Genomic DNA, 57,042 nt, shown 5'->3' with positions numbered 1-57,042 from the left:
CGGTTCGCGCGCGGTTGGCCGTTGTGCGGGCCACCGGCTTTGTGTAGACTCGAACGATGGCGCTGATTTCCCTGATCTCCCCGGTCCTGAAACTCCACGGCAACACTGCCCGTGCGGGTGCGCGCGCCATCGTCATCACGAAAACCACGAAAACGATCATTAAACGCTGATCGCCGTCGTGCCCGCCTGTTTCCCCGCGCGGTCACGCGGGGACGGAAATGGCGGGGAAGCTCCATTCAAAGCAAAGGGTTAGTCATGAACGTAGGTCTCGTAGGTTGGCGCGGCATGGTCGGCAGCGTCCTGATGCAGCGCATGCAGGAAGAGGGCGATTTCGACCTGATCGAACCGGTGTTCTTCAGCACCAGCAACACGGGCGGCAAGGCGCCGTCGTTCGCGAAAAACGAGACCACGCTCAAGGACGCGACCAACGTCGACGAGCTGAAGAAGTGCGACGTGATCATCACGTGCCAGGGCGGCGACTATACGAACGACGTGTTTCCGAAGCTGCGCGCGGCCGGCTGGAACGGCTACTGGATCGACGCGGCATCGTCGCTGCGGATGAAGGACGACGCGGTCATCATTCTCGATCCGGTCAACCTCGACGTGATCAAGGACGCGCTGGTCAAGGGCACGAAGAACTTCATCGGCGGCAACTGCACGGTCAGCCTGATGCTGATGGCGCTCGGCGGCCTGTTCCGCGAGAACCTCGTCGACTGGATGACGGCGATGACGTACCAGGCCGCGTCGGGCGCGGGCGCGCAGAACATGCGCGAGCTGCTGTCGCAGATGGGCACGCTGAACGGCGCGGTGCAGGAGCAGCTCGCCGATCCGGCTTCCGCGATTCTCGACATCGACCGCCGCGTGCTGGCCGCGATGAACAGCGATGCGATGCCGACGAGCCACTTCGGCGTGCCGCTCGCCGGTTCGCTGATTCCGTGGATCGACAAGGATCTCGGCAACGGGATGTCGAAGGAAGAGTGGAAGGGCGGCGCGGAAACCAACAAGATCCTCGGCAAGCCGGCGATGGGCGAGCCGGGTTCGATCCCGGTCGACGGCCTGTGCGTGCGGATCGGCGCGATGCGCTGCCACTCGCAGGCGCTGACGATCAAGCTGAAGAAGGACGTGCCGCTCGACGAGATCAACGGCATCCTCGCGTCGGCGAACGACTGGGTGAAGGTCGTGCCGAACGAGCGTGAAGCGTCGATGCGCGACCTGTCGCCGGCGAAGATCACCGGCACGCTGTCGGTGCCGGTCGGCCGCCTGCGCAAGCTCGCGATGGGCGGCGAATACCTGTCGGCGTTCACGGTCGGCGATCAGCTGCTGTGGGGTGCGGCCGAGCCGCTGCGCCGCATGCTGCGCATCCTGCTCGACAAGTAAGCCCGCACGCTGTCCGGCCCGCGGGCCGGGCTGCACGATACGACGCGCCGCGTCGGCCTCGAGATTCAGGGCCGGCGCGGCGCGTTTTTCATGCGCGGTTCAGCGCAGACTCAGCGTAGGTTCAGCAGCGTCTGATCGACGGCCTGCTGGGTCTTGATCGTCTGCGCATTCGCCTGATAATTGCGCTGCGCGGTGATCAGGTTCACGAGCTCGTTCGTGAGGTTGACGTTCGAGTTTTCCAGCGCGCTGCCCTGCAGCGTGCCGTGGTTCGTGCTGCCCGGCGCGGAGATCTGCGGCACGCCCGACGCGGCGGTTTCCGCATACTGGTTGCCGCCGATGTTCACGAGCCCGTTCGGGTTGTTGAAGTTCGCGAGCGCGATCAGGCCGAGCACTGCGCTCTGGCCGTTCGAGTAGTTGCCGGTCAGCGTGCCGTGGGCGCCGATCGAGAACGTCGTCAGCGTGCCGCTCGCGAAGCCGTCCTGCGCGAGATTGTTCACGCCGTCCTTGCCGCCATACTGCGTCGTGCCGCCCAGATCGAGCGTCAGGTTCTGCGGGTTGGCGCCGCCCGTCGTGTTCGGGATCGAGAACGCGAACTGGCCGAGGCTCGGCGTCGGCTGGCCGGTCGCGGCCGACGTCGTCGAGCTGATCCGGCCCGATGCGTCGAACGTGACGGTGCCGAGATGCGTCGGCGTCTGGCCCGGCACGCCCGCGTAGGCCTGCCACGTGCCGGCCGCGCGCTTCGCGAAGTACATCGCGACCTGTTGCGAGCCGCCGAGCGTGTCGTAGACCTGGATCGACGCGTTGTAGTTGTACGTCGTGTTGTCGGTCGCGTTGAACGGCGTCCTGGTCGGCACCTTGTCCTGCGCGTTCAGGTTGAACTGGCCGGTGATCCTGTTCGTCGCGCGCGGCGCGAGGTTGCCGGTCGGCGCTTGCAGCGGCACCGTTTGCGCTGTGTCGATCGCGCCGCCGGCGCCTGCCGCATAGCCCATCAGGTTGCGGCCGTGCGCGTCGACGATCGCACCGTTCTTGTCGCGGTGGAACGTGCCGTCGCGCGAATAAGTGATCGCGCCGTTGCTCGACATCTGGAAGAAGCCGTTGCCGTTGATCGCGACGTCGAGCGCCGACTTCGTCGAATCGATCGTCCCCTGGCCGAAATTCTGCTGCACCGACGCGAGCCGCGTGCCGATGCCGATCTGCGTGTTGACCGACGTCGCGACCGAATTCGCGTACATGTCGGCGAAATTCGCGCGCCCCTGTTTGAAGCCAACCGTGTTTGCGTTCGCGATGTTGTTGCCGATCACGTCGAGCTTGCTCGACGCGCCGGCCAACCCGCTCAAACCCTGCTGATAGCCCATGTTCGGTCCCCGTAACGAGCTGGTGAGTGAATGCAGTCGTGCGACTGCGCGATGGCCCTCCGGCACTTCACGGCAGCAGCCTGGCCGAGCGGGCTCCCGCCTTTCCGGCATGGGCAGGCGCGAGGCCGAAATGCGCCGATTCCTGTTTAGGGGCGATCGTATCGGCGGTAATTAATCGATCTGTGTAATTTTGTGTAATGAAATTGAATTCATGTGAAAGTGGTCGCTTTCATATGACCGATGGAGCATGAGGAAGGTGCTGAAAGCCTTGTGGGGTGGAGCTTCGGGAGTGTGGATTTTCATTTCTTCGATAAGAGCGGGAAATTGCCTTCTTATCGAAGAACTGGATGTAATTGGAGCGAGATTGATCGCCGGTCGCGATTTGTTTTGATTTTCGGCTGTCAATTCATTAACGGCGGCCGGGGCGGATTGCCGAGGGGACGTTGGCGTTTCTGTCGCCGCGATCTTGCGGCGTGCACGAGGTGAACACGCGGTGAACGCGCCAGAAAGCAGCCATTCGAACGGTGGGGCGATGCCGCTGCGAGATGGTTTTCGACTGCGCGCGCGCAGGTTGGCTTCGATCGATCGGATGCATGGGCTGACGCAGGTGGACCCGCGCGACACGAGCGCCTGCCCGCAGCCGTTGCATCTACGGGCGACGAATTCGGCCGGAACCCGATCGTGTGAAGTAAACTACGCGGTTACGACGCACAGACCCGCCGAAAGCGTCGCGTTCCGCGCGACGCTTTTGCATTTCTGCAGCCACTTTATTGACGCTTCCAACCGTGAATCCGAGCCGCGCCCGCGCGCGGCGATAGAGCCAACGATGTCCCGAATTTCCTTGTTTCCGCGTCAGTCCCGTCTGTCGCGCGCCGTGCGTGGCGCGCTGGCGATCCTGGTGCTCGGCGCAGCCGCATCGGCGTGGGCGGTCGGCACCGGCGAACTGCCGGCGTCCGCCGCCGGCGGCGCCGCTCCGCTTACCGTGACGGTCCAGCCGGGCCAGTCGCTGAACGACATCGCGAAAGCGGCCACGCAATCGCACGATCCGGCCGTGCTCGCGCGCGCGGGCCGTGCGCTGTTCGACGCCAATCCGCAGGCGTTCATGAAGCGCGACGCGAGCCGCCTGAAAGTCGGCGCGACGTTGACCTTGCCCCCGCTCGACGCCACCGGCGCGGCGCTCGTGCCGGCCGGCGCGTCCGCTGCGTCGGGTACGGCGGCCGCTTCCGCACCCGCCGCATCTGGCGGGGCGGCGAGCGCGCAGCACGGCGCATCCGCGCCGCATGCCGGCTCGGCCGTGCAGCCCGCGCCGATGGCGCCGGTCGTGCATGCAGCGCCGGTGAGCGGGGCGAGCGCCGCGGCGGCGGCGGGGGCGTCGGCTTCGAGCGGTGCTTCGGCTTCGAGCGGTGCTTCGGCTTCGAGCGGCGCGTCGGCTGTCGATGGCATGCAGCCGGCGGCGCCCACCGCAGGTGCAAGCGGCCCGCACGTATGGACCGGTGCGATCCAGTCGGCGCCGTCGTCCGCGAGCGAGGCCGCGGGGCCGTCGGCGCCGGGCAGCCCGGTCTTCGGCGTGCATGAACCGGCCGGCGCGGCGCCCGCCGTCGGTGCGTCGCAGCCGCGGCCGTCGAGCCTGCAGCAATTGCTGGCATTGAAGAATCGCGTGCTGATGGAGTTGCAGAAGCACGGCATCGGCAAACCGGCAACGACGACCGGCGTAGCGCCTGCGCCCGCTCCGGCACCCGCCGCGCCGCGTCCGGCCGCGAATGACGCCGGTGCGTCGGCCGCTGCATCGACGGCGGACGAGGTCGCGTCGGGTGTGGCAGCCAGTGCGCCGCAACCGGCATCGGCTTCGGTACAACCGGCCGCACCCGTCGCGACGCCTGCACGTCGTACCGAGCAGATGGACTGGCGCCCGGCCGCTGCGGCCGGCGCTGCCGTGATCGTGCTCGCGGCCGGCTTCGCGTGGCGCAAGCGCCGCAAGGGTCGTCGCGCGGACGATGCGGGGACGGCTGCGACGGCGGCCGCGGCAGGCGGTGCTGCGGTTGCAGAAGCGGAAGCCGCGCCGTCCGTCGAACGCGAACTGCCGATCACGCCCGAGATGCCGGTCGCACGCGATGCGGCGTCCGACATGAATCTCGCCGCAGCGGCCGCCGCTGCGGCGGAGACGGTCGAGCCACCCGTCGCGGACACATCGTCCGCGCCCGACCTGACGGCGCCGCGCGACGAATCGCCTGAATCGCTGCCTGCGCACGCTGCGGAGCCGGCCGCGAGCGCGGCGACCCCGGTTTCGACCGCGGCGTCGCACGACGCGGAACCGGCCGAAAAAGCCGCTGCCGCCGACGAGCCAGCCGAGCCGGCCGCCGCATCCGCTGCACCTTCGACGACCGAAGCGCAGCACGCGACGCTGATGCAGAACGCGATCAGCGCGCTCAATAGTCTCGACATGCCGTTGCCGCCGCGGGCGGCAGGCGAACCATCGGCGGCGGAGGAGGAACCGTCTGCGGGGGCGACGCAGATCGACGCCGATAAAATTGCAACTAACGGTCAATCCACTCAGCGCCCGGCGATGGGTTCGGGTGAAGCGGCACCGGAACATCCGGCCGACCAGGAAGACGAGTTGGACTGGGATCCGGATGCGGCGACGCCTGCCGGCCACGCGGGCAACCCGCCCGCGACGTCGTCTCTGCCGCCGCTCGGCGGCGCCCAGTTCGGCGCGCTGAAGCTCGACTTCGATCTCGACCTGCCGTCCACGCCGGGCGCTGCGCTGCCTGCGCTTACCCCCGACGAGCTCGCGCGCATCGCCCGCAACAAGCTGGACCTCGCGGCCGAATACGTCGAACTGGGCGACCTGTCGGGCGCGCGGACGCTGCTGCAGGAAGTGGTCGACGCGAACGACGCCGCGACGCGCGACGACGCACGCGCACTGCTCGCGAAACTGGCGGACGAGGCGTGATGCGGATCGCGCTTGGCATCCAGTACGACGGCGCGGCGTTCTGCGGCTGGCAGGCGCAGCCGCACGGCAAGACCGTGCAGGACCGGCTCGAACACGCGCTGGCCGAGTTCGCGCGGGTGCCGCTGCACACGACGGTTGCGGGGCGGACCGACACCGGCGTGCACGGGCTCGGGCAAGTCGTGCATTTCGACACCGACCTCGAGCGCGAAGCGTTCTCGTGGGTGCGCGGCACCAACGCGTTCCTGCCGCCGACCGTGTCGGTGCAATGGGCGAAGCCGATGCCGGACACGTTCCACGCGCGTTTCTCGGCGTTCGAGCGCACTTACTACTACGCGCTGTACGTGCATCCCGTGCGCTCGCCGATGCTGGCCGGCCGTGCGGGCTGGATCCACACGCCGCTCGACGACGACGCGATGCGCGCCGCCGCCGCGCACCTGATCGGCGAGCACGACTTTTCGTCGTTCCGGTCGTCGGAATGCCAGTCGAAGACGCCGGTCAAACACCTGTATCAGATCGACGTGCGGCGCGCGGGGCATTTCATCCATTTCCGCTTCCGCGCGAACGCGTTCCTGCATCACATGGTGCGCAACCTGATGGGCTGCCTCGTCGCGGTCGGACGCGGCCGCTACCCGGCCGACTGGCTGGCCGACGTGCTGGCCGGGCGCGACCGCAACCTCGCGGCGCCCACGTTCATGGCCGACGGGCTGTACCTTGCCCACGTCGGCTACCCGGCGGAATTCGCCGTCCCGCCCGCGCAGCTTGGCAGCGTGCCGTGGAGCAGCGTCTGGGCCGATCTGGACCCACTATCATGACGGATCACGACGTGCCTTCTTCGAATTCCGCCGCGGCGGGCCTGCCGCCGCGCACGCGCATCAAGCTGTGCGGGCTGTCGCGCCGCGAGGACGTGCTGCACGCGGCGGCGCTCGGCGCCGATGCGATCGGCCTGGTGTTCTACCCGAAGAGCCCGCGCGCCGTGACGATCGCGCAGGCGGCCGAGCTGGCGAGTCTCGCGCCGCCTTTCGTGTCCGTGGTCGGGCTGTTCGTGAATGCGACCGAAGCCGAGATCGAGGCCATCGTGCGCGACGTGCCGCTCACGGTGCTGCAGTTCCACGGCGACGAGACGCCGGCGCAGTGCGATGCGCTCGGCCGCGCGGCGCGCCTGCCGTGGTTGCGCGCGGTGCGCGTCGGCCCCTCGACGCAGCCGTCCGATTTGGTAGAATCGGCTCTTCATTATTCGAAAGCGCGCGGCCTCCTGTTCGACACCCTGGTGCCGGATTACGGCGGTAGCGGCAAGGTCTTCGATTGGTCTCTTATTCCCGCAGAGCTCGCGCGTCGGGCCGTTTTGAGTGGTGGCTTGAACGCGCAAAACGTCGGTGATGCGATCCGCCAGTTGCGTCCGTTCGCTGTCGATGTCTCGAGTGGCATCGAAGTGGAGGGCGCGAAGGGCGTGAAGGATCACGCCCGGATGGCGGCGTTCGTACGCGCGGTGCGCGAAGCGGACGCCGGATGAGGCAAGCCGGTGCGGCCCGACAAGCGCGGCGCACCGACCGATCGAGAGAGACACCATGTACAACCTTCCCGATGATCGCGGCCATTTCGGCCCGTATGGCGGCGTGTTCGTCGCCGAGACGCTGATTCACGCGCTGGACGAACTGCGCGCGGCGTATGAAAAGTTCCAGAACGATCCCGACTTCGTCGCCGAATTCGAGCGCGAGCTGAAGTATTTCGTCGGCCGTCCGTCGCCGATCTATCACGCGCAGCGCTGGAGCGAGATGCTCGGCGGCGCGCAGATCTACCTGAAGCGCGAAGACCTGAACCACACCGGTGCGCACAAGATCAACAACGTGATCGGCCAGGCGCTGCTCGCGAAGCGCATGGGCAAGAAGCGCGTGATCGCGGAAACCGGCGCCGGCCAGCACGGCGTCGCGACCGCGACGATCTGCGCGCGCTTCGGGATGGAGTGCGTGGTCTACATGGGCGCGGAGGACGTGCGCCGGCAGGCCGCGAACGTCTACCGGATGAAGCTGCTTGGAGCGACGGTCGTGCCGGTCGAATCGGGTTCGCGCACGCTGAAGGACGCGCTGAACGAAGCAATGCGCGACTGGGTCACGAACATCGAAAGCACGTTCTACATCATCGGCACGGTCGCGGGCCCGCATCCGTATCCGATGATGGTGCGCGACTTCCAGCGCGTGATCGGCGACGAGTGCAAGGTGCAGATGCCCGAGCTCGCGGGCCGGCAGCCGGACGCGGTGATCGCCTGCGTCGGTGGCGGGTCGAACGCGATGGGCATCTTCTATCCGTACATCGACGATCGATCGGTGCAACTGATCGGCGTCGAAGCGGCCGGCGACGGCATCGACACGGGTCATCACGCGGCATCGCTGATCGCCGGCAGCCCTGGCGTGCTGCACGGCAACCGCACGTATCTGCTGCAGGACGACAACGGCCAGATCATCGAGACGCATTCGGTGTCGGCGGGCCTCGACTATCCGGGCGTCGGCCCCGAACACGCATGGCTGAAGGACAGCGGCCGCGCGCAGTACGTGCCGATCACCGACGACGAGGCGCTGAAGGCATTCCACGACTGTTGCCGGATCGAGGGGATCATCCCCGCGCTCGAGTCGAGCCACGCGATCGCGTATGGCGTGAAGCTCGCGCCGACGTTGCCGAAGGACAAGATCCTGCTCGTCAACCTGTCGGGCCGCGGCGACAAGGACATGCACACGGTCGCCGAGCGATCGGGCATCGAGCTCTGACCCCGACCGATGCGTGACCTGATCGAAGAGCCGGGCGGCGGCGCCGCGAGCGAGGCGGAGGCGGCCCAGCCCGCCGCTGCCGTGCCGCGCGTGCTGCCGCACGGTATCGAACTGCACAACCGCGATTTCCTGACCGATGCCGCGCACCTGCCGGATGCGTCGATCGACCTGATCGTCGCCGATCCGCCGTACGGGCTCGGCAAGGACTACGGCAACGACTCGGACAAGCGTTCGGGCGACGATTTCCTCGCGTGGACGCGCGAGTGGCTCGAGCTCGCGATTCCGAAGCTGAAGCCGAGCGGGTCGATGTACATCTTCTGCACGTGGCAGTACGCGCCGGAAATCTTCAGTTTCCTGAAGACGCAGCTCACGATGGTCAACGAGATCATCTGGGACCGGCGCGTGCCGAGCATGGGCGGCACGACGCGCCGTTTCACGTCGGTGCACGACAACATCGGCTTTTTCGCGGTTTCCAAAGCGTATTACTTCGATCTCGATCCGGTCCGCATCCCGTACGACGCCGACACGAAGAAGGCCCGCTCGCGCAAGCTGTTCGAAGGCAGCAAGTGGCTGGAGATGGGCTACAACCCGAAGGACGTCTGGTCGGTCTCGCGCCTGCACCGGCAGCACGCGGAGCGCGTCGATCATCCGACCCAGAAGCCGCTGGAAATCATCGAGCGGATGGTGCTCGCAAGCTGCCCGCCGGGCGGCCGCGTGCTCGATCCGTTCATGGGCAGCGGCACGACCGCGGTGGCCTGCGCACGGCAGGGGCGCGACTTCGTCGGCTACGAGATCAACGAAAGCTATTGTGCGATCGCGCACGAGCGCGTGAGCGCGCTCGCCGCGCCGGCGTGCGCGTGAATCGCGCCGCCGCGTCGCCGAAACGCATCAAGGAAAATTGCCATGTCCCGTATTCAGCAGACCTTTGCCGCGCTCGCCGAACAAGGCCGTAAGGGCCTGATCCCGTTCATCACGGCCGGCGACCCCGATCCCGCGAAAACCGTCGAATTCATGCACGCGCTCGCTGCCGGCGGCGCGGACGTGATCGAACTCGGCGTGCCGTTCTCGGACCCGATGGCCGACGGCCCCGTGATCCAGCGCTCGTCGGAACGCGCGCTCGCGCGCGGCGTCACGCTCACGAGCGTGCTCGCCGACGTGAAGCGTTTTCGCGAAACCGACGCCAAAACCCCCGTCGTGCTGATGGGCTATGCGAACCCGATCGAACGGATGGGCGTCGATGCGTTCGCGGCGCAAGCGCATGCGGCCGGCGTCGACGGCGTGCTGGTGGTCGACTATCCGCCTGAAGAGGCGGGCGTGTTCGCGGAAAAGATGCGGGCCGCGCAGATCGATCCGATCTTCCTGCTCGCGCCCACGTCGACCGACGAGCGCATCGCCGACGTCGGCAAGATCGCGAGCGGCTACGTGTATTACGTGTCGCTCAAGGGCGTGACCGGCGCCGGAAATCTGGATGTTTCGAGCATTGCAGGTAAAATCCCGGCCATCAAGTCGCGCGTGCCGGTTCCGGTGGGCGTCGGCTTCGGTATCCGCGACGCCGAAACGGCGCGCGCGGTGGCCGAAGTGTCGGACGCCGTCGTGATCGGCAGCCGCCTGGTGCGGCTGCTCGAGAGCGCCGCGCCGGAAGGCGCCGCCGCCGCGCTGAAGGCGTTCATCGCCGAGCTGCGCGCCGCGCTGGACGGCGCCGCCAAGGCAGCGTGATAAACACAACACAGGAAGCGGGAACGAGCCGATCGGCCCGCCCCGCCACGGAACAGGAAACCATACGATGAGCTGGCTCGACAAACTGTTGCCGCCGAAGATCAAGCAGACCGACCCGAAAAGCCGCAAGGGCATTCCGGAAGGCCTGTGGGTCAAGTGCCCGTCCTGCGAGGCCGTTCTCTATCGCAACGACGTGGACGCGAACCTGCACGTGTGCCCGAAGTGCGATCACCACATGCGCATCGGCGCGCGCGAGCGTCTCGACGGGCTGCTCGATCCGGAAGGCCGCTACGAGATCGGCCAGGAAGTCGTGCCGGTCGACTCGCTGAAATTTAAGGACAGCCGCAAGTACCCCGATCGTCTGAAGGAAGCGATGGACGAAACCGGCGAGACCGACGCGATGGTCGTGATGGGCGGAGCGATCCACACGCTGCCGGTCGTGGCTGCCTGCTTCGAGTTTTCGTTCATGGGCGGCTCGATGGGTTCGGTCGTCGGCGAGCGCTTCGCGCGCGGCGCGCAGAACGCGCTGGAACAGCACGTGCCGTTCATCTGCTTCACCGCATCGGGCGGCGCACGGATGCAGGAAAGCCTGCTGTCGTTGATGCAGATGGCCAAGACCACCGCGATGCTGACGAAGCTCGCCGAAGCGAAGCTGCCGTTCATCTCGGTGCTGACCGATCCGACGATGGGCGGCGTGTCGGCAAGCTTCGCGTTCCTCGGCGACGTCGTGATCGCCGAGCCGAAGGCGCTGATCGGCTTCGCGGGCCCGCGCGTGATCGAGCAGACGGTTCGCGAGAAGCTGCCGGAAGGCTTCCAGCGCGCCGAATTCCTGCTGAAGACGGGCGCGATCGACATGATCGTCGACCGCCGCAAGATGCGCGACGAGATCGCGCAGCTGCTCGCACTGCTGCAGCGTCAGCCGGCCGACGCGCTGGCCTGAGCGCAGGGGCTGTGAACCGCGCGCGTCGCCCGGCTTCAGCGTCGGGCGGCGCGCTTCGTTTTTTGGCGTAGTGTGGCCGTACCGATTCAGATTTGATCCGATGAGCACTTTTCCCACTCTCGACGCGTGGCTTTCGCATCTCGAGCGCGCGCACCCGGTCGGCATCGACATGGGCCTCACCCGCATCGGGCAGGTCAAGGCGGCGCTGCAGCTCGAATTCGCGTGCCCCGTGATCACCGTCGGCGGCACGAACGGCAAGGGCTCGACCTGCGCATTCCTCGAGACGATTCTCGTGCGCGCGGGCTACAAGGTCGGTTGCCACACGTCGCCGCACCTGCTCGAATTCAACGAGCGCGCACGCGTGAACGGGCAGAACGTGACCGACGACGAACTGCTGCCGCACTTCGAGGCCGTCGAAGCCGCGCGCACGGCGCTGGCCGAGCCCGTGTCGCTCACGTATTTCGAATTCACGACGCTCGCGATCCTCCATCTGTTCGCGTCGCGCGGGCTCGACGCGGTGATTCTCGAAGTCGGCCTCGGCGGCCGGCTCGATGCGGTCAACATCATCGATACCGATTGCGCGATCGTCACGAGCATCGACATCGACCACACCGAATACCTCGGCGACACGCGCGAGAAGATCGCGTTCGAGAAGGCCGGGATCTTCCGCGCGGGCAAGCCGGCGATCTGCGGCGATCCGGCCGCGCCGCAGACGCTGATTGACCACGCCGAAGCGATCGGCGCCGATCTGTGGCTGGTCGGCCGCGATTTCCGCTACGAGGCGCAGGCGGGCGCCGAGCGCCAGCAATGGAGCTACCTCGGCCGGGAGAAGCGCTATCCGGCGCTCGCGTATCCGGCGCTGCGCGGCGCGAATCAGCTGATCAACGCATCGGCCGCGCTCGCCGCGCTCGAGGCGCTGCGCCCGGTGCTGCCGGTGTCCGCGCAGGACATCCGGCTCGGGCTGGCGAACGTCGAGCTGCCGGGGCGCTTCCAGGTGCTGCCCGGCAAACCGGCGATCGTGCTCGACGTCGCGCACAATCCGCATGCGTCGGCCGTGCTCGAGCAGAACCTGGGCAACATGGGCTTCTTCCCGTACACGTACGCGGTGTTCGGCGCGATGCACGACAAGGACATCGACGGCGTGCTGCAGCATCTGAAGGGCGAGATCGACCACTGGTGCGTGACCGATCTGCCGCTGCCGCGCGCGGCCTCCGCGGAGCAGCTCGAAGCCGCGCTGCGCAAGGCCGGCGTGGAGGAGGGGCCCGATTCGAGCGTGACGCGTTACGCGTCGCCCGCGGAAGCGTTTCGCGATGCACTAAAAAGAGCATCCGAGAATGATAGAATCGTGGTTTTCGGCAGTTTCCATACGGTTGCCGGCGTGCTGGCCTACCGTAAATCGCAGCAACACTGACTGACGGGCAGTTTCGGACTCAGCCATTCATGGGAATTTTCTCGTTCGGCAAAAAAGACGACGACGCGCCCCCGCGGCGCGGCGGTCGTACCGGGGCCTCCCGGAACGTGCGCACGGAGCGCACTGAACGCGTCGAGCGACGCTCGCGCCGCACCGAGCGTCCGGAATCGGACGCACTGCTCCTCGATCCGACCCTTCCAGAAAAGCAACGTGCGCGCCGTCGCCTCGTCGGCGCGATCGCGCTCGTCGTGGCCGCGGTGATCGTACTGCCGATGGTGCTCGATTCGCATCCGAAGCCGGTCACCGACGACATCGCGATCGACATCCCGAACCGGCCCGCGCACCAGGCGGTCGCGCCGCGCGACGACGATGTGTCCGACGTGCAGGCGGGTGTCGCGCACGACGAACCGCCGGCCTCCGACACGGCCGTTGCGGCCGCACCGGCACCCGCGCCGAAGGATGCCGCCAAGCCGGTCGCGAAACCCGATACGACCACCACCGCGAGCGTGACGCCGCCGAAGCCCGCGCCGAAGCCGGCTGCTCCCGCGGCGAAACCGGCCACGCCGAAGCCTGCGCCCGCAACCGTCGCGAATACCGACGCGGCGAGCCCGGACAGCGGCGACGCGTCGTCGCCGGCATCGCCGGCCGGTGCGCGCTTCGCGGTGCAGCTCGGTTCGTTCAAGGATGACGCGACGGCCCGTTCGTGGGCGGCCAAATTGAAATCGGCGGGTGTGCCCGCATATGTCGAGCATCGCAAGCAGGCAGACGGCAGCACGGCTACACTGTTGCGTGCCGGCCCGTTCGCGGATCGCTCGGCGGCCTCCGCCGCGATCGCGAAGGTCCGCGAAGCCGGTCTGACGCAGTAATGCCACGATGCTGACGGCTTTCGACTACGCTGTATTGGCGGTGATCGTGTTGTCGGCGCTGCGCGGCGCGTGGCGCGGCTTCGTGTCCGAGATTTTCGGGCTGATCGGCTGGATCGCGGCGATCGTGATCGCGAGCCGCTACGTCGGGCTGGTCGTGCCGTATATCCCGGCGAACTGGCCGGGCGGCGCGCTGACGCAGTGGGTGATCGCCTTCGCGTTGCTCGTGATCGGCGTCGTGCTGGTCGCCGGCGTGGCGAACGCGCTGCTGTCGCGGATCGCGCAGGCGAGTGGCCTGGGCGGCGTCGACCGCTCGCTGGGCATGATGTTCGGGCTGGTGCGCGGCTGCGTGCTGGTGGTGCTGCTGGTCGCGGCGGCCGGGCTGACCGAACTGCCCAAACAGGATTTCTGGCGCAATGCGCTATTGCGTCCTTTTGCCGAACAGGGCGTGCACGAGCTGAAGCAGCTCCTGCCCGACGGCATGGCCCAGTACGTACGCGTGTGACGACGCGGCCGGGCAGGACGGAACCGATTTTGTCATCTTGAAGGACATGCCATGTGCGGCATCGTAGGTGTTATCTCCCAATCCCCGGTCAATCAGCTGATCTATGACAGCCTGCTGCTGCTGCAGCATCGCGGTCAGGACGCAGCGGGCATTGCGACGGCGGACGGCAGCAATTTCCACATGTACAAGGCGAACGGCATGGTGCGCGACGTGTTCCGCACGCGCAACATGCGCAGCCTGCCCGGCACCTACGGCATCGGCCAGGTGCGCTACCCGACGGCCGGCTCGGCGTCGAGCGAGGCCGAGGCGCAACCGTTCTACGTGAACGCGCCGTTCGGGATCATCCTCGCGCACAACGGCAACCTGACGAACTGGCAGCAACTGAAGGACGAGATGTTCCGGATCGACCGCCGGCACATCAACACCAATTCCGACAGCGAAGTGCTGCTCAACGTGTTCGCGCACGAGCTGCAACTGTCGACCACGGGCCTCGAGCTCGATCCGGCGTCGGTGTTCAAGGCGGTGTCGGGCGTGCATCGCCGCCTGCAGGGTTCGTACGCGATCGTGTCGCTGATCGCCGGCTACGGCCTGCTCGCGTTCCGCGACCCGTTCGGCATCCGGCCGCTGTGCATCGGCAAGCTCGAGACCGAACACGGCACCGAATGGATGGTTGCGTCGGAATCGGTGGCGGTCGAAGGCATCGGTTTCGAATTCGTGCGCGACCTGGAGCCGGGCGAAGCGATCTTCATCGACAAGGCCGGCAACTTCCACAGCCAGCAGTGCGCGGAGAACCCGACGCTGAATCCGTGCATGTTCGAATACGTGTATCTCGCCCGTCCGGACTCGTGCCTCGACGGCGTGCCGGTCTACAACGTGCGCCTGCGCATGGGCGACTATCTCGCCGAGAAGATCAAGCGCGAGCTGCCGAACGTGCCGATCGACGTCGTGATGCCGATTCCCGATTCGTCGCGTCCGGCTGCGATGCAGGTCGCCGCGAAGCTTGGCGTCGAGTATCGCGAAGGCTTCTTCAAGAACCGCTACGTCGGCCGCACCTTCATCATGCCGGGCCAGGCCGTGCGCAAGAAGTCGGTGCGCCAGAAGCTCAACGCGATGAGCATCGAGTTCAAGGACAAGCACGTGCTGATCGTCGACGATTCGATCGTGCGCGGCACGACCTCGCACGAAATCGTGCAGATGGCGCGCGATGCGGGCGCGAAGTCGGTGATCTTCGCGTCGGCGGCGCCGCCCGTGAAGTTCCCGAACGTGTACGGCATCGACATGCCGACGCGTGGCGAGCTCGTCGCGCACGGCCGTACCGACGAGGAAGTCGCGAAGATCATCGGCGCCGACCACCTGATCTACCAGGACGTCGACGACCTGCGCCGCGCGGTGCGCGACATCAACCCGAAGCTGGAGCGCTTCGAGGCGTCGTGCTTCGACGGCAACTACATCACCGGCGACGTGACGCCCGAGTATCTCGATGCGATCGAGCGCGCGCGCCTCACGCCGGCGTCGCAGGCCGATCGCGACACGGCCGGCGACACCGAGCGTTCGCAGATGAACCTGCAACTGTCGGTCGAGTAACGCCGGCGCACGCTTTTATCGAGGCGTGATAGGATGTGGCCTTGCGTCGATTTGATATCAGCTTGCGGACGCGGGGCCACTTCCCAAAACAGCTAAAGCGAAGGCCGGCGGCAGCCGGCCCGAGTCGATCGCTGTCGTACCGCACCGAAGCCCGCTGATGCCGACGCATAGCGGGCTTTTTGTTTTTGGCCTCGGTTTTGACCGGGTCCGCGCCATATGCACGACCGTCGGCGCGGCCATCGAATACGGAAAACGGAACATGGACGACTCCCTCAACTTCGACACGCTTGCGGTGCGCGCGGGCACGCTGCGCAGCGACTTCAACGAACATTCGGAAGCGCTGTTCCTCACGTCGAGCTTCTGCTTCTCGAGCGCCGCCGACGCGGCCGAGCGCTTCGCGAATTCGGAAGACTATTTCACGTACTCGCGCTTCACGAATCCGACCGTCACCATGTTCCAGGAGCGTCTCGCCGCGCTCGAGGGCGGCGAGGCGTGCATCGCGACGGCGTCGGGCATGGCCGCGATCATGTCGGTCGTGATGTCCGCGCTGCAGGCGGGCGACCACCTCGTCAGCTCGCGCAGCCTGTTCGGCTCGACGCTCGGGATGTTCTCGCAGATCTTCAGCAAGTTCGGGATTACGACCACCTTCGTCGACCCGACCGACCTGAACGCGTGGCAGGAAGCCGTGCGGCCGGAAACGAAGATGTTCTTCCTCGAGACGCCGTCGAACCCGCTGACCGAGCTCGCCGACATCGAGGCGATCGGCAGGATCGCGAAGGCCGCGAACGCATTGTTCGTCGTCGACAACTGTTTCTGCAGCCCGGTGCTGCAGCAGCCGCTGAAGCTCGGCGCGGACGTCGTGATGCACTCGGCGACGAAATTCCTCGACGGGCAGGGCCGCGTGCTCGGCGGCGCGCTGGTCGGCTCGAAGGAATTCATCATGGGCAAGGTGTTCCCGTTCGTGCGCAGCGCCGGTCCGACGCTGTCGGCGTTCAACGCGTGGGTGCTGCTGAAGGGGATGGAGACGCTGTCGCTGCGCGTCGAGAAGCAATCGGCGAATGCGCTGGAGATCGCGCGCTGGCTCGACTCGCATCCGGCGGTGGCGCGGGTGTTCTATCCGGGGCTCGAATCGCATCCGCAGCATGAACTCGCGAAGCGCCAGCAGAAGGCGGGCGGCGCGATCGTGTCGTTCGAGCTGAAGGGCGATACGCCCGAGCAGCAGCGCGCGAACGCATGGCGCGTGATCGATGGCACCAGGCTGGTGTCGATCACCGGCAACCTCGGCGACACGCGCACGACGATCACGCATCCGGCCACCACGACGCACGGCCGCATCACGCCGGAAGCGCGCGCGGCGGCGGGAATCACCGAAGGGCTGATCCGCCTCGCGGTCGGCCTCGAGCACGCGGGCGACATTCGCAACGATCTGGCGCGCGGTCTGGACGGCTGAGTGCTACGGCCGAGGTTCGTTCGGCATCGATGAAACGGGCCGCTCGGGAAAGAGCGGCCCGTTGTCGTTTCGGCGCATGCCGTCGCGCGCGTGTTTTCTCGTTCAGCCAGCGGCGTGCCCGTGCGGTGCGGCACGCATCGCGTCCACCATCCATCGCAGCGTTTCGTCGAGCGGCGTGACAGGTAGTTCGCCTACCGCGCGCCGCAGCTTGTCGCGCGACCCGCTCAGGCTTTTCACTTCATTGTGCCGCACGAAGCGCGGATCGATCGTCACGTCGATCACGTAGCCGGCGATGCGCGACAGCATCGCCAGCACTTCCTTCAGCGAATACGCGCGCTCCGAGCAGACGTTGAACGTCTCGCCGGCCGGCGCGGCTTCGACCAGCTTCAGATAGGCGGCCGTCACGTCGCGCACGTCGGAGAAATCGCGGCTCACGTCGAGGTTGCCGAGCGAGATCCGCGGTGCGTTGGACGCATAGTGCGCGACGAGCTTCGGCAGCAGATACGCATCGCTCTGGCCGACGCCCGTGTAGTTGAACGGCCGCGCGATCACGATCGGCAGCCGGTCGGCCCATAGCTTCGCCGCATATTCCATCGCGAGCTTGCTGACCGCGTAGTCGTTCGCCGGGGCGGGCGCGACGGTTTCGTCGAGCACGCCGGCCGTCGAGTTGCCGTAGATGTTCGCGCTGCTTGCCAGCAGCACGGCCGACGGGCGGCGGTCGAGGCCGGCGAGCGCCGCCAGCAGATTGCGCGTGCCGACGATGTTGACCGCGTAGGTCTGCGACGGCTCGTCCTGGGCGACATGCGCGCGCGCGGCGAGATGCACGACCGCGTCGGGTCGCGCGTCGGCCGCAGCCGCGCGCATTGCATCGGCGTCGAGCAGGTCGACGGGCACCAGCGTGCAGTGTGCGAACGCCGGATCGGCGGGGCGGCGCGCGCCGGGCGCGACCGTGCCCCAGACGTCATAGCCGGCCGCCTGCAGGCGTTCGGCCATGTAGCGACCGGTGAAGCCCGTCAGGCCCGTGACGAACGCACGGCGCGACGGACGCCCGGTTTCAGAACGTGTCATGGTGTTGGTTCCGCGTCAAATCCGCTTCGACCATCATCTGGCAAAGTTGTTCGAGCGTCGTCCTGGGTGCCCAGCCGAGTTTGCTTTTCGCCTTGTCCGCGCAGCCGATCAGCAGATCGACTTCGGCCGGGCGGTAGAACTTCGGGTTCACTTCGACGAGCACGTTGCCGGTCGATGCGTCGAGGCCGCGCTCCTGCTCGCCCTTGCCGGTCCATTCGATCTGGTAGCCGGCCGCCGCGAACGCCATTCGCACGAAGTCGCGCACGGTTTCGGTCCGGTTGGTCGCCAGCACGTAGGTGTCGGGCTCGTCGGCCTGCAGCATTCGCCACATGCCTTCGACGTATTCGAGCGCGAAGCCCCAGTCGCGTTTCGCGTCGAGATTGCCCAGTTCGAGGCGGCTCGCCTTGCCCAGCTTGATCTTCGCGATCGTGTCGGTGATCTTGCGCGTGACGAATTCCCGGCCGCGCAGCGGCGATTCGTGGTTGAACAGGATCCCGCTGCTGCCGAACAGGCCGTACGATTCGCGGTAGTTCACGGTCATCCAGTGCGCGTACAGTTTCGCGACGCCGTACGGGCTGCGCGGATAGAACGCCGTGGTTTCCGTTTGCGGAATGGCCTGCACCTTGCCGAACATCTCGGACGTCGACGCCTGGTAGAAGCGCGTCTTCGGGCTCACGACGCGAATCGCCTCGAGCAGGTTCAGCGGGCCGATGCCGGTCACTTCGGCGGTCGTCGCCGGCTGGTCGAACGACACGCCGACGAAGCTTTGCGCGGCGAGGTTGTAGAGCTCGTCCGGCTGCGTGCGTTCGAGCAGGCGCAGGCTCGAACCGGCGTCGGTCAGGTCGTGTTCGACGAGCGTCAGATTCGGATGCGTGTCGACGCCAAGCTCGGCGATGCGCCAGAAATTCACCGAGCTGGTGCGGCGATAGGTGCCGGTGACTTCGTAGCCCTTGTCGAGCAGCAGTTTGGTCAGGTACGCACCGTCTTGCCCCGAAATTCCGGTGATGATGGCCTTTTTACGAGTTTGGCTCATGGCGTTGTCCTGGTAGAAGCGATGGATGATGAAATTCAGGCGGTCGTGCCGGCGGCAGCCGGCAACGCACGGCGCGCAGGCCCGCGCGTCAGGCGCCGTTCGAAGCCGTACCAGCTCAGGGTTGCGTAAGCGAGCGTGATCGCGAGCGCGAGCGCGGCCGTGACGAAGCGGTTCAGGTGCAGCGGCCACAGCGCATACAGCACGCTCAGGTGGATCAGGTAGACGGTGTAGCTGACGGTGCCGACGTAGACGAGCAACGGGTTCGTCAGCACGCGCTGCACGAGGCCGCGGCCGCGCAGCGCGATCACGACGATCGACGTGCACAGCAGCAGCGAGATGCTGTAGAGCGCCGCATTCGACATCGGCGTGTTCGCGGCGCGAAAGCGCGGGAACGACAGGTGCAGCCAGCCGAGAATCGCCAGCGACACGAGCGCGCCGACGATCGCGAGCGGATAGAACGGCTCCAGCGCGCGCCGGTCGCGGCGCAGCACGATCGCGAGCAATGCGCCGGCCGCGAGCAGGTCCATCCGGAACGGCGTCAGGTAGTAGATCGGCCAGAACGAATCGAACCACGGCGTCGCGATCGCGCGCAGCACCGGCGCCGCGACGATCAGCGCGGCGGCGACCCACAGCAGCGCGCGCTCCGAGCACCAGAGCACGACGAACGGCCAGAAGATGTAGAACTGCTCCTCGACCGCGAGCGACCACAGCACGTTCAGGCTGTCATGGCCGATGCTGCCGAGCGACAGCCCGATATTGGTCGAGAAGAACGCGAACCACGGCCAGTGCGGCAGCCAGCTCGCGCCGAACAGCAGCGTCGACACCGCCAGCAGCAGCACGTACGGCGGCAGGATGCGGCGCACGCGGCGTGCATAGAAGTGGCTGAAGTACGACTGCCCGCGCGCCTTGCGATCGAGCAGGATGCCGGTGATCAGCAGGCCGCTCAGCACGAAGAACAGATCGACGCCCATCCACAGCGGCGCCTTCAGCGCGTGCTGCAGGAACACGGCGCCGACCGCGATCGCGCGCAGCCCGTCGAGCTGGACGATGCGGCCGTGTTGCGGCGGGGCGAGGTCGGCGGTGCGCGACAGGGCCGTCATCGCGCGGCTCCTTCACGACCCGCATCCGATGCGTGTACGTATTGCATGCCTTTAAATGGAATATGAAATCGAAATCGATTCTAGGGAAAAGAAATCGGTAAAAAAACGCGCGACATTTATCTGCCGATCAACATCCAAATGCCGGTTATTACGATCGCGAGATGAAAGGTTGGCGGCCGGGCGGGCGCGACAGGCGGTGCAGAGCGGAATTTTCTACACGGCGGCGGCCGAAGGGCGGTCGTTATTGCCGTTTTCGGACGCCATTTACACGCTGTTCCGGTTCGATATTTCAGGCAGAAACATCCCCAAATATTTCCAAATTTCTTGTGATTATTTTTGCTTGTAACCTGCATCGCGACGTTTGAAACCCATTTAGCGACAGGGCGCGGCCGCGGGCGATCCGTGGCGGCGCCGGTCGCTGTTGTATCGAGTCTGGAGAAGCGCATTGCGACGTCTGATTCTGGTTGGCATGACGGTATGCGCGGCACTGCTGACGAGCGCCGTGCCGGCCGAAACGGTGTTGCCCGCGACGACGTCGTGGATCGGCAACACGTTCGGCTATGGCGACGGCGCATGGACGCAGATCGACATCCGCGCGATCGCGGTGACGCCCGAGGGCAAGGTGTATACGAATGCGCCGTGGGACGAGAGCGGTGCCGAGGCGAGCGTCTATCAGGACGGGAAGATGCTCGGCTTCGCCGGCGGCACGCACGGCTGGGGCAATCTCGGCGGCAACGCGATCGCCGTCAACAGCAAATATGCGTACGTCGCGATCGGCGTCGGCAACGAGCGCGGCCATCTGCAGTCGCCCGGCATCTGGCCGGACAAGGGCAAGCAATGGTTCGGCATCTCGCGGCGCACGATCGGCGACATGAAGCAGCCGGCACCGTTTCGCGCGTCGCCGCAAGTCGCGCCGGGCGGGCGTGCCGACGCCGGCCGCGCGCGGATGGCTGCGAGCTTCATGGTGATGAACGAGGTGCCGGCGCCCGCGCGCTCGGAAGTGGGCGACGCGAAGGCGGAAGTGGGCGGCCTCGCGGCCGACGACAAGACATTGTTCGCGACCAATCCGTCGCGCGACGCGGTGGAGGTGTATGACGCGGAGACGATGCAGCGGAAGGGCACGTGGAGCGCGCACGAGCCGGGCCGCATCGCGCTCGCGGGCGACGGCACGCTGTGGCTGCTGACCGATACGCTGGGCGGGCCCGCGCATCTGGTGCACGTGCGGGCCGACGGCAGCAAGCTCGACGATGCGCCGGCGTTGCCGGAAGGCACCGACGCGGTGGACGTCGCGGTCGATGCGAAAGGGCGCGTGCTGGTCGCGGACAACGGGCCGCGCCAGCAGATCCTGATCTTCTCGAAAGGCGGCAAGGGCTATGCGCAGTCGGGCACGCTCGGCGAGCGCGGCGGCATCTTCGCGGGCCCGGTGCCGGGCCGGCCCGGGCCGCAGCGCTTCAACGGGCTGACGGGCGTCGGCGTCGACCGTGCCGGCAACATCTATGTGTCGATGAACGGGATCGGGCCGCGCCACGACACGATCGGCGCGGGGCTCGGCGCGGTGCTGGAAAGCTACACGCCGGACGGCAAGCTGCGCTGGCAGGTGCAGGGGCTGCTGTTCGTCGATGGCGCATGGCTCGACCCCGCGCGGCCGAACAGCGTGTACACGGGCAACAAGCGCTTCGAGCTCGACCTGTCGAAGCCGCCGGGCCAGGACTGGAAATACGTCGGCTTCCTGTCGAACCGCTTCAAGTATCCGGACGATCCGGTGTTCCACACGGACCAGTATCCGGGCATGCCGATCGCGCGGCGCGTCGACGGCCGTACGTTCCTGTACCTGACCGACATGTACGCCGATCACCTGAAGATCTACCGCTTCGACGCGAAGCGCGACGGCGAGGTGGCGATCCCGTCCGGCCTGATCGCGGGCCGCGCGAGGCCGGTCGACAAGGTGCCGAACAAACCGCCGGGCGGCGACTGGCTGTGGCGCGACGCGAACGGCAACGGCCGGATCGACGCCGACGAGTTCGAGATCAACACGACCGGCAAGGCGAAGGCGGGCGGCTGGGGCTGGTGGGTCGACACGAAGGGCGACATCTGGCGCACGAGCGACGTGCGCGGCATCCACCGCTTCCAGTACGGCGGTGTCGACAAGGCCGGCAACCCGATCTATTCGTACGACAAGGTCACGACCTACCCGATGCCGCAGCCGTTCACGCAGCTGCGCCGTGCGATCTACGAGCCGCAGACCGACACGCTGTACGCGACCGGCTACACGGCCGACGCGCCGCCGCAGCCGGGCATCAACAAGGAAGTGGGGCGCGTGCTGATCCGCTTCGACAAGTGGTCGACAGGCTCGCCGGTCGTGCGCTACCAGGTGGCGCTGCCGTGGAAGCTCGATGCGAAGCCGATCTTCGACCTGATCGGGATCACGGTCGAGGGCCGCTACATCTTCACCGTGGAGCCGGTCGGCAAGATCCACGTGTACGACAAGGACACCGGCAAGGAAGTGGGCGTGATGAGCCCGGGCGCGGAGGTCGGCAAGGCGTCCGGCTGGGTCGACGTGCCGTTCGGCATCAGCGCATTCCGGCGCGAGAACGGCGAGTACCTGGTGTTCGTCGAGGAAGACGCGCGCGGCAAGGTGCTGATGTATCGCTGGAAACCGTGACGGGCGGCGCGCCGCCCACGACGTCGTCGCCGTCACACAAGGCACAAGCATGGACAAAGGCATACTCAAGAACGTTTCGATCAATTTCATCGGGCTGATCCTGCCGACCTTCGTGTCGCTGGTGACGGTGCCCGCCTATATCCATGCGCTCGGCGTCGAACGCTACGGCGTCGTCAGCCTCGTGTGGACGCTGATCGGCTATTTCGGGATCCTCGATCTCGGGATGAGCATGGCCGCACAGAACCACATCTCGAAGGCGCTCGCGAGCGGCAACGCCGACGAAAGCGCGCGGGTGTTCTGGAGCGCGTTCTGGCTGAATCTCGGCACCGGCATCGCGGGCGGGCTGCTGATCTACTTCGGCGCGTTCGTCTACACCGCGTATTTCACGAAGGTGTCGGCCGCGATGCAGCACGAGGTGTATCTGGCGCTGCCGTGGCTCGCGCTCGCGATTCCGCTCGCGAACGTGTCGTGGGTGTTCGCCGGCGCGATCAACGGCGCCGAACGGTTCGGCGTGTTCAACACGAACCAGACGATCGGCACGTTCCTGTTCCAGCTGCTGCCGCTCGGCGCCGCGTGGTGGATCGCGCCGAACCTGCAGACGGTGCTCGCCGCGGCCGTTGTCGCGCGGCTGATCGCCGCGGCGATGCTCGGTCACGCGAGCATCAAGGTGCTCGGGATCCGGCGCATCGACCCGCCGCAGTGGGGCACCGCGAAAGGGCTGTTCAACTTCGGCGGCTGGATGCTGATCGCGAGCATGACGAGCATGATCGCCGACACGCTCGATCGCGTGATGCTCGGCGCCGGCATGGGCGCGAAGTTCGTCACCTACTACACGGTGCCGCAGAACCTCGTCACGCGCCTGAACATGCTGCCGAACGCGCTGGTGCGCACGCTGTTCCCGCGCCTGTCGGCAGTCGGCCGCGATCATGCCGACACGCTCGCGCGCCAGTCGCTCGAATTCCTGAACGGCGTGTTCACGCCGGTCGGCATCGTCGCGATCTTCGCGCTCGCGCCGTTCCTCACGCTGTGGGTGGGCGCCGATCTCGCCGCGCATTCGGCGCCGGTGGGCCGCGTGCTGGTGATCAGCGTCTGGCTCGTCGGTCAGGCGAGCGTCACGCGCATCCTGATCCAGTCGCAGGTCAATCCGGCCCGCGCGGCATTCGCCGGGCTCGTCGAGATGCCGTTCTTCGTCGGCGGCCTGTGGCTCGGCATTCATCACTTCGGGCTGATCGGTGCGGCGGTGGTCGTCGCGGCGCGCGCGCTCGTCGATTACGGCGTGCTGCTGTACCTGTCGGCGATCCGGATGCGCGCGATCGTGCTCGACATGCTGGCCCATCTCGCCTTCCTGCTCGCCAGCCTGTTTCTGGCGCAGGCGTGGTCGGGGCTCGGCGAGTCGATCGGCATGTGCGCGGTCGTGCTGGTGCTGAACGTCGCGTGGTCGCTCACGATGACCCCGGGGCTGCGCGCGCTCGTGCGCGACCTGTTTGTCCGTCTCAATGCGAGGAAAACCATATGAATCGCGATCTGGCGGAACACGCCGTCCTGAATCTCGCCACGGCCGATGCCGCCGTGGCCCACGCGGGCGATGCCGCCGCGCTGCACCGCGCGGTGCCGGCCGAGCGCGCCGGCGCGCGGCAGCCGGCGCGCGCGCTGCGCGTGGCGATCGTCCACGACTGGCTCGTGACCTATGCGGGCGCCGAGCGCGTGCTCGAACAGATCGTCGCGTGCTTTCCCGACGCGGACCTGTTCAGCCTCGTCGATTTCCTCGACGACCGCGCGTTCGTGCGCGGCAAGCGGGTGACGACGTCGTTCATCCAGAAACTGCCGTTCGCACGCACCAAGTACCGCAGCTACCTGCCGCTGATGCCGCTCGCGATCGAGCAGCTCGACGTGTCCGAGTACGACCTCGTGATCTCGAGCAGCCACGCGGTCGCGAAGGGCGTGCTGACCGGGCCGGACCAGGTGCACATCAGCTACGTGCATTCGCCGATCCGCTATGCGTGGGACCTGCAGCATCAGTATCTGGAGCAGTCGAACCTCACGCACGGGCCGAAATCGCTGCTCGCGCGGATGATCCTGCACTACATCCGCAACTGGGATACGCGTACCGCGAACGCGGTGGACGGCTTCGTCGCGAACTCCGCGTTCATCGCCCGGCGCATCAAGAAGGTCTATCACCGCGACGCGGCGGTGATCTTCCCGCCGGTCGACGTCGACGCGTTCTCGCTGAACGCGGTGAAGGAGGATTTCTACCTGACCGCGTCGCGGATGGTGCCGTACAAGAAGATCGACCTGATCGTCGAGGCGTTTTCGCGCACGCCCGAGCGCAAGCTCGTCGTCATCGGCGACGGCCCCGAGATGCAGAAGATTCGTGCGAAGGCTGGCCCGAACGTCGAGATCATGGGCTACCAGCCGTTCGCGGTGCTGCATGACCGGATGCGGCGCGCGAAGGCGTTCGTGTTCGCGGCCGAGGAGGATTTCGGAATCTCGGTCGTCGAGGCGCAGGCGTGCGGCACGCCGGTCATCGCATACGGCAAGGGCGGTGCGCTCGAAACGGTGCTCGACCCGCAATCGAACCTGAATCCGACCGGTCTCTTCTTCGACGAACAGACGGCGCACGCGATCGTCGCGGCCGTCGACGACTTCGAGCGCGCACCGCAGCGCTTCACGCCGGCCGCCTGCCGCGCGAACGCGGAGCGGTTTTCCGCCGATACGTTCCGGCGGCGCTTCCTCGACTACGTGGAGCAAGCGCTGCCCGGCTCGACCGCGCAGCGCGGCACGGCCGCACCGATGCCGGCCGCACGCGGCCCGGCGACGCTCGTGCTCGATCAGAGCGGCGTGCTCGGCGGCGCCGAGCTGTCGCTGCTCGAGATCATGAAGCACATGCGCGCGAACGCCGACGTGCTGCTGTTCGACGACGGCCCGTTCCGCGCGGCGCTCGACGAGATCGGCGCGCGCGTCGACGTGGTCGAGCAGGGCGCGCTCGCGGGCGTACGCAAGCAGGGCGGCGTGTCGTTCGGCGCGCTGAAGCAGCTCGTGCGGCTGGTCCGCGACGTCGCCCGGCGCGCGCGCCGCGCCGAGGTGATCTACGCGAACACGCAACGCGCGATGGTGGTCGCCGCGCTCGCCGGGCGGCTCGCGCGCAAGCCGGTGGTCTGGCACCTGCGCGACATCGTCAGCACCGACCATTTCGGCGGCAAGCAGCTACAGGCGATCAAGTACTGCGCGCGGCTCGGCGTCACGCGCGTGATCGCGAACTCCGACGCCTCCGCGCAGGCGTTCCGCGCGCTGACGGGCTTCACGCCGCAGCACGTCGACGTCGTGTTCAACGGCATTTCGGCCGAACCGTTCGATGCGCTGAAAGGCGTGAGCCAGGCCGCGCTGCGCGCGCGCCTCGGGTTGCCCGCGGACGCTTGGCTGGTCGGCTCGTTCAGCCGTCTCGCGCGCTGGAAGGGGCAGCACGTGCTGCTGGAGGCCGCCGAGCGGCATCCCGACATGCATGTGGTGCTGGTCGGCGCGCCGCTGTTCGGCGAGGACGAGTATGCGGCGCAACTGCACGAATACGTCGCGCAGCACGGGATGGACGAACGCGTGCATTTCCTCGGGTTCCAGCGCGACGTGGCCGCATGCATGACGGCGGTCGACGTCGTCGCGCACACGTCGATCACGCCGGAGCCGTTCGGGCGCGTGATCGTCGAGGGGATGCTCGCGCGGCGGCCGGTCGTCGCGGCCCGCGCGGGCGGCGTCGTCGAGATCATCGAGGACGGCGACAACGGGCTGCTCTGCGAGCCGGGCAACGCGGCCGCGCTGGCCGATGCGCTGGCGGCGCTCAAGCGCGACGGCGCGCTGCGCGAGCGGCTCGTCGCGAGCGGGCGTGCGACCGCGGTGCGCCGGTTCGGCACCGAAACCTACGTGGAGCGGGTCGAGAAGATCCTCGCGGATACCGCCAAGGCGGCCAAGGCCGCGAACGCGAAGAAGTAGCGGTCGGTGCGAGCCGGCGGGAAACGGGCCCCCATGCGGCGTTGCGCTGCGCGGGGGCTTTGCTTTTCGGCGGGCGACGCGTGCGGTTGCGGCGGAGAGGCGGGTTTGCGCCCCCGGGGCCGAGTCGGGCGCGGGCGTGGCCGGTCGTCATTCTGGAACGGAACCGGGCCGTCGGGAACGTGGGGCGATCAGGCGCTGCCGCCGCAGCCATGGATATCGCCAGGGAGCCGCCCACGCGGGCCGTAGCGCGGTCGGACGGACCAGGCAGCCCGGTTCCTCTCGACCTGGCCCGCAACCGCGTGACGGCCATGAAAGAGCCCCCGCGCGGCGAGATACCGCGCGGGGGCTCCGGACCGGACGGGGCGACCGAGCTGGCCGCCTCGGGTCAGGCGGCCTGTTCGGGCGACGACGCGACGACGCGGGCCGCGCGGGTCGGCTTGAAGCTGGCCGACCACATCATCGCCGGCCGTTCGAACATCCGGTAGAACAGGTACGCCACTGGAATCGCGACGGCCATGAACGCGAACGACGGCCAGATCGACAGTTGCAGTTCGGAGTGGAACAGCACCGAGCCGAGGCAGACGAACAGCGGCAGGTGGACCAGGTACAGCGAGTAGCTGAAGTCGCCGAACCAGCTGAGCACGCGCAGCGGCGGCGTCGGGCGCGGCGGGCGGGCGAGCGCGCGATACAGGAAGCACGCGAAGCCGGCCGACCACAGCTGGAACGCGCCGTACTGGCCGAAGTGGAATGCGCCGCAGCCGGCGGCCAGTAGCACGGCGGCCGCGACGTACCACGCGCGCGACGGCACGACGGCCGTGCCGCGAGACTGCTGCGCGCGCACGTCCGCGATCCATGCACCGATCGTCCAGGACAGCCAGTACGACGTGAAGAACTGCAGGTCGTGCCGTTCGAGCAGCCAGGCCGACGCGACGTTGACGAGCGCGACCGCGGCCACGACGGCCGGCATGCCGATGCGCCGGCGCAGCGCGAACAGCAGCGGGTAGATCGCGTAGAACTGCACTTCCAGCGACAGCGTCCACAACGCGCCGTTCGACCCGTACGTGTAGCCGGCGACGCCCTGCAGCGAGAACAGGTTCACGAGGAACGCGACGAGGCCGACGTCGCGGATCTTGTGGCTGACGGGCTCGATCTGCAGGCTGACCGCGTCGAGCGCGAGCGTGAACAGCAGCGCGGCGAGCAGCACCGGATAGATGCGCGCGAAGCGGCGCACCCAGAAGTTCGGCGCGTCGAGCCGGTACGCGGGGTTGGCCGCGAGCTTGAGTGCCGCATTGCGGTGGATGCAGTAGCCGCTGATCACGAAGAAGATCGGGACGCCGGCGGAGCCCCACGCAAACGGAAAGGTCAGGTAGCCGGCGATCGCGCCCGGGCTCAGTGCATGACCGTAAGCATGATGGAAGCTCTGCATGCCGACCCAGACGACCTGGCGGCAGTGGAAATAGGCGACGAGCAGCGCCGCGAAGCCGCGCATCGCGTCGATCACGTGTTCCTTGTGATCGGCGACGGGCGGCGCGGCCAGAGACGATCCGCTGAAAGCTTGCATGCGATTCGATTCCTTGCGACGGATGGACGGGAAGTTTCATCCAATCGTAATGCGCAAGAATTCGGTCAATGAATAAAAAAATCTCGCCCGGAAATTCCGGTATTTCGCATCATGGGTTTATTCAGGGATGAAGGAGGGCCGTCGAGGAGCTCCAATTATTTGCCGATTTTTTTCTGATAGTTTGAAGCTCCGGTTGATTGATGCAAGGAGCGGCAAGATGGACATGCATTGGATCGCGAGCGCTGCAGTACTGCTGGTCATGGCCGTGCTGTCGGCGTACCGCGAGGCGCTGAAGAACGAACCGATCCGCCCTGGCCTTGAGCGGGGCGGCGTGCCCTATATCGAGGAGTTCGAATCGTAAGAATTTGTATCCGGGAAATCGGTAATTTGTTTCTGCTTCGGCAATCGGTTCGGCAATATCGACCGAACTGAAACGATTATATTTTTTCCGAAATAATTGGGCGATCAGTCCATATCGAAAATGAGCGGAGTGGAATTGGCAGTACCGTCGATTCTCGATATGCCGTTCGGAACACAATCGCGCCGGGTCGCGGGTCGACGCGGCGCAGTCAACGCTATCAGGATGCGAACATGTTGAAAGTCACCAAGGCCGTGTTCCCCGTTGCCGGTCTCGGCACGCGGTTCCTCCCGGCAACGAAGGCGAGCCCGAAGGAAATGTTGCCCGTCGTCGACAAGCCGCTGATCCAGTACGCGGTCGAGGAAGCGATCAACGCCGGTATCACCGAGATGATCTTCGTGACCGGGCGCAGCAAGCGCGCGATCGAGGATCACTTCGACAAGTCGTACGAGATCGAGGCCGAACTCGAGGCGCGCGGCAAGGAAAAGCTGCTCGAACTCGTGCGCGGCATCAAGCCGAGCCACGTCAACTGCTTCTACGTGCGCCAGCCGGAAGCGCTCGGTCTCGGCCACGCGGTGCAATGCGCGGAGAAGCTCGTGCACGGCGAGCCGTTCGCGGTGATCCTCGCCGACGACCTGCTGCATGGCGAACAGCCGGTGCTCAAGCAGCTCGTCGACGTGTTCGACCACTATCACAGCTCGGTGATCGGGGTCGAGACGATCCCGCGCGAGGACAGCCGCTCGTACGGCGTCGTCGAAGGCCGGGAGTGGGAAGAGGACATCATCAAGCTGTCGGGCATCATCGAGAAGCCGGCGCCCGAGGATGCACCGTCGAATCTCGGCGTGGTCGGCCGCTACGTGTTCATGCCGACGATCTTCGATCACCTGCGCAAGCTCAAGCCGGGTGCAGGCGGCGAACTGCAGCTCACCGACGCCATCCAGTCGCTGCTCGCGAACGAGCAGGTGCTCGCGTATCGCTACTACGGCACGCGTTTCGACTGCGGCAGCAAGATCGGCTATCTGAAGGCTACCGTCGAGCTCGCGCTCCAGCATCCGGAAGTGAGCCGCGAATTCGAGGCGTACCTGCGTACCTGTTTGCCCGCGCTGGCTGCCGTCGCTTAAGCGGCCGCGCGCTCCGTCGTTTCAGGTGGTGGTTGTTCCGTTGGCCCCGGCCGCTCGCGCGCCGGGGCTTTTTTGTTTTTGCGGGCGCACGAGCCTGGTGCGCGACGTCTGCATGCGGTGCCGGGAATGTGCGGAGGGCGGCGTCGCGCGACGCGCGAAGTGTGTCGATGACGCGGGACGTCGCGCGTGAAACCGGTGCCGAAGTATTCGCCGCGTGACCGGATCGGCGGATAGGTTGCGCGGTATGCACGACGCTCGCGCGGGTGGCGCCCGACGACGCAACATCGGCTGCGATGCCATCGGCCGTCGGGCTTCGTTGCCGGTATCGCGGCGTTGCGATCCGGCGTCCGCCGAGTGCCGCGTTCGTGTGCCGCTCAACGCGGCGACGCGCTCGGCTGCGCGGCGAAGTGCCGGGCCAGCATCGCGGCGATGGGTTTCTTGAAGTCGAGCAGCCGCTTTTCGAGATAGCGCCAGGACAGGTGCGCGAGCAGCACGGCGAGCGCGAATTGCAGCATTTCCGGCAGCGCGTCGCGGACGATGTCCGGTATCGGCACGTGCGCGAACGACGCGGGCAGCACGCCGAAGCGCGCCGGAATCAGGTTGTGGAACAGGTAGAAGCCGTAGCTGATCGTGCCGAGATAGGCGAGCGGCGCCCAGTCGAGCAGCGCGACGACGGGATGCTCGGGCTCGCTGACGATCCACAGCATCAGCGCGCCGAGCGACACGGACAGGCCGAGATCCGCGAGCCCCGCGACCGCATCGGGCAACGCCGTGCAGGCGGGCAGCACGAGGAAGAACGCGACGCCGGCCGCGCCGAGCCAGGCGGGCGGCACGCGGCGCGTGGCGTCGGCGCGATCGGCGAGCGCCATCGCGCCGACGCCGCCGAGCGCGATCAACGCGAAATTCCACGGGGAAAACGCGTAGATCAGCACCGGCGACGCGTCCGACAGGTAGAGCGCGAGATGCGCGAGCGCGCACAGCGCGACGGCCGCGACGCCGAGCGCGACGTGTCGCGCGGCGGGCAGCGCGAGCAGCGCGAGCGGGGCGATCAGATAGAACTGCTGTTCAACGGCGAGGCTCCAGAAGTGCGACGTGGAGCCCGGCCAACCGTCCTTGACGACGCCGATCCAGTAATTCGACAGGAACGCCGCGTGCCACGCGAGCCCGAGGTTGACGCCGCGCTGGTAGAACAGCGCGTGCGCGATCGCGAGCGCCGCGAGCAGCAGGTAATACACGGGAAAGATCCGTAGCGCGCGCTTCGCCAGGAACAGCGCCAGCGCGTGGCGACGCGTCATGGTGCCGCGCTCGACCGCCTGGCGGTTGCGATGCAGCTCGCCGACGATCAGGAATCCGCTGATGAGGAAAAACGTCCACACGCCAAGCTTGCCGACGTCGACGGCAAGGACATGGCCCTTGTGGGACAGGAAAACGAGGATGACGGCGAGGGCTCGCAGGCCGTCGAGTCCTTTGACGTATCTGACTTCGCGCATGGAGGCATCCGGGCATTGAGCGAGCCCAGTATAGGTGCGCAAATATCGAACGTAATTCGCGTTCGGACGTATACGTGAAGGCGTTTTTTCACGCTCGAGCGTCGACGAAGTCGGTCGCGCGCAACAAAACCTGCGGGAAACCCCGTGAAAACGCATAAAAGTACTGCACGAAGCGTCAAGGCGCTTGTAGAATCCGGCGTTGAAGCGCGCGCGTTGCACGCTTCGTGTATCCAACGACCACACCTGGTAGGAGAAACATGGCGACTTCCGCAAAAAAGGTGGCCAAGAAGGCTGCCGCACCGGCCACCAAGAAAGTGGCTGCCAAAAAGGCTGCGCCCGCGAAGAAAGTAGTGGCCAAGAAGGCTGTCGCGAAGGCAGCACCGGCTGCTCCGACGCCGCTGAAGGACAAGTTCACGAAGGCATCGCTCGCAACGCACATCGCTGAGCGCGCAGCTGTCGAAGTGAAGGCGGTCAAGGCAGTGCTCGCCGCACTCGAGAACGTCGTGCTGGGCTCGGTTCACAAGAAGGGCGCAGGCGAGTTCACGCTGCCGGGTCTGCTGAAGATCACGGCACAAGTCGTGCCGGCGAAGAAGAAGCGCTTCGGCAAGGATCCGTTCACGGGCGAAGAGCGTTGGTTCCCGGCGAAGCCGGCCAGCGTGCGCGTGAAGGCACGTGCGCTGAAGAAGCTGAAGGACGCGGCAGCGTAATGCCGCGCAACGACTGCCGAATGCAAGTCGGCAGCCGTTGCGATGTCCCGCGATCCCCGTACGCGACAGCGTGCGGGGATTTTTATTGCGCCGCGCAAATCGCGCGGCAGCGAACGGCCGGCGTGGCAATGACGGGCGGCCCGACGCACGATGGGCCGATCGTATGCCGCACATTCGCATCCATATGCGCATCGCCGGGCGACGACCTTCTTGCGCGCGAGGCGCTGTTTCGTCGCGTTCCGTAGCGAGCGCGTCGCCAGGTTCGCCATCGTGACGGACCTCTTCCTTTACGACATCGCCGGCCGGGTCGCCGCCGCGCGCGCCGCGATCGAACGGCAGCCCGGTGCGATGCCGCAAGCGATCCACCCGTTCGGATCGACGCTCGACGGCGGCCTGAAATTGCGCGGCGACATCGATTTGCTGGCGACGGTCGCGGTGCGCCCGGACGAAGCGGCGCGCTGATGTCGGACCTGCTCGGCGCGTCGGCGTTGCCCGGTCGAGACGGTGTGCGTGCGCTGGAGATCACCGTCATCGCGCTCGGCGACGTGGTGCCGTGGCGTCATCGGGCGCGACGCGAACTGCAGTTAGGCGACTAGCTGCGCCGCGATCTGGAAGCCCGGCATCGTCGAGCCGCTGGTGGTCGATCACGATCGCCATCCTGCTGACGAAGGCGCGACAGCACGCGGCGTCACGCGAGCGCCGGCCGCCCCTGTCGTCAGCCCGCCGTGCCCGCAAAGGCGGCCTTCAGCGCGGCGTCGTCGAACTTGGTCATCTGCATCATCGCGGCGGCCACGCGCCCCGCCTTGACCGTGTCGCGGTCGGCCATCATCGGGATGAGCGCTTCCGGAACGATCTGCCACGACACGCCATAACGATCCCTCAGCCAGCCGCAGCCGTCGGCCGTGCCGCCGTTGTCGAGCAGGGCGCTCCAGTAGCGGTCGAGTTCCGCCTGGTCCGCGCAACTGACGAGCAGCGAGATCGCGTGGTTGAACGCCTCCGTGCTCGGGTGGCTCATCGCGAAGAATGGCTGCCCGAACAGCTCGAATTCGACCATCCGCGTGCCGTCGGTGCCGGGTACGGCCGTGACGCGCACGATGCGCGAGTCCGGAAAGATGCCGGCATAGAAGGCCGCTGCTTCTTCGGCTTGCGTCGAATACCAGAGAAAAGGCGTGATTTTCTGAATCGTCATGACGAGTCTCCTGTCTGTATGGGGCCGGGGCAAACCGTGTGCCGCCATCGATACGACGGACGACGCCCGCCGGAATCGACGCGCGGCGCGCACAAATTTCGCATCGGTCGAGCCGGGCGACGCCGGCTATGCGGATGGTAGTCGCTCAACCGAGAAACGGCGACCTCTCCTGACATCGGAAACGGTGTTGCGGATGCATTGCAGCCGCCAGGCGCCGCTGCCGGCGCGCCGACCTATGTCGGGCCTCGCCTTTGGCGCGGAGGTCCTGCGGGCGGTGTCGGCCGCGCCTGCAGGAGACGGACGAAAAAAAGCCAGCCGCGGCCGAAACCGGGGCTGGCTTTCCAGGTCGGCGACAAGGCGTCGGAGACGCCATGCACGCCGGATACTTCGTTTTTAGAACTTGTGACGCAGGCCGAGTGCGACGATTTCCTGCGAGCTCTTGCCGGCGATGCCGTACGAGCCGATCGACGCTTGCGCATCGCTGCCATCGGCGTTGTGGCCGCTTGCGTGCTGGTACGCGCCAACCAGGTAGATGTCCGTACGCTTCGACAGCGAGTAGTCCGCGCCGAGCGAAACCTGATGGTACTTGGCGTTGTTGTCGCCGCTACCCTTCGTGTAGATGTAGCCGAGGCCCAGCAGCAGCGGTGCCGATGCTTGATACGTGACGAACCCGCGACCGGTGTTGTACTTCTGGTTCGTGCCGAACGTCGAGGCGCCGTCAGCCTTGTACTGGGCGTTGCTGTAGCCGGCACCGACCGTCACCGGGCCGAACGCGTACTGGGCGGCCACTTGCGCGATGCCGATCGACGTCGACGACGTGAACGCGTTGTTGATGAAGCTGCTGCCCGGGCTGTCGAAGATCTCGTCCGACGTGCCTGCCCAGCCGGTGCGCTTGCCAGCCGTGAGCGCCGATGCGTTGTTCGCGTGGAAGTAACCTGCAGCCACGCCCAGCGGGCCGTTGTTGTAGGCTGCAGCTGCCGCCCACGTCTGACCCTTGCCCGTCGAGCCTGCGACGCCGCCGAGAGCGTACATGCCTTCGAACTGGAGGCCGGCGAACACCGGCGACGTGTACTTGATCGCGTTGCTGACGCGCAGGCTGTTGTCGTTGTTGTCGACGTCGCCCGGCGTGGCGAACACGCTGCCGAAGTAGTTGTCAGCCGTGACTGCCTGAACCAGGTCGACGAGCGGGTCGTACTGGCGACCCAGCGTCAGCGTACCGTACTGGTCGCTTTGCAGACCGACGAAAGCCTGGCGACCGAACATGCGCTGGCCTTGGCCCAGTGCACCCGATGCCGAGTTGAAGCCGTTTTCCAACTGGAAGATCGCCTTCAGGCCGCCACCGAGGTCTTCCGAACCCTTCAGGCCGAAGCGGCTGCCTTGCAGGTTGCCGCTACCCATCGACCACGAATTGTTACCTTGACCATCGTTGCCGTGAACATAGGTGATCGACGTGTCGATCACGCCGTACAGCGTCACGCTCGACTGAGCTTGAGCAGCGCCGGCCGCGCCCAGCAGGGCGAGCGAGAGGGTCGAGAGAGCAAGTTTCTTCATCGTTGAGTTTCTCCACGCAAGTGATTCATCGTTATTTGTTGCGGATTGGAGAATAGCTCAGTGCCATACACGCAAGAAAGCTTAAAAAATAAAGTGTCTCGAAAAGGTAACAGCGGGAAAAAGTCCATATATATCAAGCACATCAACGACTGTTCCTGTTTATGAAACAGTTGACAATTGCTGCGCCGCGATTGTTTCAGTAGTTGACGCACATGTCGGCAGACCCCCCGTTTCGGCCCGTTACAGCAGGAAAACGAGGGTGTGCAAACGTTTGCCGTTGCAGGTGCGTGCGCGTCGATGTGTCGAGATGGCGCCGACGCTGCATGAATGCGCGGCGAATGCCGGGATGGCAAAGGCGCGAGCGCGTGTGCGGGGCGCGCGAGACCGACGCACGGCCGTTTTCAGAGGGCGGGCAAATCAGTCGTCGCGCGGGCGATGCTCGGCTTGACCGGCTTGATGGGCGGCTTGAGCGGACGCGGCCGGCGCCGCAGGCTCGGCCGGCCGATGCGCGTCGCCGCGGGCTGCCGCGAATTCCGCGCCGAGCAGCAGCACGATCGCGGAGAAGTACAGCCACATCAGCAGGACCGCGAACGAACCGGCCGCGCCGAACGCACTCGCGGTGCCCGCATGCGCGAGATACAGCGCGAACAGCTTCTTGCCGCCGGAGAACAGGATCGCCGACACGATGCCGCCGATCGCGGCGTCGCGCCACGCGACGCGCGCATCGGGCAGGAATTTCATCAACGAAGCGAACGCGGCCGCGAGCACCGCGATGCCGACGAAGAACTGCACGAAGTTCGTGACGACCACGTACGGCGAATTGCCCAGCAGCCAGGTGCCGATGAAGGTGATCGCGGTGTCGAGCACGAGCGACACGATCAGCAGGAACGCGACGCCGAGCACGAGCCCGAACGAGATCAGCCGCACCCGCACCAGCCCGAGCATGCTCGACCAGCGGCTTTCGGTGGCCGGCCAGATCACGCTGAGCGCCGCGCTGAGCGACGCGAACGTGGCCGACGCGCCGATCGCGAGCGCGGCGAACGAGATCAGCGTGGCGAGGCCGCCGCGCTCGCCCGCGCGGTGCGCGTTCTGCACGATCGTCTGGATACTGGCCGCCGCGTCGTCGCCGATCAACTGGTGCGCCTGTTCGAACACCTGGCCGCGCGCGGCGTCGTCGCCGTAGAACCAGCCGGCCACCGCGATCACCATCACGAGGGTCGGCGCGAGCGAGAACGCGGAGAAAAACGCGATGCCCGCGGCCATCGCGGAGCAGCGGTCGGACGAGAAGCGCTTGAACGCGGTGAGGGCCCAGTTGGCCTGCTGCTGGGCGAGACGGGTGGCTTCGGAAGTGATCTGTCGTTTCATGACGGGTCGGTTGCGCGCGGAACGCGGATCATCGCAGAGTTGGTCGGACAAATCGGTATTGATCCGAGGATTCGATCATAGTTGCCTGAACTGTCTATAATTCCTTTCAGTTTCACCCCACCCCACAATAACGCCGAGACCGCCATGCTACAAATGTCCCGGCGCCAGTTCCTGAAGGTGACGGCCACGTCGCTTGCCGGATCGAGTCTTGCCCTGATGGGCTTTTCTCCGTCCGAAGCGCTGGCCGAGGTCCGACAGTACAAACTGGCGCGCACAGTCGAAACGCGCAACACCTGTCCTTACTGCTCAGTGGGTTGCGGCATCCTGATGTACAGCCTCGGCGACGGGGCGAAGAATGCGCAGCCGAGCATCATCCACATCGAAGGCGATCCCGACCACCCCGTCAATCGCGGCACGCTGTGCCCGAAGGGCGCGAGCCTGATCGACTTCATCCACAGCCCGAACCGCCTCACGCATCCCGAGTATCGGGCGCCCGGCTCGGACAAGTGGGAACCCATCTCGTGGAACGACGCGCTCGACCGCATCGCGAAGCTGATGAAGGCCGACCGCGACGCGAACTTCGTCGAGACGGCCGAAGACGGCGCGAAGGTCAACCGCTGGCTCACGACCGGCATGCTGGCCGCGTCGGCGGGCAGCAACGAGGTCGGCTACCTGACGCACAAGACCATCCGCAGTCTCGGGATGCTCGCATTCGACAATCAGGCGCGTGTCTGACATGGCCCGACGGTGGCAGGTCTTGCCCCGACGTTTGGCCGTGGAGCGATGACGAACCATTGGGTCGACATCAAGAACGCGGACGTGATTCTCGTGATGGGCGGCAATGCAGCCGAGGCCCATCCGTGCGGTTTCAAGTGGGTAACGGAGGCGAAGGCGCACCGCAAGGCGCGGCTGATCGTCGTCGACCCGCGCTTCACGCGTACGGCCTCGGTGGCCGATTACTACGCGCCGATCCGCACCGGCACCGACATCGTCTTCCTGGGCGGCGTCATCAATTATCTGCTGACGAACGACAAAATCCAGCATGAGTACGTGAAGAACTACACGGACTTCACGTTCATCGTGCGCGAGGATTTCGCGTTCAACGACGGCATCTATTCCGGCTACGACGCGGAGAAGCACGCGTACCCGGACAAATCGAGCTGGGATTACGAGCGTGGCGACGACGGTTTCGTGAAGGTCGACCCGACGCTGCAGCATCCGCGCTGCGTCTACAACCTGCTGAAGCAGCACTACGCGCGCTATACGCCGGACATGGTCCAGCAGACGTGCGGCACGCCGAAGGACAAGTTCCTGAAGGTGTGCGAGATGCTCGCGACCACGGCCGTTCCCGGCCGCGCCGGCACGGTGCTGTACGCGCTCGGCTGGACCCACCACTCGATCGGCGCGCAGATCATCCGCACCGGCGCGATGGTGCAGCTGCTGCTCGGCAACATCGGCATCGCCGGCGGCGGGATGAACGCGCTGCGCGGCCACTCGAACATCCAGGGGCTGACCGACCTCGGGCTGATGTCGAACCTGCTGCCGGGCTACATGACGCTGCCGATGCAGGCCGAGCAGGACTTCGACGCGTACATCAAGAAGCGCGTGCAGCTGCCGCTGCGGCCCAACCAGTTGAGCTACTGGAAGAACTACAAGGCATTCCACGTCAGCTTCATGAAGGCGTGGTGGGGCGACGCGGCCACCGCCGAGAACAACTGGGCCTACGACTACCTGCCGAAGCTGGACAAGCAGTACGACCTGCTGCAGGCGATCGAGCTGATGAATGCCGGCAAGATGAACGGCTACATCTGCCAGGGCTTCAATCCGCTCGCGGCGGCGCCGTCGAAGGTGAAGACGGCGGCAGGTCTCGCGAAGCTGAAGTGGCTCGTGATCATGGATCCGCTCGCGACCGAGACGTCCGAGTTCTGGAAACCTCACGGCGACTACAACGACGTCGATGCGTCGAAGATCCAGACCGAGGTGTTCCGCCTGCCGACCACCTGCTTCGCGGAGGAAGATGGCTCGCTCGTGAGTTCGAGCCGCGTGCTGCAGTGGCACTGGAAGGGCGCCGAGCCGCCGGGCGAAGCGAAGAGCGACCTCGAGATCATGTCGGGGCTGTTCCTGCGCATGCGCAAGATGTACCAGAAGGACGGCGGCAAGTACCCGGACCCGATCGTGAACCTGACCTGGCCGTACGCGAACCCGGAAAGCCCGACGCCGGAGGAGCTGGCGATGGAGTTCAACGGGAAAGCGCTCGCCGATCTGCCCGATCCGAAGGATCCGGCGAAGACGCTCGTGAAGAAGGGCGAGCAGCTCGCCGCGTTCGCGCAACTGAAGGACGACGGCACGACCGCGAGCGGCTGCTGGATCTTCTGCGGCGCGTGGACGCAGGCCGGCAACCAGATGGGGCGCCGCGACAACTCCGACCCGACCGGCATCGGTCAGACGCTGAACTGGGCGTGGGCATGGCCGGCGAACCGGCGGATTCTGTACAACCGCGCATCGTGCGACGTCGCCGGCAAGCCGTTCGACCCGACCCGCAAGCTGATCGGCTGGAACGGCAGCGCGTGGAAGGGCGTCGACGTGCCGGACTTCAAGGTCGACGAACCGCCCGAAAACGGGATGGGGCCGTTCATCATGAACCCGGAAGGCGTCGCGCGCTTCTTCGCCCGCGCGGGGATGAACGAAGGTCCGTTCCCCGAGCACTACGAGCCGTTCGAGACGCCGCTCGCCGCGAACCCGCTGCACCCGGGCAACCCGCTGGCGCTGAACAACCCGGCCGCCCGCGTGTTCCCGGACGACCGGGCATCGTTCGGCAAGGTGTCCGAGTTCCCGCACGTCGCGACGACGTACCGGCTGACCGAGCATTTCCACTACTGGACCAAGCATGCGCGGCTGAACTCGATCATCCAGCCCGAGCAATTCGTCGAGATCGGCGAAGACCTCGCGAAGGAAGTCGGCGTCGCGCATGGCGAGCGCGTGAAGGTGTCGTCCAAGCGCGGCTACATCGTCGCGGTCGCTCTCGTCACGAAGCGGATCAAGCCGCTGACGATCGACGGCAGGAAGGTCCAGACGGTCGGCGTCCCGTTGCACTGGGGCTTCAAGGGCCTGACGAAGCCCGGCTATCTCGCCAATACCCTGACTCCGTCCGTGGGCGACGGCAACTCCTATACACCGGAATTCAAGTCGTTCCTGGTGAAGGTCGAAAAGGCGTAAGGGGGAGAGATGGCATTGCAATCGCTGGATATCAAGCGGGTTTCGGCCACCACGACGCCACCGCCCACGGTGCGCGAACCGGTGACCGGGAGCGTCGCGAAGCTGATCGACGTATCGAAGTGCATCGGCTGCAAGGCATGCCAGACGGCGTGCATGGAGTGGAACGACCTGCGCGACGAAGTCGGCACCAACGTCGGCGTGTACGACAACCCGGCCGACCTGACCGAGCATTCGTGGACGGTCATGCGGTTCTCCGAATACGAGAACCCGGCGGGCGACCTCGAGTGGCTGATCCGCAAGGACGGCTGCATGCACTGCGAGGATCCGGGCTGTCTGAAGGCGTGTCCGTCGCCGGGCGCGATCGTGCAGTACAACAACGGGATCGTCGATTTCCACGAGGAGAACTGCATCGGTTGCGGCTACTGCGTGACCGGTTGCCCGTTCAACGTGCCGCGGATCTCGAAGAAGGATCATCGCGCGTACAAGTGCACGCTCTGTTCCGACCGCGTCGCGGTCGGCCAGGAACCGGCCTGCGTGAAGACCTGCCCGACGGGCGCGATCGTGTTCGGCACCAAGGAGGACATGAAGCAGCACGCGGCCGAGCGCATCGAGGACCTGAAGGAGCGCGGCTTCGAGCATGCGGGGCTGTACGACCCGCAGGGCGTCGGCGGCACGCACGTGATGTACGTGCTGCACCACGCGGACAAACCGTCGCTGTATCACGGATTGCCCGACAATCCGTCGATCAGCCCGATGGTGAAGCTGTGGAAAGGCATCGCGAAACCGCTCGCGGTCGCCGGCCTCGCGCTGACCGCGCTGGCCGGATTCTTCCACTACGTCCGCGTCGGTCCGAACGAGGTGAGCGACGAAGAGGAATCGGCCGCGCGCGACGAAGCGCGACGCATCAAGGAGGACGCGAAATGAACCACGACGACCCCAACCTGATCGTCCGCTACACGCCGAACGAGCGCACGAACCACTGGATCACCGCGATCACGTTCGTGCTGCTCGCGTTGTCCGGGCTCGCGCTGTTCCATCCGTCGATGTTCTGGCTCACCGCGCTGTTCGGCGGCGGTCAGTGGACGCGGATCCTGCATCCGTTCGTCGGCCTCGTGATGTTCGTGTCGTTCGCGATCCTCGTCGTGCGCTTCTGGCACCACAATGCGCTCGACGCGGACGACCGGCAGTGGCTGAAGCAGATCGGCGACGTGCTGACCAACCAGGAAGACAAGCTGCCGCCGGTCGGGCGCTATAACGCCGGGCAGAAGCTGCTATTCTTCACGCTGGTGGCGTGCCTGCTGCTGCTCCTGCTGTCGGGAGTCGTGATCTGGCGGCGCTATTTCTCGTTCTACTTCCCGATCGGGATCATTCGCGCGGCCGCTGTCGTGCATGCCGTGGCGGCCTTCGTGCTGATCGCGAGCATCATCGTGCACATTTACGCGGCGTTGTGGGTGAAGGGTTCGATCGGCGCGATGGTGCGGGGCACCGTCACGCTGGGCTGGGCCCGCAAGCATCACCCGAAGTGGTTCCGTGAAAGCGTGAAGTAACGCAGCGGAGCGGGGCGGTACGCCGATTGCGGCGTATCGTTCCGCCAACCGCCGGAATCGCCCGAAAGCGCCGATTCGTCGGCGCTTCGTTTTTTGGAAGACATTTTCGTGACACAACGCATTCTGGAGCCGACCGAGATCTCGGCACTCGATCATTCGGCCATTCCGCGCTTTCGCCTGCCGGAGCGTGCGACCGCGTTCGCGGCGCGCGCCGCGCGGCTGCGCAAGCTTGCCGACCTGAACCCGATCAGCGGCTATCTGCGGCTGATGGCCACCGTCGCCGACGCGCAGCACGCGACGCTGCAGACGCTGGAGCTGCCGCTGCCGTCGAAGGAAGCGATCGCACGCGCGCAGGAACATTCGATGCCGCTCGTGCCGGCGCTCGACGGCCAGCGCGATTCGCGGTGGCGCGCCGTGCTGTATGAACTGCTCGATCGCGTCGAAAGCGCCGGGCTCGTCAATCCGCAGCTCGCGAAGCTGCTCGACCGGCTGCGCCTGACGGCGCCCGCCGAACTCGACGCGCAGGCCGATGCGATCCTCGCGCTGCGCTTCGCGGAGGTCGATCCGGCCACCGCGCCGTTCCTGATGGCCGCGCTGCAGGTCGCGTGGACCGATCTCGCGAGCCGCGTGACGCCGGCCGATGTCCCGTATCTCGACCAGCCGGGGCTGTGCCCGGTGTGCGGCACGCATCCGGTCGCGAGCGTCGTTCGGGTCGGCGGCCAGTACCAGGGCTACCGTTTCCTGCAGTGCGGGCTGTGCACGACCGAGTGGCACATGGTGCGCACCAAGTGCTCGCACTGCGATTCGACGAAGGGCATCGCGTATCACGGGATCGAAGGCGGCAGCGAAGCCATCAAGGCCGAATCGTGCGACGAGTGCAAGACCTATCGCAAGATCGGCTATCAGGAGAAGGACTACGAGTTCGAGCCGCTGGCGGACGATCTCGCAAGCCTCACGCTCGACCTGCTGATGAACGAGGCCGGCTACCAGCGCAGTTCGCCGAACCCGCTGCTGTGGCCCGACGTCTCGCGCGAGGCGGACTGACGGCACGGGGCCGTGGCGGCGCGCGAGCGCCGGCCCCGGCCGACTGCGGAGCATGAGACTGGAGCTACAACGACGTGACCGAACCGGGTGTGAATGAATTGAATGCCGTGCTGGCGCGCGTGCCGTCGGTCGAGCGCGTGCTGTCGTCGGCGCCGCTGCAGCCGCTCGTCGCGGACTATGGCCGCACGCGCGTGCTCAATGCCGTGCGCGCCGAACTGGAACGCTGGCGCACGGCGGCACAGCACGATCCCGCGGCGGCCGAGCCGCTCGACGAGCCGCGCATCGCCGCGGCCGTCGCGCACGCATTGGCCGCACAGAGCGCGGGCGCCGTGCGCCCCGTGTTCAACCTGACCGGCACCGTGCTGCATACGAACCTCGGGCGAGCGTTGCTGCCCGACGATGCGGTGCGTGCCGTGGTCGACGCCCTCACGCGGCCCGTCAACCTCGAGTTCGATCTCGCCACCGGCCGCCGCGGCGACCGCGACGACCTGATCGACGATCTGCTGTGCGAGCTGACGGGCGCGGAAGCCGCGACCATCGTCAACAACAATGCGGCGGCCGTGCTGCTGACGCTGTCGGCGCTTGCGACGAAGCGGGAAGTGGTCGTGTCGCGCGGCGAGCTGGTCGAGATCGGCGGCGCGTTTCGCATCCCCGACATCATGAGCCGTGCCGGCGCGAAGCTGCGCGAAGTCGGCACGACCAACCGCACGCATCTGCGCGACTACGCGGATGCGATCGGCTCGCGCACGGCGCTGCTGATGAAGGTGCATTGCAGCAACTACGCGATCAGCGGCTTCACGAAGGAGACGACGCTCGCCGAGCTCACGCCGCTCGCGCGCGAGCACGGGGTGCCGGTCGCCGTCGATCTCGGCAGCGGCACGCTGGCCGACCTGTCGCAATGGGACTTGCCGCACGAGACGACCGTGCAGGAAACCGTCGCTGCCGGCGCGAACGTCGTCACGTTCAGCGGCGACAAGCTGCTCGGTGGCCCGCAAGCCGGCCTGATCGTCGGCGATCGGGCGCTCATCGCGAAGATCAAGAAGCATCCGCTCAAACGTGCGCTGCGCGTCGGCAAGCTGACGCTCGCGGCACTCGAACCGGTGCTGCGCCTGTATCAGTCGCCTGAATTCCTGCGCGACAGGCTCACGACGCTGCGTCTGCTGACGCGCCCGCAGCGCGACATTGCCGAAGCCGCCGAACGCATGCGCCCGGTGTTGCAGGCGGCGCTCGGCAGCGGTTTCGACGTGACGGTCGAGCCGATGTTCAGCCAGATCGGCAGCGGTGCGCTGCCGGTCGATCAATTGCCGAGCGCCGGGCTCGTCGTTCGCGCCGCGGACGGCAAGCGCAGCGGCCGCGCGCTCGTGCAGCTCGAAAAACGCCTGCGCGAATGGCCACGCCCGGTGATCGGCCGCGTGGGCGACAACGCGCTGCGGCTCGATCTGCGCTGCCTCGAAGCGGCCGACGAAGCGGCGTTCGCCGCGCAATGCGTGCCGCTCGCGGGGCCGGCCGCATGATCGTCGGGACCGCTGGACACATCGACCACGGCAAGACAACGCTCGTGCGGGCGCTGACGGGCGTCGACACCGATCGGCTGAAGGAAGAGAAGGCGCGCGGCATCTCCATCGAGCTCGGCTACGCGTATACGCCGCTCGACAACGGCGACGTGCTCGGCCTGATCGACGTGCCGGGCCACGAGAAACTGATTCACACGATGGCGGCCGGTGCATGCGGCATCGACTTCGCACTCGTCGTGATTGCCGCCGACGACGGCGTGATGCCGCAGACGCGCGAGCATCTCGCGATCCTGCAACTGCTCGGCGTCACGCATGGCGCCGTCGCGCTGACGAAATGCGATCGCGTCGATGCCGCACGCGTTGCCGAGGCGCGCGACGAGATCGCCGCGTGGTTGCACGATTCGACGCTGGCCGGCGTGCCGATCTTCGAAACGCGTGCCACGGTGGCCGGCGATCCGGGCGTCGCCGCGTTGAAGCAGCATCTGGCCGACGCGGCGACCGCGTGGCGTGCGCGTCGCGACGACGGGCTGTTCCGGCTCGCGGTCGATCGCGTGTTTACGCTCGCCGGGCAAGGCACCGTCGTGACCGGTACCGCATTCGCGGGCCGCGTCGCGACGGGCGACACGCTCGCGATCGTGCGCACGGGCGACGCGGCCCGCGTGCGCAGCATCCATGCGCAGAACCGGCCGGTCGATGCCGGGCGCGCGGGCGAGCGCTGCGCGCTGAACCTGGCCGGCGTCGACAAGGCCGACGTCGAGCGCGGCGACACCGTCGCCGATGCGCGGCTCGTCGCGACGTCGCCGCGTCTGGACGTCGACCTGACGCTGCTCGCGGACGCGGGGCTGACGCTGACTCACTGGGCGCCGCTGCATGTGCATCTCGGCACGCTGCATCGCGTGGCCCATGTCGCGCTGCTCGACGGCGACACGCTCGCGGCCGGCCAGCGGATGCGCGTGCAACTGGTATTCGACGAGCCGGTGTTCGCGCTGCCGGGCGACCGTTTCATCGTCCGCAATCCGCAGGCGACGCGTACCGTCGGCGGCGGCCGGGTGCTCGATCCGTTCGGGCCGGCACGCAAGCGCCGCACGCCTGCGCGCCGCGCATGGCTCGATGCGCTCGCGGCGTGGCTCGACGAAGGACGCCTCGATGCGCTGCTCGCGCAGGCGCCGCTCGGCATTGCGCGCGCGACGCTCACGCATCTGACGGGATTCGCACCCGATGCGCTGGTGTTGCCCGACGATGCGCTGGCGATCGGACGACGCGATGCCGCGTCGAACGAAGGTGCGGTGATTTCGCATGCGCACTGGCGTGCGTTGCAGACGCGGGCGGTCGATACGCTGCGTGCGTACCACGAGCGCGTGCCCGACGAGCAGGGGCTCGACGCCGCACGCTTGCGGCGGATGGCTGCGCCGCTCGTCGGCGATGCCCTGTGGCGCGCGCTCGTCGATGCGCTGGCGGCGGGCGGCGAAGTCGCGCGCAGCGGGCCGTGGCTGCATCTGCCGTCGCATTCCGTGAGCCTCGAGCCGCGCGAGGAAGCGCTGGCGCAGCAACTGCTGCCGCTGATCCACGCGGGGCGCTTCGATCCGCCGTGGGTGCGCGACCTGGCCCGCGACACGGGTGCTGCCGAGGACGCGGTGCGCACGCTGCTGCGCAAGCTCGCACGGCGCGGCGACGTGCATCAGGTCGTGCGCGACCTGTTCTATCATGCGGACGTCGCACGCGAACTGGCGGAACTGGTCGCACATCTCGCACCGTCGCGCGGCGGCGGGCTCGATGCCGCGACGTTCCGCGATGCGACGGGGCTCGGTCGCAAGCGCGCGATCCAGATTCTCGAGTTCTTCGATCGGGTTGGGTATACTCGCTTCCGCCGCGATCTTCACTACCTGCGGCCTGACAGCGGTTGGGTGGGTATTCAGGCGTAGGCGCTCGTCGTTCTTTTCGGTTTTTTCCCTGCGGAAGGCATTCGTATCCGGTGGTACGGCCGGGCTTCAAACCCGGTTGGGGGTGTCAGACACTCCCGGGTCAGTTCGACTCTGGCTGCCTTCCGCCACAATGCTTTTAGCTGGCCGAGCCGCGTAGTGCACGGCTCGATTAGTTTCCGCAAATTTGCACATTTTCCGCAAAAGCATCATTTGGTTGGCTTCACCTTGTCCCCGCGCCGATTGCGTACGTAGTGCTCTGTCATGGTGACGGACGTGTGCCCGAGTTGCTTCTGGGCCTGCCGAATGTCGCCGGTGATGTCGGTCTTGTCGGTGCCTGCCTTGGCCCGCAGATCTCGCAACTGAAAGTCGCCATCCTTGACGCCGGCTGCCCGACGAGCATCCCGAAACCGCCGTTGCAGTGTATCGAGTGTCATGCGCTGTCCCATCTCGTTGACGACGAGGAATGTGCTCACGACTCGGTATCCGGCCTTCCGTGCTCGAATCCGGTCTAACACAGCCTTCAGCGCCCCGGAGACTTCCATGCGAAGCTTTTTCCCCGTCTTACCCTGATCGATGTGCATGTAGCCGTCGCGGATGTCTCGTTCATCGTGCAAGAGCGTATCTTGCGGACGCTGCCCGGTTAGATAGGCAAGGTCCATCGCGTCACGGGTTGGTTGGTCCGCCTTCTCGTAGACCTTCCTGAATAACTCATCTTCGACATACACATCGCGCCCAGATTCTTTGTTGACGCGCACTCCAAGGCACGGGTTAGGCGCCTTCGTCATGCCGATTTCGCGTGCGAAATTGAACATGTGACTGAGGACCTCAACATCGCGATTAGCCCGGACGTGGCCTGCATTGGGCGGCGCAGTACGGCCCTTGGACTGATACCATTCGACTGATTTCTTGTGGCGCCAGTGCATATATTGCTTGACGTGTGCCGGTTCAATCTCATCAAGAGGCGCGCCGTCAAAGAATTCTTTCAGCAATGCAATCTGCTCAATGTTGTCCTTCTGGCTGCGAGGTGACTTCAGAGGCAACATATCGCGGATATAGGCCGTGAACGCGTCATTGATCGTAGGAGCGAGCGAACGCGGCAATTCGGCCTGTTCGATCTCAGACCAGCGCCTAACTGCCAGAACGAAATCAGTGCCGAGTGGTTCTTCGCGTCTCGGCTTTCCCCCATGGTCGTAGTAGTAGTATGTGATCTTCCCCCGGTGACGAGCCCGCATGCCAGGCGGAAGGTTCTTGTTTCTTGTGGGCTTCCGTCCCATGATCTCACCCCAGTGCCATCACCTTCGGTTGCCATTTCGGCTTATCCGTCGAATCCTTTGCGTTTCGACCTTCTATTGCTGACCTGGCGATGATCGGGCGACCGCGGGCATTCGTCCAAAAGGGAATCCCTGACGCGCGCAGCCAATTGATCTGTAGCTGCTCCCTCGTCTTTCCCTTCCGGCCAGTCCGGATGCCGGACAATTCCGCCACTTCTTCGGGCGACAAGAATGTATCGCTCACGGTCCACTCCCTCCAGCTAATCTCTAGTATCCGTTGCAAGACTTCCATGTGACCTTTACTTGTATGGGCTGATCTTCTTGGCTAATGCGTAGACCGCCAACGCGGTTGGCAAAAGGATTGCCGTGGCGATTAGAAAAGGCCATCTGGCCATCCCGATTACCCCGCATATGGTTGCGGCAATGGAGATCGCGATGCCGATGTCGTACAGCATCATCGATCTGGCGTAACGTTTCTGGCGTTCCTCGTCGGCCGGCGCTGCTGACGCCATAGCGGGGGAGCGGGATAGCACTGCACGATAGGCATCTATCAGTGCGATGCGAGCCCTTGCTCGCTCGTCTTCCGTGCCATCCTTCTGTGCGCACTGATAGTTATCGATCAGTTCCAGAAAATCCGCGAGGTCTGCCCCTTCCGCACCTGTCTCATTGGCAGGGATCGGCGCCGACTCGGGAGGCGGATCATTTGCATAGACTTCGTGCGCCGCCTTCATGTTTTCATACAGATGCTTCGGCCATAACGGGTCGCTCTGGTCGACTACGAACGGCGCTTCTGCGGGCTGCTCGACAGGGAATGCGGCGAGCAGTGCGGTTCTGTAGGCGCGCCGCAGTTCGTTTCGAGCATGCGCCCGTTCTTTCAGCGGCCCGTCTTGCAATGCCTCCTGATACCCGTCCAGCAGGACATCGAATTCGGTCATGCGGCTCGTCAGCGCATCAGCGCGGCTCTGTTGTTGGTCGTTCATGGTCAGTCGTTCCAGTAGGACATTTCGCAATCGGCAGCATCGTCGCGAGCCAGCTCAAGCAAGACGCAATGGCCGATGCCGGCGCAATGGTCAATAAGGATATGAGCGAGGTTCAGCGTGGAAGCAGTTGATAAGGATCGACAGCCTGGGCGTCATTGGCTTGTATGGCCTACTGGTGCAGGCGAATGGATGCTTACCCATGATCCGGAATTTGCAAAACGGGCCAAAAAGTATGGTTGGGGATGCATCGAATTCGTTGAGGTAATGAATGACGCCTGAAGAAGAAGTCGTCCGCGGCGGTCGTGCTGCCGAACTGCTCGATTCCGCAATCTTCCAAGAAGCGAAGCAGCACGTCCTCGACACGCTGACTGCGCAGATGCGTAAGGTTCCGATGTCGGATCAAACGATGCACACACGGCTGATCATCGCGTTGCAGTGCTGGGATGCCTTCGAGCGCTTCTTCGAGCAGCTCAAGCAAACGGGCGAGATGGCCCAGATCCAGTTGGCGCAGGAAGAACAGAAGCGTAAGTGGTATCAGCTCAACCGATAACGAACCGCATCACCAACACAAGCCACCTTCGGGTGGCTTTTTTATTTGAGGCGAGCAAATGAGCGATGTTGTAGGGACTACCCAAGAACTGGGCGCCCCGGCCGGTCAGGAAGCGCAGTTTCAGAGCTTCTGGGACAACCCGGGCGCGACGGAAGCAGAGCGACCGCGCAATGAAGATGCGCAGGCTGCTCCTGTAGCCGACGAGCAGCAAGAACAGGCTGCCGATCCCAATGCTGTAGCCCAGCAGCAGCAAACGGAAGAAGCCGACGACACGCCGCAATACGCCAGCCTCACCGAACTACTGACGGCTCACAAGATCGATCCCGAGTCGGTCATGGGCCTGCACGTCACGACGAAGATCGATGGCGTCGAAACCCAGGTTCCGCTCTCGGATGGCCGCTCGCTTCTGCGATCGGCTTTGCTTTGCCAATGGTGGCGGCAATGGTCTTTGCGACCGAGTTCCGTCCCGGTCGCCCGCGCCCATCGCACCGATGAGTCGTCCGTTACTCGCGCTACCCACCGGCGGTGTGTTGGCGCAACATTGAGCAGAGGAGAAAAGTTGTCATGGAGCAGAGCGTAATTTGCACGTCGGCGGCCGATACATGCCCGCCGTTTGATGCCACCGAATTCTGGCGTGTGTTTCATCACGGTACTGCCACAGTGAACGGCGTGCGCCTGCATTTCGTGGAGGGTGGTCGCGGCGCGCCAGTGTTGCTCCTGCCCGGATGGCCGCAAAGCTGGTATGCATGGCGGTATGTCATGCCACTGCTTACCGCGGCGGGGCGACGCGTGATTGCCATCGATCCGCGAGGCATGGGAGATTCGGATCGTCCTGCCGCCGGGTACGACATGCGAACGGTGGCAGCCGAGATTCACGGGTTCGTCGAAGCGCTGGAACTGGTGTCCGATGGTCCGATCGACGTCGTGGGACATGATCTCGGCACCTGGATCGGCTATGCGTATGCCGCCGAGTGGCCGCAAGACGTGGGCCGTCTCGCAGTCTTCGACGCGGCGTTGCCCGGCATCTCGCCGCCCCCGTCAGCAGGCATTCCGACCGAAGAAGCCAATGTCAAGACGTGGCATTTCGCTTTCAACCGTCTAGAGGATCTGCCGGAAATCTTGCTGCAGGGCCGTGAGCGGGAATTCCTGGCCTGGCTGTTCCGCGTCAAAGCGCTTCGCGGATGGACCATTATGCCCACCGATCTCGAAGAGTATGTAAGAGTGAACGCCGCACCTGGCGCGACGCGCTCAGCGCTCTCCTATTACCGGCACATGCTCGGTGTCGAGGGGCTGGAACACAGCCGCCAGCGCGCCCGGACCAAGCTAGACATGCCGGTGCTCGCGTTTGGAGCGCAGACGGGCGTCGGATCGATGCTGTTCGACACCATGCGCCTCGTCGCTCGAGACGTTCATGGCGGCGTATTCAACAATTGCGGCCACTACATGCCGGAGGAGGCGCCACGTGTTGTCGCGAGTCAGATTCTCGCATTCGCGGCGGCGTGACGGAAGCGGAGGATTGGCAACGGAGACCGCAATTGGCATCGGTAGTGCACACAGCGCACAAACGAGTGATGTGATGAACTAACGATCGGACTTCCGCCACATTTTCTGGCTTGACTGCCTTGTTCGGTTTGTCACGGGCACCGCCTTCTTGCGAAGCAAAGGGGGAAGGTCTCTCCCCCATGTCGAACTAACAATTGATCCGGAGAATATCGCCTCGCAGAGGGTAATCGCTGCGTGCAATGCGACCTGGCGGACGCACCGGCGCAATAGGGCTTCCTCCATGGCATTGACAATCGAGAGTCTGCCGCCTTCCGCCACTCGCATTTCGTCGATTTCGCGCTCCTGACCTTCGGGGCGTCCATGCTCGTCCGTCGTCACGCTACTGCGCTTACCGTGGTCGGCCTGCTCGCGCTTGACCCGTACGTGCAGCGTTTGCGGTGTGCAGCCAGTCGTCGGCCCCATTCGATCGAAGTTCGCATCGACGGATGTTCGCTACACTGCTCGCGCATCGGCGTGCGGCGCGCCGCTGCTGGCGAAGGCTGGCGGCGGTTGCTGGTGTATGGAAACTGAAAGAAAAAATCAGCCGAACGGTTGATTGTGCGCGGTGATTTGGCTTTGAAGAATGGTCTTCACCCGACCTCATCGAGAAGGTCGTGGATTCAGGAGACAGTCGAAAATGAAGGGAGATGTCCAAAGCAAGCCAGCGCTCAGGAAAAACGCGCTCGGCATGTTGTCGATCGTATTTCTGGTCATTGCGACCAACGGCCCGTTGACCGCGCTTGTCGGCGTGATACCCGTGAGCATCAGTCTCGGCAACGGGATTGGCGTTCCCGGCACATTCGTATTCGCTGGCCTGATTTACCTGCTTTTCAGCGTCGGGTACGCCGCGATGAGCCGTTACGTGAAAAACGCCGGGGCGTTCTATGCCTACATTGCGACGGGCCTTGGCCGGCCTGCCGGCGTCGGCGGTGCGTTCCTCGCGCTGCTGGCCTACAACGCGATGCAGCTTGCTTGCTATGCGTTGGTCGGTTTCTTCATCAGTCAGTCGGCGGAAGCCCATTTTGCGGTGCACGTGCCATGGTGGATTTCGGCCGCAGCCGTGGTGCTCGTCGTGCATTACTTTGGCTACCGCAACGTCGAATTCAGCGGCAAGTTCCTTTGCATGCTCATGGGATGCGAAATCGCCATCATCGTGATCTTCGATGCCGCGGTTGCCATTCATGGAGGCCCCCAGGGCTTCTCGCCCAGTTCGTTCACACCGTCGACCGTGTTCACCGCAGGGTTCGGACCGTCCCTGGTGTTCGTCGTCGGCTCGTACATGGGCTTCGAGACCACGGCGATCTACTCCGAGGAGGCGCGGGACCCGGTGCGCAGTATCCCGCGCGCAACGTACATGGCGATCACCGTCATCATGTGCCTGTATGCCGTCTCGGTATGGATGATCATCACCGCCTACGGTCCTGCCGAGGCGATCGTGCAGGCCGGCAAGGATCCCGGCAACATGTGGTTCGCGATGACGGGGAAGCTGGTGGGCAACTGGGCGGCCGATGCAATGGGCGTGCTGATGATCACGAGCCTGCTCGCCGCATTGATCAGCTTTCATAATACGATTTCCCGTTACTTCTTCTCGCTTGCGCGAGAGGGTGTGATCTGGCCTGCCCTGGCGCGCACCCATGCGACTCAGCAAACGCCTTATGTTGCCAGCGCGGTGCAGACGGCTTGTGCGTTGGCGGTACTGACGGCTTGTGCCGTGAAGCATGTCGATCCGCTGTTGGGCGTACTCCCGTGGTCGAGCGTCGTGGCGTCGGTCGGCATCGTTGCGGTTCAGGGTTTCGCTTCATTGGCCGTGCTGGGATTTTTCTGGAAGAATAGCCGCGGCGTGTCGATCTGGCAGCGTCTCGTGGCGCCTGCGCTGGCGTCGCTGGGGCCGTTTTTCTGTCTGTGGCAGATATTTGCGCATATCGACCTGCTCAGCGGCAGCGACTCGATCGTCGCGCGTCTGGTGCCGTTCGCGACCCTGGCGGTTGCGGTCGTCGGTGCCGCGTTTGCGATGTGGCTCAGATCGGCTCGCCCGGCGCTGTACGCGAATCTGGGGCGTTTATTGAGCGAGGTGTAGTTGAAATGCACGAGTGCGAGTGGACGAATGCGGGGCGGCGGAATCAGTTCTCGGCGGATTCGCGCTTTGCGGAAGAGACCCTTCACTTCGTGGCGCGGACGACCGGGGTCAAGACGGTGGCGTTCTATCTCGTCGACGACAACACTGGTTACTGTAATTTCCAGCGCCACGAGGTGCCCGAGACGTTCCATCGCCAATACGAAACCGGCATGTGCAAGTACGACCCCTTCGAGATTCATCGGGTCGCCCTGTCGGATGTGCGCAGTGCGGTGCTGACGCAGCGCGTCGGTCACTGTCCGGAGGATCAGCACTATGTTCGATTCCTTCGCGCGCATGGTTATACGGACATCGTGGAGATGTTGTTTCGGAACGAGGGGCGCGTCGTCGGCGGCATGTCGCTGCTGCTTCACGATAGCGATGACGATGCGGCGATCCTGTCAGCAGTCGATGCGATGCAGCCGTACATCGAGTTCAATCTCTGCCGGGCGCGCAATCGCGGTACGCCGACTCTCAAGCGGGAGGCGGCGCAACGCTTCCTGTTGTCGTCGCGTGAAATCGATGTGGTCGATTTGATGATGCGGGGGACTACGAACAACGATATCGCATCGAGCCTCAATATCAGCGTGGCAACAGTCAAGACCCATGTACTGAAGATCTTCCATAAGGTCGGTGTGTCGAATCGCTCGACGCTCGTGTCGAAATTGTCCGAGTACGGTTTTCATTGATCTTCGCTGCCGGGGTCCGTGCGTCTCGGCAGCAATACGCTATTCATCAGTTTCCGCGCTCCGTCATTCCCCTACGTTCGTATCGGCATTCCGCTTCCGCGGCATTGTCCACGTCACTCCCCCTTAAGTGTTTACCCGTCCAGGTCACGAAATCAACCAAACGGTTGATGTCGGCGTAGTGGATCGGTGCAGGACAATCGATTCGGCGGGACGGTCATCCGTTCCGCCGAACCGGCGGCTAGCCGCGAGATAGTGCGGCTAATCGGGAAAGTCAGACAGGCGGGGCCGGCAAGAAGCTGTCGGCATGCGTCCCAAAAACTAAGGATAACTACTGATGAAAGCATGTCTATTCGATCTGGCATGTCGCGGAGGTCAGGGTGGTGCGATCGCGGTGGCAGCAATGCTTGCCTGCGGCAGTTCTCATGCACAAAGCAGCGTCACGCTATACGGTGTGATCGACACCGGCATCACGTACGTCAACAATCAGCAGCAATCGGTGGCGGGCGGTGTCGCCGGAAAGCGTGCGTGAAGCATGACGAGCGGAAACGTCGCGCCGACCACGCTGGGTTTCAAGGGTACCGAGAGCCTCGGTGGCGGATACAGTGCGATCTTCGACCTGAGGAACTATTTCCTCTCGAATAATGGTGCGCTGTTCGAGCAGAATGCCCTGTTCGACGCGACTGCCATCGTCGGAATCCAGTCGGATCGATGGGGTACGCTTACGTTAGGGCGGCAGTTCGATTCGTATACCGATGCGTTGGCGCCGTTTGCGGTCAGCAATACCTGGGCCGGGCCTGCCGGCGCACATTTCGGCGATATCGACAATCTCAATGCCGCCTTCAATGTCAACAATGCGGTGAAATACCTGAGCCCGAGCTTTTCGGGACTGTCGCTTGGCGGTACATTCAGCTTCGGCAACCAGGCGGGTGCATTTGCGACGAACCGCGCGTGGGCGTTGGCGATCAACTATTCGAACGGTCCGTTCTCGGCCGCGGCCGGCTATCTGTCGATGCGCAATCCGCTGACCGCCGGGCTGCGTGGAGATACGGTGTATATCGGTGAACTCAGTTGCGGACAAAGTCCGTCGAGTTACTGCGGGATGCACGACAGCGACGAACTGCGCACGTTCGGAGCAGGCGCCAGCTATGCGTTCGACAAGCTGACCCTGTCGACTGCGGTTACGCAGGCGAAGCTGCTGGGCAGCCGCTACCTGACGGCGATTGCAGGGCCGGTCAGCGATATCCGGTTCGACACGGCCGAGGCCAGCGCGCTCTACAACGTGACGCCGGCGCTGCAGGCAGGCGTCGCGTACAGCTATACGCTCGCGAAGATATCGGCCACCGATTCGCGGACCGATATTCACAAGGTGAGTGTGGGCGGCATCTACAGCCTGTCCAAGCGGACCGCACTGTACGCGACGGTGAACTATGAAAGGATGGCCGGTGACGGTTTGGGTATCGACCCGCTGACCGGCGCGATGCGAAACTACGCACAGTTGGCCTACGTGGGTAGCGCAAATGCGTCGTCGCAAGTGGCCGTATCGGTCGGAATCAAGCACACGTTCTGATCGTGGCACGAATGCAAAGGGCCGGCGTCTCGCAGCGCCGGCCCTTGAGTGCGAGATGCCGGGTGTTCTTCAGTGCCGGATCATGACCGACTTCAGTTCCGTGTAATCGTCGATGAAGGCCGCGCCGAATTCTCGGCCGATGCCCGATGCCTTGACGCCGCCGAAGGGCAGCGCAGGATCGAGGAACGTGTGCATGTTGACCCAAACGGTACCTGCTTCGATTCGGGGAATCAGGTTCATCGCCTTGCCGAGGTCGTTGGTCCACAGGCTTGCCGCCAACCCGTACGGTGTGTCGTTGAACAGGTCCACGAGTTCTGCCTCGTCGTCATAGGCCAGGAACGTCGCGATCGGGCCGAAGGTTTCCTCGCTGAGCATCTTCGCGCGGCGATCGTCGACGAGGACTGCGGTCGGCGTCACGAAGTAGCCGGTACGGTCGAGCGGTTGACGGCAGCGACGGCGTGATGGTTTCGCCGTGGATGCGCGTGGCGGCGCCGGCGTAGTGCTTGAGAAAGCCGATGGCTTGGTCGACTTCGAATGCGCGCGAAATCTGGATGATCTTCCCCGACTGCAGCGTTTCGATTTGCGCGAGCTCCTCGCGATGCTTCTCGAACAGGTCGGCCAGCCGAAGCAGGACATTCGCCCGCTCGGCCGGGGTAGTCCGTCCCCATGCACCTTCAAACGCGGCGCGGCTTGATGCCACCGCTGCATCGACGTCGTCGCGTGTCGCGTCGGCGACATCGGCGATTACCTGTTCGTTCGACGGGTTCACGACCGCAATGCGCTCGCCTCGACTTTCGACGGCGCGACCGTGGATGTAGTGGCCGTGAGGGCGGGAAAGAAAGGCCGTGACTTCCGGCAGGATTGAAATCGCTGTCATGGGAAATCCATCGAAAGAAATGGACGTTGAAGGATGCGAAGAACCGGCGTGTCGTCAGGCAAACAGCAGGAAATGCTTCGTGTAGCCGTCAGTCAGGACTTCCCAGATAGTCGATGTGCCCTTCGTAACGAACCAGGAGTCGCCGGCCTTGAAGTGCCGAGTCTCGCCCGTCGATTCATCGGTGATACGCACCTCGCCATGCATGATCGTCGCCTGCTCCGAGAACGGGTAGACGAGGCGGTATTTGCCCTTGCTGGTGCCGAAATAGCCTGCATTTACCGGGTCCGTGAAGGTACCGTAGGTACTGTGTGCGTACGCTTGTACGTCGCCTCCTTCGAGAATCTCGCCTCCGAGGGCCGTCAGGCTGCCGATCGAAGCGAGTTCGGCGATGGTTTTGCCTTGCTGGAGAGGAATCATGGACATGGTGTGCTCCTGAACGGGAAGTTTCGAGTGGCGCTCAACGGCGCCCGTGGAAATAGCCGGACGTCTGATGGGCAAGCTTGCCGAGACTGACCAGCAGCGCGCGGAAATGATCCTTGCCGGGGATCGAGGCATGGCTGATCGAGCTCAGCAGGCGATAGCGCTCGGAGCCGCCCATGATCCCTTCCGCCAGGATCTTGCAGAGCAGTTGGCTGGGCGTGACGCCGAAACCGGAGTAGCCCTGTACGTAGAAGACATTCGGGCGGTCGACGAGTGTGCCGAGTTGCGGAAAGAGTTTCAGGCTGCAGGGCAGCGGGCCGCCCCACGCCATGTCGATCCTGACGTCGTTCAGGTACGGGAAGATCTGCAGCATGCGAGCCCGGCAGAACGCATACAGGTCGCTGGGCATGTATTCGAGCAACTGGTGCGCGGTGCCGAACATCAGCCGGTTGTCGGTAGTGACACGGAAATAGTCGATGACCGGTCGAATATCGCTGTACGCACCACGGATCGGGCTGATTTGCTCGATCAGCGCGGCCGGCAGCGGTTCGGTAACCGAATTGAACGCCCAGACGTCGAGTGTCTTTCGATGCAGTTCGGGCTCGATGCGATTGTTGAAGCCATCCACTGCCCATACCAGTTGCTTAGCCCGAATGTTGCCCTTCGCCGTGCGGACATGGACGCGATCGCCATAGGTGACTTGCAGAGCGGGGCTGTGTTCGAAAATGCGCACGCCGTAGCGCTCCGATACGACCTGTGCCTCACCCAGCAGCAGGTTCAGCGAATGAACGTGACCGCAACCATTATGAAGGAGTGCTGCATGATAGACGTCCGAGCCGATGATTTGCTTCACTTCGCTGCCTTCGAGGTAGCGGATTTCGTGCGGTGATCCCAATGACGAAAATTCGGCTTGCCATTGCTGGAGGGTGCGGGCCTGACGCGCATTGAAGGCCAGATAACCATAACCGCTGCGAATGTCCGCCTGGATGTCGTACCTGGCGATACGCTCGCGCATGATCTGCGGCCCCAGTTCGTTGAGCGCGAAGATCGCCTTCAGGCCGTCTTCGCCTACGTCGCGCCGGATACCGTCGAGGTCGTGTCCGACGCCGACCATGACATGGCCGCCGTTGCGGCCGGAGCCGCCATATCCGAGATAGCGGGCTTCCAGCACGACCGTATTCGTGAGCCCGTGCTCGGCAAGTTCGAGCGCGGTATGGATACCCGAAAATCCGCCGCCGATGATGACCACGTCGGTTTCCAGATCGGCTTCCAGCGACGGGAAGCTCAAGTCGTACTTGGCGGTTGCCGTGTAGTAGGTCGCGGTTTCGTCTACATGCATGGTATGGATGTTTGTTTTACGTGAGCCGGCAGGTAGAGGTTCACTGATTCGCGAGGGTCTCCTTGAAGCAGGAATCGCTGCATCTGCCGTTCGATTGCACGATCGATCCCGCTACGGGAAACGGATATTGGGCGACGCGCGACTCACGGACGAGCGACGGGCGCTTCGAATCATGTTGTCGAACAGGATCGAGCCGATTCTAGGTAGCCGCGGCAATGGATTGAATCAACCAAAAGGATGATTTTTTCGACGAGAAGGGGGAGAAGGGTTCCGGCAGCTTACATGTTCGGGTAATTCGGCCCGCCGCCGCCTTCGGGCGTGACCCACACGATGTTCTGCGTCGGGTCCTTGATGT

Annotated in this window: 51 protein-coding genes, 1 tRNA gene and 1 pseudogene; 36 read left to right on the top strand and 17 right to left on the bottom strand. The window is 65.3% G+C overall.

The features are described 5' to 3' along the window. Positions 1-56 precede the first annotated feature (56 nt). Positions 57-170 carry a hypothetical protein gene (locus tag WT24_RS20740; RefSeq protein ID WP_060035735.1) on the top strand — a complete coding sequence of 38 codons (114 nt, stop codon included), beginning with the start codon at positions 57-59 and terminating at the stop codon, positions 168-170. 85 nt (positions 171-255) lie between these two features. After that, entirely contained in the window at positions 256-1,377 is a 1,122-nt protein-coding gene (asd, locus tag WT24_RS20735) for an aspartate-semialdehyde dehydrogenase (protein ID WP_059783982.1), read from the top strand. A gap of 110 nt (positions 1,378-1,487) precedes the next feature. Here asd and flgE read toward each other — a convergent pair whose 3' ends face one another. Continuing rightward, a complete protein-coding gene (gene flgE / locus WT24_RS20730; RefSeq protein WP_060035734.1) occupies positions 1,488-2,732 on the bottom strand; it encodes a flagellar hook protein FlgE in 1,245 nt (414 codons plus the stop codon). An 826-nt stretch (positions 2,733-3,558) separates the two neighbouring features. On the opposite strand from flgE, the gene WT24_RS20725 reads away from it, so the two are divergent. The 12 genes from WT24_RS20725 (at position 3,559) to WT24_RS20670 (ending at position 16,910) form a co-directional block, all read left to right on the top strand. After that, a complete protein-coding gene (locus tag WT24_RS20725) occupies positions 3,559-5,682 on the top strand; it encodes a FimV/HubP family polar landmark protein (RefSeq protein ID WP_060035733.1) in 2,124 nt (707 codons plus the stop codon). Then, positions 5,682-6,494 (top strand): tRNA pseudouridine(38-40) synthase TruA, encoded by an 813-nt coding sequence (gene truA, locus WT24_RS20720; RefSeq protein WP_034205167.1) that lies wholly within the window; start codon positions 5,682-5,684, stop codon positions 6,492-6,494. Before WT24_RS20725 ends, truA begins: the two co-directional genes overlap by 1 nt. Further along, a complete protein-coding gene (locus WT24_RS20715; RefSeq protein WP_060035732.1) occupies positions 6,491-7,192 on the top strand; it encodes a phosphoribosylanthranilate isomerase in 702 nt (233 codons plus the stop codon). Before truA ends, WT24_RS20715 begins: the two co-directional genes overlap by 4 nt. Positions 7,193-7,247: 55 nt before the next feature. Further along, complete coding sequence (gene trpB / locus WT24_RS20710) at positions 7,248-8,441, top strand: tryptophan synthase subunit beta (RefSeq protein ID WP_059501145.1); 1,194 nt, start codon at positions 7,248-7,250, stop codon at positions 8,439-8,441. A 9-nt stretch (positions 8,442-8,450) separates the two neighbouring features. Then, positions 8,451-9,302 (top strand): site-specific DNA-methyltransferase, encoded by an 852-nt coding sequence (locus tag WT24_RS20705; RefSeq protein WP_059791997.1) that lies wholly within the window; start codon positions 8,451-8,453, stop codon positions 9,300-9,302. 42 nt (positions 9,303-9,344) lie between these two features. Next, positions 9,345-10,157: a tryptophan synthase subunit alpha gene (gene trpA, locus WT24_RS20700; protein WP_060035731.1), complete on the top strand. Its 813-nt coding sequence runs from the start codon at positions 9,345-9,347 to the stop codon at positions 10,155-10,157. A gap of 67 nt (positions 10,158-10,224) precedes the next feature. Further along, on the top strand, positions 10,225-11,097 hold the full coding sequence (accD, locus tag WT24_RS20695) for an acetyl-CoA carboxylase, carboxyltransferase subunit beta (RefSeq protein WP_040139428.1): 873 nt from the start codon (positions 10,225-10,227) through the stop codon (positions 11,095-11,097). A 100-nt stretch (positions 11,098-11,197) separates the two neighbouring features. After that, positions 11,198-12,508, top strand: coding sequence for a bifunctional tetrahydrofolate synthase/dihydrofolate synthase (gene folC, locus WT24_RS20690; RefSeq protein ID WP_060035730.1), 1,311 nt, complete (start codon positions 11,198-11,200; stop codon positions 12,506-12,508). 29 nt (positions 12,509-12,537) lie between these two features. Further along, entirely contained in the window at positions 12,538-13,374 is an 837-nt protein-coding gene (locus WT24_RS20685; RefSeq protein ID WP_059792003.1) for an SPOR domain-containing protein, read from the top strand. Positions 13,375-13,381: 7 nt separating this feature from the next. After that, complete coding sequence (locus WT24_RS20680; protein WP_006479328.1) at positions 13,382-13,876, top strand: CvpA family protein; 495 nt, start codon at positions 13,382-13,384, stop codon at positions 13,874-13,876. Between the two features lie 51 nt (positions 13,877-13,927). After that, positions 13,928-15,460: an amidophosphoribosyltransferase gene (purF, locus tag WT24_RS20675; protein WP_006495945.1), complete on the top strand. Its 1,533-nt coding sequence runs from the start codon at positions 13,928-13,930 to the stop codon at positions 15,458-15,460. Between the two features lie 259 nt (positions 15,461-15,719). After that, complete coding sequence (locus WT24_RS20670; RefSeq protein ID WP_059501141.1) at positions 15,720-16,910, top strand: O-succinylhomoserine sulfhydrylase; 1,191 nt, start codon at positions 15,720-15,722, stop codon at positions 16,908-16,910. A gap of 102 nt (positions 16,911-17,012) precedes the next feature. Here the strand turns inward: WT24_RS20670 and WT24_RS20665 are convergent, their stop codons facing one another. The 3 genes from WT24_RS20665 to WT24_RS20655 are packed head-to-tail and all read right to left on the bottom strand — an operon-like array spanning position 17,013 to position 20,111. After that, the gene (locus WT24_RS20665) at positions 17,013-17,978 is read right to left on the bottom strand and encodes an NAD-dependent epimerase/dehydratase family protein (protein ID WP_060035729.1); all 966 of its coding nucleotides are present in this window, start codon (positions 17,976-17,978) and stop codon (positions 17,013-17,015) included. Beyond that, positions 17,965-19,011 carry a GDP-mannose 4,6-dehydratase gene (gene gmd, locus WT24_RS20660; RefSeq protein WP_059792007.1) on the bottom strand — a complete coding sequence of 349 codons (1,047 nt, stop codon included), beginning with the start codon at positions 19,009-19,011 and terminating at the stop codon, positions 17,965-17,967. The genes WT24_RS20665 and gmd overlap by 14 nt, the downstream gene beginning before the upstream one ends. A 35-nt stretch (positions 19,012-19,046) precedes the next feature. Beyond that, positions 19,047-20,111: an acyltransferase gene (locus tag WT24_RS20655; protein WP_059501139.1), complete on the bottom strand. Its 1,065-nt coding sequence runs from the start codon at positions 20,109-20,111 to the stop codon at positions 19,047-19,049. 55 nt (positions 20,112-20,166) lie between these two features. Between WT24_RS20655 and WT24_RS34530 the strand changes: the two genes are divergently transcribed. From WT24_RS34530 to WT24_RS20640, 4 genes are all read left to right on the top strand, one after another. Continuing rightward, positions 20,167-20,457: a hypothetical protein gene (locus WT24_RS34530; RefSeq protein ID WP_156440273.1), complete on the top strand. Its 291-nt coding sequence runs from the start codon at positions 20,167-20,169 to the stop codon at positions 20,455-20,457. A 123-nt stretch (positions 20,458-20,580) separates the two neighbouring features. Next, positions 20,581-22,773: a hypothetical protein gene (locus tag WT24_RS20650; RefSeq protein WP_060035728.1), complete on the top strand. Its 2,193-nt coding sequence runs from the start codon at positions 20,581-20,583 to the stop codon at positions 22,771-22,773. A gap of 49 nt (positions 22,774-22,822) precedes the next feature. Then, positions 22,823-24,289, top strand: a complete 1,467-nt coding sequence (locus WT24_RS20645) for a flippase (RefSeq protein ID WP_059501137.1) — start codon at positions 22,823-22,825, stop codon at positions 24,287-24,289. Further along, entirely contained in the window at positions 24,286-26,754 is a 2,469-nt protein-coding gene (locus WT24_RS20640; protein ID WP_060035727.1) for a glycosyltransferase family 4 protein, read from the top strand. The genes WT24_RS20645 and WT24_RS20640 overlap by 4 nt, the downstream gene beginning before the upstream one ends. A 385-nt stretch (positions 26,755-27,139) precedes the next feature. Here WT24_RS20640 and WT24_RS20635 read toward each other — a convergent pair whose 3' ends face one another. After that, positions 27,140-28,315 (bottom strand): acyltransferase, encoded by a 1,176-nt coding sequence (locus WT24_RS20635; protein ID WP_060035726.1) that lies wholly within the window; start codon positions 28,313-28,315, stop codon positions 27,140-27,142. Between the two features lie 217 nt (positions 28,316-28,532). Between WT24_RS20635 and WT24_RS34975 the strand changes: the two genes are divergently transcribed. After that, entirely contained in the window at positions 28,533-28,676 is a 144-nt protein-coding gene (locus tag WT24_RS34975; protein ID WP_006479318.1) for a hypothetical protein, read from the top strand. A gap of 230 nt (positions 28,677-28,906) precedes the next feature. Next, on the top strand, positions 28,907-29,794 hold the full coding sequence (galU, locus tag WT24_RS20630) for a UTP--glucose-1-phosphate uridylyltransferase GalU (protein ID WP_059501135.1): 888 nt from the start codon (positions 28,907-28,909) through the stop codon (positions 29,792-29,794). Between the two features lie 374 nt (positions 29,795-30,168). On the opposite strand, the gene WT24_RS20625 is transcribed toward galU, so the two are convergent. Beyond that, positions 30,169-31,284: an acyltransferase gene (locus tag WT24_RS20625; RefSeq protein WP_060035725.1), complete on the bottom strand. Its 1,116-nt coding sequence runs from the start codon at positions 31,282-31,284 to the stop codon at positions 30,169-30,171. 257 nt (positions 31,285-31,541) lie between these two features. On the opposite strand from WT24_RS20625, the gene WT24_RS20620 reads away from it, so the two are divergent. The 3 genes from WT24_RS20620 (at position 31,542) to WT24_RS35425 (ending at position 32,587) form a co-directional block, all read left to right on the top strand. Further along, positions 31,542-31,991 carry an HU family DNA-binding protein gene (locus WT24_RS20620; RefSeq protein ID WP_006492882.1) on the top strand — a complete coding sequence of 150 codons (450 nt, stop codon included), beginning with the start codon at positions 31,542-31,544 and terminating at the stop codon, positions 31,989-31,991. 270 nt (positions 31,992-32,261) lie between these two features. Beyond that, positions 32,262-32,453, top strand: coding sequence for a hypothetical protein (locus WT24_RS34970; RefSeq protein ID WP_179949380.1), 192 nt, complete (start codon positions 32,262-32,264; stop codon positions 32,451-32,453). Continuing rightward, complete coding sequence (locus WT24_RS35425) at positions 32,453-32,587, top strand: hypothetical protein (RefSeq protein ID WP_257127267.1); 135 nt, start codon at positions 32,453-32,455, stop codon at positions 32,585-32,587. Before WT24_RS34970 ends, WT24_RS35425 begins: the two co-directional genes overlap by 1 nt. Before the next feature lie 119 nt (positions 32,588-32,706). Here WT24_RS35425 and WT24_RS20610 read toward each other — a convergent pair whose 3' ends face one another. From WT24_RS20610 to WT24_RS20600, 3 genes are all read right to left on the bottom strand, one after another. Further along, positions 32,707-33,180, bottom strand: a complete 474-nt coding sequence (locus tag WT24_RS20610; protein WP_059792018.1) for a VOC family protein — start codon at positions 33,178-33,180, stop codon at positions 32,707-32,709. Positions 33,181-33,573: 393 nt separating this feature from the next. Then, on the bottom strand, positions 33,574-34,731 hold the full coding sequence (locus tag WT24_RS20605) for a porin (protein ID WP_060035723.1): 1,158 nt from the start codon (positions 34,729-34,731) through the stop codon (positions 33,574-33,576). A gap of 417 nt (positions 34,732-35,148) precedes the next feature. Further along, positions 35,149-36,096, bottom strand: coding sequence for a YihY/virulence factor BrkB family protein (locus WT24_RS20600; RefSeq protein ID WP_060035804.1), 948 nt, complete (start codon positions 36,094-36,096; stop codon positions 35,149-35,151). Between the two features lie 144 nt (positions 36,097-36,240). Here WT24_RS20600 and fdnG point away from each other — a divergent pair, with 144 nt between their 5' ends. The 7 genes from fdnG (at position 36,241) to WT24_RS20560 (ending at position 45,467) form a co-directional block, all read left to right on the top strand. Further along, entirely contained in the window at positions 36,241-39,312 is a 3,072-nt protein-coding gene (gene fdnG / locus WT24_RS20590) for a formate dehydrogenase-N subunit alpha (RefSeq protein WP_082742250.1), read from the top strand. A 9-nt stretch (positions 39,313-39,321) separates the two neighbouring features. Then, positions 39,322-40,236 carry a formate dehydrogenase subunit beta gene (fdxH, locus tag WT24_RS20585; RefSeq protein ID WP_027782651.1) on the top strand — a complete coding sequence of 305 codons (915 nt, stop codon included), beginning with the start codon at positions 39,322-39,324 and terminating at the stop codon, positions 40,234-40,236. After that, positions 40,233-40,859 carry a formate dehydrogenase subunit gamma gene (locus tag WT24_RS20580; RefSeq protein WP_059501130.1) on the top strand — a complete coding sequence of 209 codons (627 nt, stop codon included), beginning with the start codon at positions 40,233-40,235 and terminating at the stop codon, positions 40,857-40,859. The genes fdxH and WT24_RS20580 overlap by 4 nt, the downstream gene beginning before the upstream one ends. A gap of 108 nt (positions 40,860-40,967) precedes the next feature. Further along, positions 40,968-41,903: a formate dehydrogenase accessory protein FdhE gene (fdhE, locus tag WT24_RS20575; protein ID WP_179949379.1), complete on the top strand. Its 936-nt coding sequence runs from the start codon at positions 40,968-40,970 to the stop codon at positions 41,901-41,903. 74 nt (positions 41,904-41,977) lie between these two features. Further along, a complete protein-coding gene (gene selA / locus WT24_RS20570; RefSeq protein ID WP_059501128.1) occupies positions 41,978-43,417 on the top strand; it encodes an L-seryl-tRNA(Sec) selenium transferase in 1,440 nt (479 codons plus the stop codon). Next, complete coding sequence (selB, locus tag WT24_RS20565; RefSeq protein ID WP_060035803.1) at positions 43,414-45,339, top strand: selenocysteine-specific translation elongation factor; 1,926 nt, start codon at positions 43,414-43,416, stop codon at positions 45,337-45,339. Before selA ends, selB begins: the two co-directional genes overlap by 4 nt. 32 nt (positions 45,340-45,371) lie before the next feature. Further along, positions 45,372-45,467, top strand: a tRNA-Sec gene (locus WT24_RS20560). Between the two features lie 78 nt (positions 45,468-45,545). On the opposite strand, the gene WT24_RS20555 is transcribed toward WT24_RS20560, so the two are convergent. Genes WT24_RS20555 through WT24_RS20550 form a run of 3 tightly spaced genes read right to left on the bottom strand, consistent with a single transcriptional unit; the run spans position 45,546 to position 47,590 of the window. Continuing rightward, a complete protein-coding gene (locus WT24_RS20555; protein ID WP_060035722.1) occupies positions 45,546-46,613 on the bottom strand; it encodes a tyrosine-type recombinase/integrase in 1,068 nt (355 codons plus the stop codon). A gap of 4 nt (positions 46,614-46,617) precedes the next feature. Next, positions 46,618-46,854, bottom strand: a complete 237-nt coding sequence (locus tag WT24_RS33220) for a DUF4224 domain-containing protein (RefSeq protein ID WP_257127533.1) — start codon at positions 46,852-46,854, stop codon at positions 46,618-46,620. A gap of 55 nt (positions 46,855-46,909) precedes the next feature. Then, on the bottom strand, positions 46,910-47,590 hold the full coding sequence (locus WT24_RS20550) for a hypothetical protein (RefSeq protein ID WP_060035721.1): 681 nt from the start codon (positions 47,588-47,590) through the stop codon (positions 46,910-46,912). Between the two features lie 268 nt (positions 47,591-47,858). Here WT24_RS20550 and WT24_RS20545 point away from each other — a divergent pair, with 268 nt between their 5' ends. From WT24_RS20545 to WT24_RS20520, 6 genes and pseudogenes are all read left to right on the top strand, one after another. After that, positions 47,859-48,140: a hypothetical protein gene (locus tag WT24_RS20545; RefSeq protein ID WP_060035720.1), complete on the top strand. Its 282-nt coding sequence runs from the start codon at positions 47,859-47,861 to the stop codon at positions 48,138-48,140. Between the two features lie 58 nt (positions 48,141-48,198). Further along, entirely contained in the window at positions 48,199-48,720 is a 522-nt protein-coding gene (locus WT24_RS34525; protein ID WP_156441851.1) for a hypothetical protein, read from the top strand. Continuing rightward, a complete protein-coding gene (locus tag WT24_RS20535; RefSeq protein WP_059792028.1) occupies positions 48,705-49,643 on the top strand; it encodes an alpha/beta fold hydrolase in 939 nt (312 codons plus the stop codon). Before WT24_RS34525 ends, WT24_RS20535 begins: the two co-directional genes overlap by 16 nt. Before the next feature lie 676 nt (positions 49,644-50,319). Next, on the top strand, positions 50,320-51,759 hold the full coding sequence (locus WT24_RS20530) for an APC family permease (RefSeq protein WP_060035718.1): 1,440 nt from the start codon (positions 50,320-50,322) through the stop codon (positions 51,757-51,759). Next, positions 51,696-52,484 (top strand): LuxR C-terminal-related transcriptional regulator, encoded by a 789-nt coding sequence (locus WT24_RS20525; protein ID WP_156441850.1) that lies wholly within the window; start codon positions 51,696-51,698, stop codon positions 52,482-52,484. The genes WT24_RS20530 and WT24_RS20525 overlap by 64 nt, the downstream gene beginning before the upstream one ends. A gap of 334 nt (positions 52,485-52,818) precedes the next feature. Further along, positions 52,819-54,051: pseudogene (locus WT24_RS20520) on the top strand (porin). Positions 54,052-54,120: 69 nt separating this feature from the next. Here the strand turns inward: WT24_RS20520 and WT24_RS35420 are convergent. From WT24_RS35420 to WT24_RS35855, 5 genes are all read right to left on the bottom strand, one after another. Further along, positions 54,121-54,468 (bottom strand): aldehyde dehydrogenase family protein, encoded by a 348-nt coding sequence (locus tag WT24_RS35420; protein WP_060035716.1) that lies wholly within the window; start codon positions 54,466-54,468, stop codon positions 54,121-54,123. After that, a complete protein-coding gene (locus tag WT24_RS33210; protein ID WP_257127532.1) occupies positions 54,377-54,928 on the bottom strand; it encodes an aldehyde dehydrogenase family protein in 552 nt (183 codons plus the stop codon). The genes WT24_RS35420 and WT24_RS33210 overlap by 92 nt, the downstream gene beginning before the upstream one ends. 54 nt (positions 54,929-54,982) lie before the next feature. Then, the gene (locus tag WT24_RS20505; RefSeq protein ID WP_060035714.1) at positions 54,983-55,351 is read right to left on the bottom strand and encodes a cupin domain-containing protein; all 369 of its coding nucleotides are present in this window, start codon (positions 55,349-55,351) and stop codon (positions 54,983-54,985) included. A gap of 34 nt (positions 55,352-55,385) precedes the next feature. After that, complete coding sequence (locus tag WT24_RS20500; RefSeq protein ID WP_060035713.1) at positions 55,386-56,687, bottom strand: FAD-binding oxidoreductase; 1,302 nt, start codon at positions 56,685-56,687, stop codon at positions 55,386-55,388. Between the two features lie 278 nt (positions 56,688-56,965). Beyond that, positions 56,966-57,042 (bottom strand): 4Fe-4S dicluster domain-containing protein (locus WT24_RS35855; protein WP_133168007.1); only part of this gene is annotated, 77 nt, incomplete at its 5' end.

It is taken from the genome of Burkholderia sp. MSMB1078WGS (genome assembly GCF_001528895.1).
In the GTDB taxonomy this organism is placed as follows: domain Bacteria; phylum Pseudomonadota; class Gammaproteobacteria; order Burkholderiales; family Burkholderiaceae; genus Burkholderia.
Note: the sequence above shows the minus strand (reverse complement) of the source record. Positions and strands in the feature narration are given on the sequence as shown.

Coding starts and splice junctions, on each gene's coding strand:
- fdxH (WP_027782651.1), top strand. CDS start 39,322: ATGGCATTGCAATCGCTGGATATCAAGCGGGTTTCGGCCACCACGACG.
- WT24_RS20670 (WP_059501141.1), top strand. CDS start 15,720: ATGGACGACTCCCTCAACTTCGACACGCTTGCGGTGCGCGCGGGCACG.
- WT24_RS20725 (WP_060035733.1), top strand. CDS start 3,559: ATGTCCCGAATTTCCTTGTTTCCGCGTCAGTCCCGTCTGTCGCGCGCC.
- trpA (WP_060035731.1), top strand. CDS start 9,345: ATGTCCCGTATTCAGCAGACCTTTGCCGCGCTCGCCGAACAAGGCCGT.
- WT24_RS20625 (WP_060035725.1), bottom strand. CDS start 31,284: ATGCGCGAAGTCAGATACGTCAAAGGACTCGACGGCCTGCGAGCCCTC.
- WT24_RS20655 (WP_059501139.1), bottom strand. CDS start 20,111: ATGACGGCCCTGTCGCGCACCGCCGACCTCGCCCCGCCGCAACACGGC.
- WT24_RS34975 (WP_006479318.1), top strand. CDS start 28,533: ATGGACATGCATTGGATCGCGAGCGCTGCAGTACTGCTGGTCATGGCC.
- WT24_RS20600 (WP_060035804.1), bottom strand. CDS start 36,096: ATGAAACGACAGATCACTTCCGAAGCCACCCGTCTCGCCCAGCAGCAG.
- WT24_RS20500 (WP_060035713.1), bottom strand. CDS start 56,687: ATGCATGTAGACGAAACCGCGACCTACTACACGGCAACCGCCAAGTAC.
- WT24_RS20665 (WP_060035729.1), bottom strand. CDS start 17,978: ATGACACGTTCTGAAACCGGGCGTCCGTCGCGCCGTGCGTTCGTCACG.
- WT24_RS20610 (WP_059792018.1), bottom strand. CDS start 33,180: ATGACGATTCAGAAAATCACGCCTTTTCTCTGGTATTCGACGCAAGCC.
- WT24_RS20620 (WP_006492882.1), top strand. CDS start 31,542: ATGGCGACTTCCGCAAAAAAGGTGGCCAAGAAGGCTGCCGCACCGGCC.
- folC (WP_060035730.1), top strand. CDS start 11,198: ATGAGCACTTTTCCCACTCTCGACGCGTGGCTTTCGCATCTCGAGCGC.
- WT24_RS20605 (WP_060035723.1), bottom strand. CDS start 34,731: ATGAAGAAACTTGCTCTCTCGACCCTCTCGCTCGCCCTGCTGGGCGCG.
- WT24_RS20640 (WP_060035727.1), top strand. CDS start 24,286: ATGAATCGCGATCTGGCGGAACACGCCGTCCTGAATCTCGCCACGGCC.
- WT24_RS20685 (WP_059792003.1), top strand. CDS start 12,538: ATGGGAATTTTCTCGTTCGGCAAAAAAGACGACGACGCGCCCCCGCGG.
- WT24_RS20680 (WP_006479328.1), top strand. CDS start 13,382: ATGCTGACGGCTTTCGACTACGCTGTATTGGCGGTGATCGTGTTGTCG.
- asd (WP_059783982.1), top strand. CDS start 256: ATGAACGTAGGTCTCGTAGGTTGGCGCGGCATGGTCGGCAGCGTCCTG.
- flgE (WP_060035734.1), bottom strand. CDS start 2,732: ATGGGCTATCAGCAGGGTTTGAGCGGGTTGGCCGGCGCGTCGAGCAAG.
- WT24_RS20580 (WP_059501130.1), top strand. CDS start 40,233: ATGAACCACGACGACCCCAACCTGATCGTCCGCTACACGCCGAACGAG.
- WT24_RS20635 (WP_060035726.1), bottom strand. CDS start 28,315: ATGCAAGCTTTCAGCGGATCGTCTCTGGCCGCGCCGCCCGTCGCCGAT.
- WT24_RS20555 (WP_060035722.1), bottom strand. CDS start 46,613: ATGGGACGGAAGCCCACAAGAAACAAGAACCTTCCGCCTGGCATGCGG.
- WT24_RS33210 (WP_257127532.1), bottom strand. CDS start 54,928: ATGACAGCGATTTCAATCCTGCCGGAAGTCACGGCCTTTCTTTCCCGC.
- WT24_RS20650 (WP_060035728.1), top strand. CDS start 20,581: ATGACGGTATGCGCGGCACTGCTGACGAGCGCCGTGCCGGCCGAAACG.
- selB (WP_060035803.1), top strand. CDS start 43,414: ATGATCGTCGGGACCGCTGGACACATCGACCACGGCAAGACAACGCTC.
- WT24_RS34525 (WP_156441851.1), top strand. CDS start 48,199: ATGAGCGATGTTGTAGGGACTACCCAAGAACTGGGCGCCCCGGCCGGT.
- WT24_RS20505 (WP_060035714.1), bottom strand. CDS start 55,351: ATGTCCATGATTCCTCTCCAGCAAGGCAAAACCATCGCCGAACTCGCT.
- WT24_RS20535 (WP_059792028.1), top strand. CDS start 48,705: ATGGAGCAGAGCGTAATTTGCACGTCGGCGGCCGATACATGCCCGCCG.
- galU (WP_059501135.1), top strand. CDS start 28,907: ATGTTGAAAGTCACCAAGGCCGTGTTCCCCGTTGCCGGTCTCGGCACG.
- purF (WP_006495945.1), top strand. CDS start 13,928: ATGTGCGGCATCGTAGGTGTTATCTCCCAATCCCCGGTCAATCAGCTG.
- WT24_RS20545 (WP_060035720.1), top strand. CDS start 47,859: ATGACGCCTGAAGAAGAAGTCGTCCGCGGCGGTCGTGCTGCCGAACTG.
- gmd (WP_059792007.1), bottom strand. CDS start 19,011: ATGAGCCAAACTCGTAAAAAGGCCATCATCACCGGAATTTCGGGGCAA.
- WT24_RS20705 (WP_059791997.1), top strand. CDS start 8,451: ATGCGTGACCTGATCGAAGAGCCGGGCGGCGGCGCCGCGAGCGAGGCG.
- trpB (WP_059501145.1), top strand. CDS start 7,248: ATGTACAACCTTCCCGATGATCGCGGCCATTTCGGCCCGTATGGCGGC.
- WT24_RS35425 (WP_257127267.1), top strand. CDS start 32,453: ATGTCGGACCTGCTCGGCGCGTCGGCGTTGCCCGGTCGAGACGGTGTG.
- WT24_RS20530 (WP_060035718.1), top strand. CDS start 50,320: ATGAAGGGAGATGTCCAAAGCAAGCCAGCGCTCAGGAAAAACGCGCTC.
- WT24_RS20550 (WP_060035721.1), bottom strand. CDS start 47,590: ATGAACGACCAACAACAGAGCCGCGCTGATGCGCTGACGAGCCGCATG.
- WT24_RS34530 (WP_156440273.1), top strand. CDS start 20,167: ATGGAATATGAAATCGAAATCGATTCTAGGGAAAAGAAATCGGTAAAA.
- truA (WP_034205167.1), top strand. CDS start 5,682: ATGCGGATCGCGCTTGGCATCCAGTACGACGGCGCGGCGTTCTGCGGC.
- accD (WP_040139428.1), top strand. CDS start 10,225: ATGAGCTGGCTCGACAAACTGTTGCCGCCGAAGATCAAGCAGACCGAC.
- WT24_RS20645 (WP_059501137.1), top strand. CDS start 22,823: ATGGACAAAGGCATACTCAAGAACGTTTCGATCAATTTCATCGGGCTG.
- WT24_RS20740 (WP_060035735.1), top strand. CDS start 57: ATGGCGCTGATTTCCCTGATCTCCCCGGTCCTGAAACTCCACGGCAAC.
- WT24_RS20715 (WP_060035732.1), top strand. CDS start 6,491: ATGACGGATCACGACGTGCCTTCTTCGAATTCCGCCGCGGCGGGCCTG.